Source organism: Saccharothrix deserti, assembly GCF_009769385.1.
Classification (GTDB): Bacteria; Actinomycetota; Actinomycetes; order Mycobacteriales; family Pseudonocardiaceae; genus Actinosynnema; species Actinosynnema deserti.
The window spans coordinates 172,009-228,247 of the sequence record NZ_VKAB01000018.1 but is presented as its reverse complement, the minus strand read 5'-3'; the positions used below and the strand labels follow the sequence as shown (position 1 = coordinate 228,247).

Here is a 56,239-nt window from a genome sequence, read left to right as displayed (position 1 = left end):
TGCCCACAGGGCGGTGTTTGATGGCCGCTGCTCCGCAGACGGCGGGCTCGGTCGCCTGGAAGTCGGGCGCTCGCGCCTGATTTCCCGACGATCGAAAAGCGTGATCGCCGGGAAATGAGTCGCGAGCGACCGACGCGACCTCGCAGGGTGGGGCGCTGTACTCGACCCCCTTCGGGTCCTTCCAGCGGCGCGTGACGCGGTGGCCGAGGGCCTCGCACCAGAACTCCTCCAGGGCGCTGACCTGGTCCGATGGGCAGTCGACGGCGATGGCGAGGATGTGTGCGGTCATGTGGTCGGAGTTTCCCCGTCCGGGCGCCGGGTACCCCTCGGAGGAACGAGAAGCTGACGAGAGGACCGGTCATGGGGACCGACGACAAGGTCAACAACAAGGCCGAAGAACTCAAGGGCAAGGCCAAGGAAGCGGTCGGCGACGCCACCGACAACGAGCAGTGGCAGGCCGAGGGCCGCGCCGAGCGCGCCAAGGGCTCGCTGAAGCAGGCCGGGGAGAAGGTCAAGGACGCCTTCCGTGGCGACGACCGCTAGTCGCACGTCCAGCGCCGCCCCGTTCGTGCCCGAGGGTGCGGACCTGGCGGCGCTCCGGCGTGCCGCCGCCGGGTGCCGTGGCTGTGAGCTGTACAAACCGGCCACGCAGACGGTGTTCGGCGCGGGACCGGCGGACGCCAGGCTGATGCTGGTCGGCGAGCAGCCCGGTGACGTCGAGGACCGGCAGGGCGAGCCGTTCGTCGGGCCCGCCGGTCGGCTGCTGGACAAGGCGCTGGACGAGGCCGACCTGGCCAGGGAAGGCGTCTACCTGACCAACGCGGTCAAGCACTTCAAGTTCGTGCCCGCCGAGCGCGGGAAGCGGCGCATCCACAAGACACCGGCGCGTGGTGAGATCGCGGCCTGCCTGCCGTGGCTGCGGGCCGAGCTGGCGCAGGTGCGGCCCGCGCTGGTCGTGTGCCTGGGTGCGACGGCGGCCAAGGCCGTGCTGGGGAACAGCTTCAAGGTCAGTGAACGCCGGGGGCAGGTGGAGCACGCCGAGGACTACGACGTCGACGTCATCGCCACCGTGCACCCGTCGGCGGTGCTCCGCGCTCCGGACCGGGACGAGGCGTACCAGGGCTTCCTGGCCGACCTGCGGGTCGTGCGGTCGCATCTGGGGAAGTGAACCGGCTGGAACTGCCGGGACTGCTGGAACTGCCGGGACTGCTGGAACTGCCGGGACTGCTGGAACTGCCGGGACTGCTGGAACTGCCGGGACTGCTGGAAACGTGAAGCGGCCCCCTGACCGCTTCCCGCACCAGGTGCGGGCCGAGCTGGACTGGGCTCGGGGTCACGGGGGCCGGGTGGCTGCCTGGGATTCGCCCAGACCACCTGGGAAAGGTCGGTCCTAGCGGACAGCCACCTCACGACGAGTCCTATAGCTATTCAACTTCGGACCACCTCCTTCCTCGTGTACCTCGAACCTATGCGAGCCGCGGCGGGCCTCGCAACGGAAATTCCGGTTCGGTCCAGGGGGAGCCCGGTCACACGTGCGGCGGGGGACGTGAGGTCCGTTTCCCGCCGGACTTGATCACCTCCGCGCTGCAGGATCGGTGGCATGGATCTCGAAGGCAAGGTCGCCCTCGTCACGGGTGGCAGCAGGGGTATCGGGGCCGCGATCGCGGTGCGGTTGGCGGAGTTGGGCGCGGATGTCGCGATCACGTACCAGAGCGGTGCGGGTGACGTGGTCGACCGGGTGAAGGGGCTCGGGCGGCGGGTGGTCGCCGTTCAGGCGGACAGCGGTGACGCGGAGGCCGTTGGCGCGGCGGTCGAGGAGACCGTGGCGGTGTTGGGGCGGTTGGACGTGCTGGTCAACAACGCCGGGGCGTTCATCATCGCGCCCGTGGAGGACCTGGGGGTGGCGGAGTTCGACCGGACGTTCGACGTGAACGTGCGCGGGGCGTTCCTGGCGGTGAAGGCGGCGCTGCCGCACCTCGGGGACGGTGGGCGGATCATCGGGATCGGCAGCAACGTCGCCGAGCGCGCGGTGTTCCCCGGGTTTTCGCTGTACGCCGCGAGCAAGGCCGCGTTGGTGGGGTTGACGAAGGCGTTGGCGCGGGAGTTGGGGCCGCGGGGGATCACGGTGAACCTCGTGCACCCCGGCGCGACCGACACCGACCTGAACCCGGCGGACGGGCCGGGCGCCGACGTGGTGCGCGGCTTCACGGCGGTCGGGCGTTACGCGGAGCCTCACGAGGTCGCCGCGGCGGTCGCGTTCCTGGCGTCGGACGAGGCCCGGTACGTGACGGGCGCTCAGCTGCACGTAGACGGCGGCTTCACCGCCTGACCCACCCGAGGTCGAACCTCCAGACCCCGAGAGTCCTACGTTCAGACCGCGAGAGTCCTACGTTCAGAGCGCGTGAGTCCTACGTTCAGGGCCCCCGAGTTCAACGCTCAGGTTCGCTCGGACTGGGCGTCCGCACGTTCTGAGTGTTGAACTCACCTGTTCTGAACGTAGGACTCACGCAACCTGAACGTAGGACTCTCGCGGTTTGAGTGTTCGACTCTCGGGACTTGAGGGTTCGACTCTCGCGTGCGGTGGGTGGGGCGTGCGGTGGGCACGCCCCGCTTTTGGTCAGCTCGCGTTCACGTCGATGCAGGCGTAGAACGCGTTCGACGTGTCGCCGATGTTCCAGATGGCGAGCACCGTCTGGCGGCCGGAGGCGCCCAGGTTCACCGTGTGCGACACGGTGGCCGGGGGCTGCTGGTTGCCGCCGTCGAAGAAGCCGACCCGCCGGCCGCCCACGTAGTACTCGTAGTTGGCGGTGCGGTGCCGTGCGGTGAAGGTCCAGTTGAACGTGACGGTCCGGCCGGTGTTCGCGACCTTCCAGCCCTTGTTGTTGTTGTTCAGCTCGGCGAACCGGGCGACGCCGCCGTTGCAGCTGCGCAGGCCCTTCGGGCCCTCGACGCTCTGCGGCTCGTACTTGATGTCACCGCAGGACACCTGGTTGCGGGCGCACTGGGCTTGGCGGCTGGGCGGTGACGACACGTACCCATGGGCGAAAGCGGGCGCCGATGGCAGGGCGACCGTCACGAGTGGCGCGGCGAGAACGCCTGCCGCCACCGCGGCGATCCTTCGGCGGAGTGACATGGGGACTCCTCTGGTCGGGATGGGCGGAAACGCTTGTGGCGAACGCCAACCCGAGTGCGCGTGGGGGAAACAGGCGTTCACCCAAACGCGGCGGCAGGTCTAGACCATACTCTCCGTGATTGCCCGGTGACAACACCTGAACCGGCCGGTCGCGGTCATCCGTCCCCTTCCGGCCGGAACGCGCGTTCGACGTGCGCACGCAGCTCCTCGGCACCCAGCACGGTGGTCAGCGGCGAGTCGGCGATCGCGGTGGACCGCTCGTCGACGCTCCCGGCGATGGCGTCCGCGGTGCGCCCGCTGCCGCGCAGCACCACCAGCGGCCGGTTGCGGCCCAGGCTGTGCTCGGCGTCGTCGAACGTGATCGCGCCCCCGTTCACCAGCACGGTCAGCGAGGGCTGCGACCCGGCCACCACGTCCGCCACGTCGGCGAGCCACGGCGACTCGTCACCCCACGTCCCACCGGGCACCAGCACCAGGTGCGTGTGGTTCGGCTCGAACGCGGCCACGTCGACGGCGACCTCGGCGGCCACCCCGATCAACGGGAACCGACCACCCGCCGCCGCCCGCGCCCGCCCGACGGCCCGCATCACGCCGGTGTCCGTGCCGCCGTCGACCACCACGGCGCCGCACTCGTCCAGCAGCGGCACCAGGTCGCGCAGCACCAGTTCCAACGACTCCAGGCCGGCCCGGTCCATCCCGTCGGCACCGCCGACCAGCACCAGCACCGGCCGGCCCAGCGGCAGACCCGCTCCGCCCAGCTCCGCCTTCGACGTGACCCTCACTGCGCTCCGCACACTGCCAACCCAACGATGTCCGCGATGTCCACGAACGGCGACCGTAGCGTGCAGGACCTCGTGTCGAGCCGCAACGGACGGCTGCCCGGCCGAGGGTGTGTCCCGGCGGTCAGGCCGGCGTCGTCCGGGAATACCCGCACGGGTCGGCAAGGGCAGGTGTGCCGCAGCGAGTCCGCCGTGCGGCTGCAGGACGGGTTTACCGCGGGAGGCGGCGGAAGCGGGGCCGTTCGTCGTAGACCTGACGGCCGTTGGCGGATTATCCGGCTGGGCGCTCCCGGACATGTGCGTGTTCGTGCATGATGGAATCGGGCGGTATCGGGAGGCGGCCTTATGACCGTGGAAACACCGGAAGAACTGTCCTCGGACTTGTTGGATCTGACCTCGACGTCGTTGTCCGAGATGAGAACGCTGCGCAGCACCGTGCTGGACCAGGCCGTTCACCGCACGCTCGACCGGTTCCGGTCGGGGGACTTCGGTGATTCGGTCCAAACCCAGTCCCAGAACAGCGGGTAGCCGGGGTGAACGCGCTCGAGCTGCGTACGCACCGCTTGCCGCGCTTCGTGTTCGAGGAGATCTGCTCGGGGTCGGTGTCCGCAGTCGGGATGGCAATTTTGCGGAGAACCCAGTACAGCGTCCGCAGGCTCCGCTTGCGCGCTTTCCTGGAGGCCGCTTCTCCGGTCACCGCACGGCTCGGTCCGTTCGCGGACCTGGACCGGACGTGGACATTGTTGGCGGAAGTGGAACGGGTCGCGCCGGAAGTGGTGGAAGACGTCCTGATGCACCACTCGGTGGGCGTCTGGTTGAGCCGCGCGCTGCGCCAGGTGCTGGGAACCGCGGGCGACGCCACCCCGTTGTGGTCGGAGGTCGGCTGGTTCCACGCCGTCGCCGCCGCGGCTGCAGTCCGAAGTGGACACCCGTGTGCGGTCACCGTGCCGGTCGTGCACGGTGCGGTGACGTTGCCGACGGTGGGCGCGTACCGGTTGTCCGGGCGTTTCCCGGTGGGGCAGGCGCGGCTGGTCAACTCGGCGTCCGGGACGACGGTCGAGGTGCCGGGGCCCGTCGAGTGGCAGCCCGTCCGGCGGCACCGCGGTTCGGCGCGGGGACGGACGGTCGACGTGGTGGTGGACGACCTCGGGCCGTACCGCGAGTTCACCGGGCCGGTGCCGCCGGATCCGCTGAGCGACAGCGAGTGGGACGAGTGGCGCAAACTCCTCGACGAGGCGTGGGAGCTGTTGACCGCGCGGCACCCCGGCCCGGCGGAGGAGCTGTCGGCCGGGTTGTCGACCGTGGTGCCGTTGGACGCGCGGCGCGATGTGTTCGCGGCGTCCTCGGCGGCGGCGTTCGGGGCGATCGCCATGTCGCCGAAGCGGTCCGCGACGGAGTTCGGCGAAGCGCTCGTGCACGAGTTGCAGCACTCCAAGGTCAACGCGCTGCTCGACCTGGTCGACCTGCACACCGCTGACGGCGAGCCGCGGCACTACGCGCCGTGGCGGGACGACCCCCGGCCCGTCGACGGGCTGCTGCACGGCGTGTACGCCTTCGTCAGCGTGGTGGAGTTCTGGCACGCCCAGCGCGGTCTCGTGCCCGCCGCCCTGGCCCGCCGTGCCGAGTTCAACCTCGCCTACCGGGCCCGTCAGGTCGGTATCGCCGTGGACGGCGTGCGCGGCCTGGTCGACCTCACCGATCTGGGGCGCGAGTTCGTCGCGTCGGTGGCCGTGCGGCTGGCGGCGTGCGACCCGGCTGACGTGGCACCTGAAATGGCTTCCGCCGCCGAGGAGATCATCGCCGAACACGCGATCACCTGGCGGTTGCGGCACGTCCGCCCCGATCCGCGGGTGGTCGGGGACGTGGTCGCGGCGTGGCCGGACCGGCACCCGTACGCCGGTGACGCCGGTGAAAGAGGTCGCGGCTCGGTGGTGCCGACGACGGGTTCGGGTGAGTCGCTGCTCGCGGCCCTGCTCAAGCTGCGCGTGCTGGATCCGCGCGAGTTCGACCGGGTGCCGTACCGGGAAGGGCCGGACTTCGCCTACCTGCGCGGCGAACGTGAGGTGGCCGCCGATGGCTATGCCGCGAGGCTGCACGACGCGCCGCACGACCTCGCCGCGTGGGCAGGCTTGGGGCTCGCGCTGGATTCCGCAGTGATGCGGCGCGTTCCCGAGCTGGTGCGGGCGGTGCACCACGGCGTGGCGGCGCGGACCGGTGTCGCGCCGCCGCCGGTGGAGCTGGTGGCCTGGTTCGACCGAGCCGACTCCACCGGCGTCCGGTAGACGGCGCCGACCGCGTCAGAGCGTCACAGCGTCAGAACTGCATCGTGTCGGTGTCGCAGTTCGCGCGCACGAACTGGGTGGCCGCGATCGTCGCCGGGTGCTCGTCGCCCAGGACCTTGCGGAAACTCGCCACCGTCCGGGCGTGCAGCACCGCCGACGCGTTCTCGTCACCGACGTCGCCCAGGTCGATCGCGAGGTTCAGGGCCACCGCCAGCGTCGACGGGTGCTCCGGCCCGAGCACCCTGGTCGACCGTTCGAGGGTGTCCTCGTCCAACGCCCTGGCCCCGGCGTGGTCACCGGTCGCCGCCAGGTCGCTGGCCAGGTTCGTCGCCGCGACCAGGGTGAACGGGTGGTCGGCGTCGAAGACCTCGGTCAGCTTGGCGTGCAGCTCGCGGTCGAGCGCCAGCGCGGCGTCGGCCTCGTCGCGCAGCCGGTGCGTCACCGCCAGGTTGATCCCGGCGATGAGCGTGTACGGGTGGTCGGCGCCCTCGACGCGCAGGAACGTCTGGTAACTGCTCCGCGCGAGGTCGAGGGAGCGGTCCAGGTCACCGAGGTGCCGCAGGTCGGTGGCCAGGTTCATCCGCGACGTGATGGTGTCGGTGTGCTCCTCGCCGTGCCGCCTGCGGTAGCGCGCGATGCAGTCCTCGGACAGCTCCTTGGCCCGCACGTGCTCGCCCGCCTTGCGCAGCGCGACCGACAGGTTCCGCGTCGCGCCGATCACCTGCGGGTGGTCGTCGCCGAACAGTTCGCGTTGCAGGATCAGCACTTCCTCCTGCTGCCGCGCCGCCTCGGCGTAGTGCCCCATCTCCCGGATGTCCATGCAGATGCTGTTGTTCGAGCCGAGGGTGAGCGGGTGGTCCACGCCGAGGACCACGTTCCGCCTGCGCAACGTCTCCTCGTCGATCGCGTGCGCCCGGCGGTAGTCGCCCATCAGCCGCAACGACCCGGCCAGGTTGTTGGCGTACCGCAGGGTTTCCGGGTCGTCGTCGCCCAGGATCTCGACCGCCCGGTCGTACACCTGTTGGCGCATCTCGTTCTCCTCGACGAACTGCCCCTGCGCGCGCCGGTCCAGCGCGAGGGTGTCGAGCATGTTCAACATGCTCTCGTGGTTCTCGCCGACCACTTCCCGGAACAGCTGGTAGGTCCGTTCGTTGAGGCTCTGCGCCTCTTCGCTGCGCCCCAGCCTGCGCAGGGAGATGCCGTACCGCCGGGTGACCTCCAACGTGTCGAAATCCCGTTCGCCCAACGACTTCCGCCACGATTCCGAGGCCTGCGCCGCCAGGTCGCGGGCGCCGCCGAAGTCGCCCGCGTTGAGCAGGTACCGCACCAGGTTCATGACCAGCACCCGCACCCACCGGTCCTGGCAGTCCACCACCCGCGACACCAGGGCGTGCGGCAGCAGTTCGGCGTAGTGCGACCAGTTCGCGGACGCGTCGGGATCGCCCGGGTCGCCGTTCACCAGCAGCACGTGCACCGCGTGCCGCATCCGGTCCTGCTCTTCCTGGTCCAGCCGGTTCTTCAGCACCGTCTGCACCAACCGGTGCAGTTGCAGCGCGTTGTTGCGGTGGTCGATCTTGGCGAGGCTGTACCGGCTGATCTCCCGGATCGCCCGGCTCAGCTTGATCGGGTCGCTCAGCGCGTCGCGCAGCGCTTCCGGCACGGGCATGTCCCGCACACCGCGGAACAGCTTCTGCGAGATGGGCTCCGGCCCGAAGAACGCGCACACCTGCAGCAGCTGGAGCGCCGCCCGGTGGTCGTTCTTCAACCGGTTGAGCGGCACGTTCCACGCCGCCGCCACCGGCAGCTGGTCCTCGCTGGAAGTGCCCGCCTCCAGCAGTTCGGTGCGGTTCTGCTCCAGCAGTTGCAGGTACTCCGACACCTGCATACCGGTCTGCGCCCGCCACGCGGCGGCCTGCTCGACGGCCAGCGGCAGGTCGCCCAGGGCTTCGGCCAACGCGTCGGCCTCGGCGTCGTCCAGGTCGCCGCCACGGCGGTGCAGCAACTCGATGCTCTCCTCGCGGGTGAACAGGTCGACCGCGACCGGCCGGGCGAAACCGCCCCACTCGGAGTTGCGGGACGTGACGACGATGTGGCCGCGCCCGGCGGGGAAGTACTGCCGCACGTCCTGCGGGCGGTCGGCGTTGTCGAACACCAGGATCCACCGCTGGTAGGGCTCACCCCGGCGCAGCGCTTCGAGCACGGCGGGCACGGCGGTCTCGGCGGAACCCGCGGCGGCGACGCCGATCTTCTTCGCCAGCTCCACGAAACTCGACTTGATCTGCGCGGGCTGCTCGGCCGGGATCCACCACACCACCTCGTACTCGGAGGCGTGCCGGTGGATGTACTCGACCACGGTCTGCGACTTGCCGACGCCGCCCATGCCGTGCAGCGCCTCCGGGAGCACGGCGGTCGGTCCCGCCTCGCTCAACCGCAGGCGCAGCTGCTCCAGGAGTTCGCCGCGGCCGACGAAGTCCGGGTTGCGCAACGGCACGTGGCCCCACACCAGCGGCTGTGTGGAACCCGGCTGCCGCTCGCCGGTGAACAGGGGGATACCGGGAGCGTTCACTTCGTCTCCTTCGGGCGGCGGCGGCCCGACCTCTGGCGCACGGGGTCGGGTGTCGGTGTTCGTCACAGCGCTGTTCTCCTTCGGTGTGCCGTCCGGACTCCCGCCGTCGAGGGGCACGCGGGTCCGGTCGTCCGGGCCGAGGGAGCGTCGAATGCGCTGCGACCTTCGGGAATACGGTCCGGAGAGGGCGCGGAACACGGCCTCCTGGACCTTGAGGTAGGGCAGGTTCTCGGGGGACGGGTCGAGCTCGCCCGTCCGGTCGGGGTCGTCGAGCGCCAGCCGGAAGTTCCGCAGCGCCTCGTTGTCCGCGCCCGCGTACTCGTCCAGCACGCGCGCCACCCGCGCGGTGTCCGAACGGCGGGACGTGGCCAGCAGCTCTTCCCTGATCCCGGTGTCGAAGTCGTACGCCACGGCGTCGGTCGCGCCGTCCGCGCCGGGCAGCCGCGTCATCAGGCCGCCGAGCATCACCTCGGCCAACGCCGAGAGGTCCGAGCCGGGCAGCAGCACCCGCTGCACCAGGCCCATCAGCTGAGGGCTCAACGGTGTCGCGGCGAGCAGGCCCGCGAGCTGGAACCCGTCCACCGACGCGTAGGTGCGGAACCGCAGCACGCGTTCGGCCGCGGTCAACGGCTCCTCGTCCGCCGGTCGCGCCGGGGGCGTGCTCTGGGGCGTGACGAGCGCGGCCGTCGTCTCCACCCACTCCGAGCCGGGCGCGGTGAGCAGCCGGGCCCAGCCGGCCATCCACTCGGCGGACAGACCCAGCACGGGCACGGCCATCCCGTCCCCGTCCGTCGCGCCCGCGACGCGCAGCTGCCGGTTCGGCGCGCCCGGCGTGGGCGCGGACAGCCTCATCCGGCGGGCCGGCAGGCCGCCCCACGACCACAGGCGCTGCGCCAGCGTCTGCACGACGGCGACGGGCATCGAACGGCCCCAGTGGTGCAGCACGTGGCCGACCGCGCCGCTGTGCCAGGCCCGGCCGATGGTGTCGGTGAGCACCAGCACGATCCGGGTGCCCGCGGGCTCGACCAGGTAACGCCACTCGTGCTCCGCACCGCCCTCGGACCGCAGCGTCACGTCGTCCGGGGTCGGGCAGGAGCTGTCCAGCACGTAGGTCCGCACGTCCCGGAACGCGCCCTGCCGTTCCAGCAGCACCCGGAACTCGCGCACGGTCTGCTGCCAGATCTCGGCCGCCACGGTCGTGTCGACCACCAGCGCCACCTCGAACCGCCGCCACGGCGCGGCCCGCCACTCCGGCAGCCACAGCCCGTCCCGGGCGGCCCGCACCGCGGTCGCCTCCTCGTCCAACGCCTTGCGCCGGCGCGAAGGCTGCCTGCGCGCCAACGGCCGCAGCGCGCGGCTGATCCCGCGCCGTTCCGGCAGCGCGGGCACGGTCGGCCACGCGGACACCGCGCTGACCGTGCCGTTCACGGCGAGCACGGGATCGGCACGCGCCATCGTCGTCGGGGTCGGCGTCCACCGCTGGATCTCGGCCAGGTCCGGGTCGAAGTCCGGGTCCGGCTCGGGTTCGGGCTCCGGCGTCGGTTCCAGGCTCCCGGTTCCCTCCCCGACCGGCTCTTCCGGTGGCGGAGGAGGTGTTCCGACGTCACGCGGGACACCGGCCTCCGCTTCGGGTGCCGGTGCCGCGGGCTCGGGTGCGGGTGGGCGCAGTGCGCCGGCGAGCCACAGCGAGTCCCGGACCTCGCGCAAGGTCAGGTCCGCCGTGCGCAGCACCTCCACCCGGCTGTCGGTCGCGTCGAGGTGCTGCAGCAGCACCTCGCCCGCCGGCGGCTCGGCCCGCGGTCCGGTCATCCGGCCTCCGCGGACAGCGGGTGCCAGATCGCCTTGAGCAGTTCGGCCCAGTCCTCGTCCGGCTGGTACGCGCCGGACGTGGCCAGGTGCACCGCGTTGAGCAACTGGTCGGCGGACACCGTGCCGACATCGGACCGGTGGGCCAGGAAGTCCGCGATGAGCCGGGCCACGTCCACGCCGTGCGCGTCGCCGAAGTGCACCGCCACCATCTCGCCCAGCTGCTCCCGGCCCGGCTGCCGGACGTGCAGCCGCAGGCAGCGGCGCAGGAACGCGGGCGGGAACTCGCGCTCGCCGTTGCTGGTGATGATCACGACCGGGAACTCGCGGCACCGCACGATCCCGTGCTGCACGGTCGCGGTGTGGCCGCGGTCGGCGGTCAGCACCTCGACCTCGGCCCGGTGCTTGGCGTACCGGACCAGCTCCGGTATCTCGTACTCGCCTTCCTCGAACGTGTTCAGCAGGTCGTTGGGCAGGTCGATGTCACCCTTGTCCAACTCGTCGATCAGCAGCACGCGCGGCAGGTCGTAGGGCAGCAACGCGGTGCCCAACGGCCCGAGGTGGATGTAGTCCCCGATACCCGAATCGGGGTCGTTCGCGCCCACCGCCTGCACCCGCGCGATCGCGTCGTACAGGTAGAGGCCGTCCTTGAGCGTGGTCCGGCTGGTGATCGGCCACCGCAGCACCGGCCCCAGGCCGAGTTCCCGCGCCACCAGGTAGGCCAACGACGACTTCCCGGTGCCGGGCGCGCCGGTGACCAGCAGCGGACGGCGCAACCGGATGGCCGCGTTGACCATCGCGACCTCGTTCGGGTGCGGTGTCCGGCGGACCGCGCGCACACCGCCCACCCGCCGGTCGCCCTCGCCGCCGTCGTCGGCGGGCCGGGACGTGGCCCCGCGACCGGTGAACGTCCGCCACGGCGGGGGAGGGGGCAGGTCCGCGACGGACGTCTGCGCGACGTCGCCCGTGCCGTGGTAGACGTTGCCGGAGTGAACTTGGCCGTCGCTCATCAGACCGCGATCCCTTCCGGGGGCCCCGGTTGGCTGGGCACGACGAGCCGCGTCGGGTCGTCGTAGAGGATCGTCAGCGCCTCGCCGACGTGGCGCCGCGCGGGGCCTTCCGCGAACGCCGTGGTCCGGGCCATGCGGACGCGCTCCAACAGGTGCAGCTCGTCCTGACCGTGCAACACGGACTCCACCACGTCGGTGAACTCGGTGCTGCCGCAGTCGTGCCGGTGCCACACGATCAGTGGAACGCCGGCCTTCATCCCGGCCGTGATCTCGTCCCGCCCGGCGGTCTCCGGCCGCGGCGGCGCGCTCAGCACCAGCGACACCAGCCCGCGTTCCCGGTTGAACCGCGTCTGCAGCTCGCGCAGGCCCTGTTCGGTCCCGCTCGTGGCGCGGCAGGCGGCCGTGTGCGCGAGGCCGCCCGCGCGGCCGAGCTGGTCGGTCATCGCGTCCCACCGCTGCAGCCACTCGCGGTGGTACTTGCGCATCGTCATCCGCTCCAGGCTGCGCACCACCACCGGGTACCGGCAGCCCATCGGCTGCGCCAGGAACGCGTCGTTCTCCCACGGCCACTGGTCGACGTCGAGGTTCAGGTTCTCGTAGTCGAGCACGAACTCGATCCGGATGTCCGGGCTGTACCGCGCCCAGTCGTCCTCGACCTTCTCGATGAGCGCGGCCACCTGCTCCTTCACCTCGTCGAGCGTGCCGACCGCGTCCTCGCCGTGCAGCGGGGACCACGGGGTGGGGGTGGCCGAGCTGGCGCCAGTGCGACAGCCGGAACTTCTCGCCGGTCGGCCCTTCCCGGCGCAGCAGCAGCACGAGGTAGGCGGGCGAGCCCGGCGACGGGGTGAGCGGCTGCGCGGTCTCCGGCCGCAGGTCCTTCCGGATGGCGGCCAGTTCGTCCAGGAGGTTCATCGACCTGGCCTGCGCCTCGTTCCACCGGTGCAGCTCGATGGCCAACTCGGTGCGCACCCGTGCCGCGATGTGCTCCACGAACACCAGCGGGCGCGGCACGCCGTCCGGCCTGGCGTTCATCGTCTCCAGCACCCGGAACACCTCGAAGTAGGTGGTCGGCCCGAACAGGCCGGGAGCGGTCGGGCCGGCGACGACGCGGTAGATGTCCGCGATGTCGGGCACGACTACGCCAGCCAGCAACGTGAACAGCCTTGCTCGTTCGGATGTCGGGAACAGGTCCAACGGCGTCAGTTCGGCGATGACCCGGCGCAATTCAACCATCGCCCGCGAGCCCTGCTCGAACCGACTCACGATCCTGACCAGTGCCGATAATCGTTCAGGGCTCTGCTGGCACACTTCGGCCAGGCTGAACAGGTGTCCGGTCGTGGTCGGGTGCTCCTCGACCACGAGAGTTTCCCGCAATTCTGCGGACATCATCCGGATGACCAGGTTCCGACCGGCGCGATCGGTCAGGGTCGGCACGCGGCTCAACACGTCGACAAGGGGAATGAGCAACCCTCGGCCGCCGTTGTCGTCCGCATGGACCATCGGTGGTCCCCCGTTCGAGCGGTCTGCGCCCAGTGTCCAACTCCTTTCAGCATCGCTCTATTCCGGGCTCCACGTTACGGATTTCCGCTCACTCCTCGAGGTTGGATTCCGTGCTCAAAAGAGTGTCGAATCGTCGCATTGGTGTGGAATCCTCACCTTCCACGACGTGCAAAGCGTGCCGCAGGGCGTTCAAGCCGTGCTCGTGCTCGATGCACGTCTGGAGCAGCCCGCTCACGTGCAGTGCGGCGATCGGGTGATGCGGCACGGCGGCGGCGATGGCGGGCGGCAACAGGCCCAGCACCAGTCGGCGGTCGCCCTCGGTCCGCATCGACGGCACCGCCATCAGCGCGTGGAACAGGGCTTCCACGTCCGGCACGCGGGCGTCGAGCAGCCAGACCGGCTCCGCCAGGCCGGGCACTCCGACGGCCCGGTGACGGTCGGGATCGGCGATCGGCTGATCGCGGAGGTAGCTGTCCGTCACCGCGATCGTGACCGGCCGGCTGGACGCCGCGTGCGCGGAGCGGAGGGCGTCCGAGTCGAGCACGGCCAGGGCCTCGACGACCTCGCCGGCCATGACCACTCGTAACCGGATCGGTGCCGCGACCGAGTCGTTGTGCCGGTGGACGGCTTCGGTGAGCCGCACGGGGAAGCGGTGCGACGGCGGGTGCGTCAGGAGCACGGCGTCGTGGTCGGTGGTGCGGGCCGGATCGTCCAGTTGAGGGTCGTTCAGGGCGGGATCGTTCAGGGCGGCCCGCACCAGCCGCCGTGCGGCGTCGAGGGCCGCGGCCGGGTCGGCGGCGATCGCGAGGACGGCGTGCACGGTCATCCCGGCGGTGCGGTGGTCGAACGCACCTTGAGGACCGACACCCGCGCCCGGCGGGCGACGTCCCGGATCGTGACCGGCATGCCACGAGGATGCGGACGCCGCCGCCGGGCGTCAAGATCTACAGCTCCAGGTCGGTGAGGACCAGAACCCGCTGCTCGGTCAGGTCCTCCATGGCCGCGCGCACCCCTTCGCGGCCGGTGCCCGACTCCTTGACCCCGCCGTAGGGCATCTGGTCGGCGCGGAAGCTCGGCACGTCGCCCACGATCACCCCGCCGACCGCCAGGCGCTTGGCGGCCCGGAACGCCAACCGGACGTCGTGCGTGAACAGGCCCGCCTGCAAACCGAACCGGGACGCGTTGACCCGGTCGAACGCCTCCTCGACCGACGGCACGGAGTCCAGCACCACGACCGGGCCGAACACCTCCTCGTCCACCACCTTGCAGTCCGCGGGCACGTCGGCCAGCACGGTCGGCTCGTAGGTCGCGCCTTCGCGCCGGCCGCCGGTCAGCAGCCGCGCGCCCGCCGCCACGGCCTCGTCCACCCACGTCTCGACGCGCCGCGCGGCGGCCTCGTTGATCAGCGGGCCGACGTCGGTGGCCGGGTCGGTCGGGTCGCCGGTGCCGAGCTTGCGCACGTGCGCCACCACGGCTTCGGCCAACGCCGGGTACACGTCCTCGTGGGCGTACACGCGTTGCACCGAGATGCACGACTGCCCGCCCTGGTACATCGAGAACGTGGCGATCCGCTGCGCGGCCCGGTCCAGGTCCGTCCAATCAGGACAGACGACGGCCGCCGCGTTGCCGCCCAGCTCCAGCACGACGTGCTTGCGCGGCACGCGGTCCAGGATCGAGTAGCCCACCGGACCCGAACCGGTGAACGACACCACCGGCAGCCGGGGGTCCTCGGCCAGGCCGCCCGCCACCTCGTTCGGCACCGGCAGCACCGACCACGACCCGGCGGGCAGGTCGGTTTCCGCGAGCAGCTCACCCAGGAGCAGCGCCACCAGCGGTGTCGCCGGCGCGGGCTTGACCACGATCGGCGCGCCGACCGCCAACGCGGGCGCGACCTTGTGCGCCACCAGGTTCAGCGGGAAGTTGAACGGCGCGATGCCCAGCACCGGGCCGCGTGGCGCCCGCCGCACCAACGCCAGCCTGCCGTTCGCGGCCGGGTCGGTGTCGAGCCGCTGGAGTTCACCGGAGAACCGGCGTGCCTCCTCGGCCGCCCACCGGAACGTCGACACCGCGCGGGTCACCTCGATCCGCGACCACTTCACCGGCTTGCCGGACTCGGCCGTGATGAGCGCGGCGACCTCGTCGGCCCGTTCGGCCAGCCGCCGTGACACGTGGTCCAGCGCCGTTGCGCGGGCGTGTGCGGGCAGGTCGGCGAAGTCCCCGGCGACGGCGTGCGCGGCGGCGACGGCCCGTTCCACGTCCTCGGCGGTGGCGTTGGACGTGCGGCCGGCCAGGGCGCCGTCGTGCGGGGTGCGGATCTCGACCAGGTCCTCGCTGGTCGCGGGCTGTCCCGCGACCCAGTACGGCGTCGTCGTCACTTGGGCGCTCCTTCCGGCACGTCCCGGCCCTCGGCCGGCTCGACGTGGCCGGTGAAGGCGGGCATGGTCAGAGCATCGACCGGGCGGTAGGGGGAAGACAGTGTCCAATCCGGCGAATGGTTTTTGCAGGTTGTACACAATGTCCAAGGCCTGGCCGCCGGGCTGGCCGTTGGGCGTTCGTCGGATTCCGCAGGCGTGCGCGCTCTGGCCGGCCCCGCACGTCCGACCGTACGCTGGGCAGGCACCGCCGCCGTTCCCTGTCCACTAGGGGGATTCCTTGGCGCGCCTACGATTCTTAGTGCATGCGGCCGGTGTCGTCACCGTCACCGCCGCTCTGCTCACCGCCGTGTTCACCAGCCCGGCCAGCGCGTGCAGCTGCGTGCCCAGCACGGAGGGTGAGCGCTACCAGCGGGCGGCGCACGTGTTCTCCGGGGTCGTGATCAGCGAGGCGGTGGAGGCGGGCGACCCCGCGTCGCCGCACGACGACAAGTACCGGTACGCCGTCGCCGTCCACACCGAGTACAAGGGCGACGTGCCGCGCTGGGTGAACGTCATCACGTCGACCAGCGGCGGGCTGTGCGGTATCCGGCTGTACCCAGGCACCGAGTACGTCGTGTTCGCGCACGGCGACTCGGCCGACCGCCGGGTGGAGTCGCACCTGTGCAGCGGCACCCGGCCGGCCGCGTCCGGCCCGCCGGTGACCACCGTGCCGACGACCACCACGACCCCGCCCACCACGCCCTGCGCAACCGCCGCACCGTAAGTGGCAAACGTTCCAACGTTCGTGCACCGAAGATCGCCTGATTGGGTGATCTTCGGTGTTCAGGCGGTTGGCTCGCCGCCGTCCGCGGGCCCGTGCTCGTACTCTTCGTCCGGGTCGTCGCCGTACTGCGCCGGCCTGACCTCGTTCACCTCGCCGAGGGCGTCGACCTTCGCGGCCGGGTCGTCGATGAACTCGTTGATCGTGGGCTCGCGCTCGCGTTCGGTCATGCCGCGGAGGTACCCACCGGGCGGCGGTCCGACACGGGTTCGGGAACCCGAAGACATCGGTGGTTTGTGGTGCCGGCGCTACGGGTAAGTGGGTTCGGAACGGCGAACGGGGTGGCTGGCAGGGCCTCGCGGCCGGTAGCTTCCGGCGTCCGGGCCGGCGTCGTCGACACAGCGGAGGTTCAACCGGATGTGGGACGGTGACCTGACCGGACAGGTGGTCGACGGCAGGTACGCCCTGGGCGGCCTGTACGGGTCCGGCGGCATGGCCGAGGTGTACCGCGCGTTCGACACCCGCCTCGACCGGAAGGTCGCGATCAAGTTCTTCCAGGGCTCGGCCTCCGGTGAGGACCGGATCCGGCTGGACCGCGAGGCGCAGGTGCTGGGCGCGATGCGCTGCCCCGGCCTGGTCGAGGTGTACGACACCGGGAGCTACCGCGGTCGCCCGTACTTCGTGATGCAGCCGATCGACGGCGGCACGCTGCGCCGGCGGATGCGTGGCGCGATGTCGCCCGAGGTCGTGGCCGCGATCGGGTCGCAGATCGCCGGCGTGCTGGCCCACGTGCACGCGAACGACGTGGTGCACCGGGACGTGAAGCCGTCGAACATCCTGCTCGACACCGCCGGGCGGCGCGCGTACCTGGCCGATTTCGGGCTGGCGCTGCAAGCCCAGGACACCCGCCTGACCAAGTCGGGGATACTCGTCGGCACCGCCGGTTACCTCGCGCCCGAGCAGGTGCGCGGCGGCGACGTGCTGCCCGCCGCCGATGTCTACGCGCTGGGCCTGGTGCTGCTGGAGTGCCTGACCGGGCGGCCCGAGTACCCGGGCGGTGACACGGAGGCGGCGCTGTCCAGACTGCACCGGGAGCCGCGCATCCCGGCCAACCTGCCCGAGCCGTGGACCGCGGTGCTGACCGCGATGACCGCGTCGGACCCGGCCAGGCGGCCGTCGGCGGCGGAGTGCGAGCGGCTGCTCGACGAGGCGCAGCGGGCGAGCGTCGGGCTGTCGCCGCTGGTCGAGGTGGCGGTGGTGGAGCGGCCGGAGGCGACGGAGCCCAAGCGCAAGACCAACAGCCGGGTGCTGCTGGGCGGGGCGGTGGCTGCCGCTGCGGCGTTGACGTTGGTGACCCTGGTGACGTTCCGGGACACGACTGAGCCGGGGGCCGGTGAGCCGGCCGGGCGCACCACGACGAGCGAGGTGGCCGATCCGGTCGCCGAGGAGTCCCCGAGCACGGGGGTCGCGGTGCCGGGTGTCCCGTCGGCCTCCACGGTCACCGTGGTGCAAGGCGCTCCGGTGCAGCCCCCACCGGCCGGCAGTGGAGACGACGACGGCGGCGCCGACGGGGACGGCGGCGACGATGGTGCGAACGACAGCACGCGCACCACCACCACGACGACCACCACGAAGCCCCGTCCGGAAACGCCGGTCAACGCCGCCCCGACGAACATCCCGACACCGGTCACGCCGACCGTGGTCGGACCGCCGTCGAAGGACCGAGGCGAGGTTGGCCGGCGCTGAGTCGGGGTCCGATAAGCCCCGTCCGGCCTGATCCGCAGAGCCGCCGGTCGCAGTAGAGCCGCCGGTCGCAGTGGGAATGCTTCGCAGGAGTCCCCGCCAGGGGGTCCCCTGATCTTTATTCTGCCGGCGGGGTCCGACAATTCGGTGGGAGTCCGGTCCGCCGGATGCGGCCGGATCCCGAAGAGCGACTGGGTGCGAGCGTCAACGCAGGGCCGGCAGGAGCTCGCCCTTGGCGAAGTCCAGGAACTCCGGCTGGTGGTCGCCGCCGATCTGCACCAGCGCCAAATCGGTGAACCCGGCGTCGCGGAACTTGCCGACCGCCTCCACCACCGGCCCGACCTCCGGCCCGCACGGGATCTGGGCGGCCACGTCCTCCGGTCGCACGAACTGCGTCGCACCGGCGAACCCGGCCGTGCCCGGCAGCTCCGAGTTGACCTTCCACCCGCCCGCGAACCACCGGAACTGCTCGTGCGCCCGTTGGACCGCCTTGTCCCGGTCCCGGTCCCAGCAGATCGGCAGCTGCCCGATCTTGCGCGACCGCCCGCCCTGGAAGACGTCCCACTCCTGGCTCAACGACGCGTCCGGCTCGGTCGCCACCATCGCGTCGGCCAGGGGCGCGAACGTGCGCACCGACTGCCCACCGGACACCGCGACCGCGATCGGCACGCGTTGCTCGGGCAGGTCCCACAGCTTCGCCGAATCCACCCGGAAGTGTTGACCTGAGTAGTTGACGTACCCGCCGTCGAACAGCTGCGAGATGATCTCCACCGCTTCGCGCAGCAACTCGTGCCGCACGTTCACCGGCGGCCACCCGCGCCCGACGACGTGCTCGTTCAGGTTCTCACCGGCACCGATGCCCAGGGTGAACCGGTTACCCGACAACAACTGCACGGTCGCCGCCTTCTGCGCCACCACCGCCGGGTGGTACCGCACCGTCGGGCACGTCACGTAAGTCATCAGCTCGACCCGATCCGTCGCCTGCGTGACGGCGCCGAGCACGCTCCACGCATATGGCGCGTGCCCCTGCTCGTCCAGCCACGGCGAGTAGTGGTCGCTCATCACCTCGAAGTCGAAGCCGGCCTGCTCGGCCAGCGCCGCGTGCTCCACCAACTCGCGTGGTCCGGCCTGCTCGGTCATGAGGGTGTAGCCGATCCGCACGCTTCCTCCTACGCCATCGGCAGGTCGGTGAGGTCCGCCCGCAATTCGTCGAGTTCTTCGTAGACTGCCGACGCCCCGGCTTCCCGCAACTCGGCTTCACCGAAACCACCCGTGCGAAGGCACACCGAGGGCAGTCCGATCCGCCGCGCGGCCTCGCAGTCCCACACGGAGTCGCCGATGACCACGGCACGGCCACGTCCGCTGCCGTCGACCCGCCGCAACGCCACCTCGATCAGGTCCGGCGCGGGTTTGCTCGCGTCGACGTCGTCCGAGGACGTCGACGTGATGCCGGACGCGTCGATCAGCTTCAGGTAGTGGTCCACGTGGTGGCGTTTGCCGGAACTCGCCAGCACCACGGTGAACTGCTGCCCCAGTGCCGCGGCGATCAGGCGGTGGGCGCCTTCCAACGGCCGGATCTCGGCCAGCATCGGCTCGAACGCCACCTCCCACGCGGTGCGGAGGTCGTCGCCGTGCTCGCGCTCCACGTGCTCACCCGCGACCGCGGCGACGAGCTTGTCGCCGCCCATTCCGATGGCCCGGTGCAGCCGCCAGGTCGGCACGGTGATGTCGAAGCGGCGGAACGCGCGGAACCAAGCCACCGCGTGGTGGTAGTTGGTGTCCACCAGCGTGCCGTCCACGTCGAGGACGAGCGTGTTGGTCATGAGGCCTGGTTAGCCCGACCGGACGACCTGCAAACCGGCCGCCCCCGCGAACCGTTCGAGGACTCGGGTGCTCTGAACGTTCAACTCGGGTGCTCTGAACGTAGGACACACGTGCGCTGGAGGTAGGACACACGTGGTTGTGTGGTGGTTGTGTGTTGGGTCGGTCAGGGTAGGGAGGTCAGGAACTCCTCGATCAGCCGGAACCACTCGGCGGGCGCCTCGATCGCGGGCGCGTGGCCGCTGTCCAGTTCCGCCCAGCGCGCGCCGGGGATCAGGTCGGCCAACGCGCGCGTGGTGCCGGGCGCGACCAGCCGGTCGTGCTTGGTGCCGATCACCAGCGTCGGCACCGCCAACGACGGCAGCTCGTCGCGCAGGTCGATGCGCTGCACCAGGTCGATCTGGTCGGGCGTGCCAGGCGGGATGGTGAGCGCGATCAGCTCCAGGAACCCCTCGGCCTGCTCGGCGGTCATCCGCCGGTGGAACGGCTCGCCCAGCACCAGCGACATGAGGTAGCGGGCCAACGTGGTGCGGTCGCCGCCCAGCAGCCGACCCCACTCCAGCATCCGCGCCCTGGTCTCGTCGTCGACGCGGGCGAACCCGGCGGTCAGCACCAGGGCCGTGACCCGCTCGGGGTGCCGCTGGGCCGCGCGCACCGCGACCGCGCACCCCAAGGAGAAGCCGATGATCGCGAACCGCTCCTCGCCGTCGGCGGCGGCCACCAGCCGGTCGGCTAAGTCGTCCAACTCCAGCGGCCCCGTCGCACGTGGCGTGGTGCCGGAGCCGGGGAAGTCCACCGCGTGCACCTTGCGTTTGCGCGACAGCTTCGGGATGAGCGGGCTGAAGTTCGCGCGGACGGTGCCACCGGCCCCGTGGGCGAGCAGAAGTGCGGGAGTCACCTGGCCGATTCTGCCGGGTGACGCCGGTGCAGCGCGGCGAGTTCCGTCCGAAGAGCGGTCTGCAACCAGCGCGAATCCGCCATCCACGGTTGGTTGGTGTGCAAGCACACATGCACACCGCTTCGGTACGCCGACAGCGCGACGCCCACCGCGTGCCCGGCGGCCACCGGCGCGACCGGGTACACCTCGCGCAGCTCGGCGCCGTCCAGGCGCAGCGGGATCGACGGCAGGTGCACGCTGGTGACCAGCGCGTCGAACAGCAGTGGCGCGCACAGGCCCGCTAACGGCGCGGCGATCCGGTGCAGCACCGGCGGTATGCGTTCGGCCAACAGGGGGAACGCGCCCGCGCCCCGCTCGGTGCCCGCCGCCTTGTGCCGGTCCATGTCCTCGCGCACGGCCCGCAGCCGCACGGCCGCGTCCGGCTCGCCGACCGGGAGTTCGCACAGGAACCCGGAGATCCGGTTGCCCGCGGTCGAGGCGCCGCGCCGGGTCACCGGGATCAACGCGCGCAGCGTCGAGCCCTCTTCCGCGCAGCCGTGCGCCAGCAGCCACTGCCGCAGCGCGCCCGTGACCAGCGCCAGCAGCACGTCGTTCAGCGTGCCGCCGTGCACGCGCCGCGCCCGGTGCACCTCGTCCACGCCCAGCCGCGCCATCACCACCCGACGGGGCCGGTCGGACCGCGTCACCACCGGTGAGTGCCGCACCGGCGGGCGGGTGCTGCGCAGCACGTCCGACGCGATGCCGGCGGTGCGGGCGATGTCCCGGATCGAGCCGACCAGCCCCGGTTTCACCTCGGGTTCCGGTGCGACGGGCAGGTCGCGGTCCATGCCGTCGAACAGCCGCAGGCCGAGGCCGACGGCCTTCATCCCGTCGCACAACGCGTGGTGCAGCTTCACCACCACCGCGAACCGGCCGCCGACCAGGCCGGTGATCACGTGCAGCTCCCACGGCGGGCGGGACAGGTCCAGCGGCCGGGCCATGAGCTGCGACACCAGCGCGGCGAACCGCTCCTCGTCACCACGACCGCGCAGGTGGTGGCCCTGGATGTGGTCCTCGGGCGTGAAGCACGGGTCGTCGACCCACGACGCTCCGCCGGGCGGCAGCCAGGACGCGCGGACGTGCCGGCGCAGGGCGGGCACCTCGGCCGCGCGTTCGCACAGCAGCGCCACGATCCGCGCCGGGTGCACGGGGGTGTGCGGCGCGAACGTCGCCACCGCGCCCAGGTGCATCGGGTTGTGGTCGTCCTCCAGGCAGAGGAAGGCGACGTCCAACGGGCTCAGCTGGTCGGTGCTCATCGCCTTCCAGGCAACCACGCGGGCGTGACGGGCCGGTGGCACCCGGGTGACGCCGGGCAACGCCCTCATCACAGCGCCAGCCGGGCGGTCGGCCGAGTGGTCCAGCCGGGTGGTCCAGCCGGGAGATCAGCCGACGTAGACGCGGATCGCGGTGCCGTCCTCGCCGGTGTGCACGCGCACCAAGTCGCACAACAGGTTCACCAGCATCACGCCGTACCCGCCGCGCCCGCTCGCGCCCGGGTTGCGCCTGCCCACCATGGGGTTGGCGAGCCGGCCCGCGTCACGCACCTCGCACACCACCACGCCACCCTCGCGCCACAGCAGCAGCGTGCCGGAGCCGCCCGCGTGCACCACGCTGTTGGTGGTCAGCTCGTTGACCGCGAGCACCAGGTCCTCGACGTGGTCCGCGGTCAGGGACGCGTCGGTGGCGAACCCGGCCACCAGCCGCCGGGTGGTGCCCAGGCTGTCGAGGTCGAACCGGCGGACGAGCACGTCGGCAGGCGGCGGTGGCAGCGGCCGGTTGAACTCCTCGGTGATCAGGAACGGCTCGCGGTAGCCGTCGCTCCGCCTGCGCCGCTCGCCCTCGACCATGATCGGGTGGGTGGCCTCCGCGTCGCGCAGCGCCTCCGGCGCGAGGTTCGCCGTGTCGTACGGGCACAGGATCCAGGCCGGACGGTCCTCGAACGCGGTGTTGATCAACGCCTCGTGCTGCACGCACGCCGGGTACTCCAGCTCGGTGCGCTCCGGCCAGAGCGGCTCGCCGATGATCCGCACCCGGCCCGAGGCCGCCGTGTCGGCCGCGTTGTCGGTGAACGCGGCCAGCACACCGGGGATGATGCGGCCGGGGTTGCGCCCGGCTCGTCTCATGTCCAGGAACTCGACCTGCTCGGCCTGCCTGCCCAGCGCACCGCGCAACAGGTCGATGCCCCGTTGCGGCACGGCCACCAGCACCGGCTCGCCCGCGGCGAGCCCGTCGCGCACGAACGGCACGGTGCCCGCGAGATATTGCTCGTCGTCGCGGTAGAGCAGTGCCTCGTGCACGAAGTCGACCACCGGGGGACCCTCCGAACGGTTGCTGGCGGGAGGTCTGCCCGTTCAGTATCTCGCTCAAACGCCCCCGCGCAGCGGTCTGCGCAGGCAAACGCGTGTCGCCGGGTCCAGACCACGTGCGGTTTCCGCCGCGACGACGGCTCGCAGGCCCGGCGACAGGTCCCCTACCTCGTGAAATCCGAGCCGCCGGTAATACGGGCCGTTCCACGGGATGTCGCGGAAAGTGGTCAAGGTCAACGCTTCGAGACCGCGCGTCGCGGCCCAGTCCTCGACGTGGTCGAGCAGCGCCGCGCCGATACCGCGCCGGGCGTGGTCGGGGTGCACGCTGATCTGCTCGACGTGCGCCGCGCCGTCCACCACCTCGACCGCGACCCAGGCCACCGGCCGGGGGTCGGCGGCCACCCAGACGTGCAGGTGTTCGAGGGTGCTCAGCGGCATCGGGTCGTCGTCGGCGATCTCCGGCATGCCGAAATCGCGGAACGGTTCACCGGAGGCGCGTTCGATCGGGGGGAGCAGCGGCAGCTCGTCCGGCCGGGCGGGGCGGATGTCCACCGGTGCATGATCAGCCCGCGGTGAGGTTCTGCTCAACCTCATTTGCGAGCGCTTCGAGCAGGCGCGACGGGAGCTGGTCGTCGGAGCAGCCGTCCACCCGGAGCTCGGCGACGCTGCTCGCCACGCCCGCCAGCGAGACACGGAGGGAGCCCCGGCAGCCGTGATCGGCCAGCGGCTCCCAGGTGAGCAGCAGCCGGTCGTAGTCGGCGGCCAGGCTCACCTGGTACGGGTCGTCGTGCTGCCGGAGGATCAGCACGTCGTCCGCACGGCCGATGACCTGGTACGGGGCGGGCAGCCACGCGGCGAGCCGGGCCGGGTCCGCGGCGGCGTTGAAGACAAGGTCGGGCAGGGCTGGGACATCTCGTCTGGCGTGGATGGTCACGGTGCCGGTTACCCCGTTCGAGCAGGTGCACACCGGGTAACCGGCGGGCATGAGCGCACCAGAGGAACCGGTGGGCGAGCCGGTCGACCCGGACGAGATCGCCGAAGAGGCGCCCATCGACCCGACCCCGCGGGAAGTGGACGAGTACCGCGAGCTCATCGGGGACGTGCCGGCGGAGCGGGAAAGTCCCGAACCCGCAAGCGTCGAGCCGGACAGCCTTGAACCGGACAGCCTTGAACCGGACAGCGTCGAACCGGGGAGGCCAGAGGCCGGAAACCCGGAGTCCTGAGCCCTCCCGCGTCACCAGCCGGAGCCGGCCGAGCCGGGTTCGGTCATACCGCGCACGGCCCGCGCCTTCAGCGGGTCGGGCAGGACCCGGCCGGCGGCGGCCTGCGCCTTGGTGCGCAGCGACCCGGCCACCACGTGGTCGTCGCCCGCCATCAGCGCGTTGAACCCGGCCCGCGCGACGTCGGCCGGATCGTCCTTCGGCCCGGTGGCGACCTTCGTGTCCGTCATACCCGCCCGGCGGAAGAAGTCGGTGTCCGTCGGTCCCGGCATCAACGCCGTCACGGTCACCCCGCTGTGCCGCAACTCCTCCCGCAGTGCCTGCGAGAACGACGCCAGGAACGCCTTCGACGCCGCGTAGACCGAGTGGAACGGTCCGGGTGCGGTCGCGGCCACCGACGAGGTGAACAGCACCCGTCCGGCACCGCGTTCCACCATCCCCGGCACCAACCGCTTCGCCAGGTGCACGGCCGACTTGATGTTCAGGTCGACCACCCGCAAGTGCGATCGCAGGTCGCTGTCGTCGACGAAGTCACCGCCGACACCGACACCGGCGTTGACCGCCAACGCGTCCACCGGTCGCCCGACGCCCTCGACCACCGCGACGAGGTCTTCGTTGCCCTCGAACGTGGCCAGGTCCGCCCGCACCGGGTCGACCCGCGCACCACCCTCGCCCAACTCCCGCGCCACGTCCTCCACCACGTCGTTCTCCGCCGCCACGACCAGGTCGAAGCCGTGTTCGACGAACACCTTCGCCAGCTCCAACCCGATCCCGCTCGACGCGCCGGTCACCACCGCCAAGGGCCTCTCAGAAGCACTCATGGTGGGTGAACTACCCCCGGTCGGATCACCCAATCCGGTTTCACCCGATGTGCTCGTGGGCACTCCCCCCGGTACCTCTCACTCGCGGTTGGTGGTGACGTATGTCCAGACGGCCAGGTCAGGTCGGGGTGCTCGACATCGGCTGCTTCAGCGCTCACCTCCTCGTCGTGTCGGGCTCCCCGCTGCACCCCGTCGTCTCGCACAAGACCCGGCTCCGCCTCGACCGGGCCCTCGACCCGCACAACCGACTCGGCCCGGACGGCGTGGAACAGGTTGTGACCGCTGTCCGCACCGCGCGCCGGATCGCGGAACGGGCCGGTGTCGTGGGTGTCGTCCCGTTCGCGACTTCCGTGATCCGCGATGCCACCAACGCCGATCAGGTGATCGCCGAGATCGCCCGCCGCACCGGCACGCAGCTGCGCGTGCTGCCCGGACAGGAGGAGGCGCGCCTGGCCTACGTGGCCGCGCGGCACTGGTTCGGCTGGCACGTCGGCGCGCTGCTCGTGCTCGACGTCGGCGGCGGCACGGTGGAACTCGCGGCGGGTGACGACGCCGAGCCGTCGCTGGTGCGTTCGCTGCCGTTCGGCGCCCGCACGCTGACCCGGCGGCCGGCTCTCGACCGGACCGCGCCGCGCGACCACCGCGGCCTGGCCCGTGAGCAGGTCCTGGTGCACGACCAGGTGGTGGCGGCGCTGGACGGCACCTCCGTCGCCGACCACCGGGCCGTCGGCTGCTCGAAGGTGTTCCAGCAGCTGGCGCGGCTGGCCGGGGCCAGACCGCAGCACGACGGGCCGTTCGTGCCGCGTTTCCTGCGCCTGACCGACCTGCGCGCGTGGATACCCCGACTGGCCCGGATGCCCGCGCCCAGACGCGCGCGACTGCCCGGCATCTCCCCGCACCGGGCCGAGCAGTCGCTGGCGGGCGCGCTGGTCGCGGAGGCGCTGATGGTGGCCACCGGCCAGGACGAGGTGCGGATATGTCCCTGGTCCACCAGGGAAGGGCTGCTGCTCACCTTGAGCTGGGCGGGCGACGACGAGTACTGCCGGGTGGCGTGAAAGGGATCGGAATGCTGGCGTTGTCGGTCGAGGCCCACCGGACGGGGTGCGCGGTGGTGGTGGCGACCGGGGAGCTGGACCTGGCGGGCGCGCGTCGGGTGTTGGACCGGATGGACCGGTTGGTGACCGAGGGGCGCGACCGGATCGTGCTGGACATGTCCGGGGTGGCGTTCTGCGGGGCCCAGGCCATGAGCGCGCTGGTCCGCACCAGGGCGCGGGCGCAGCGCTCGGGCGGTTGGCTGCGGCTGGCCGCCGTGCCGCCGCACGTGCGGCGGGTGTTCGAACGCACCGATCTTGACCGGCTGTTCCCACGCTACCCGGACGTGGCGTCGGCGGCGACCGGGCGGGCCGTGCCGAGTGGTGAGGGGCGGACTGCTTCGCGGGTCGACGGGCGCGCCGCTTCGGGTGGCGATGGTCGGGTTGCGGCGGGTGGTGACGGGCGGGCGGTGCCGAGTGGTGACGGGCGGGCTGGTTCGGATGGCGATGGGCGGGCCATGCCGGACGGTGACGGTCGGGTCGCTTCGGGTGGCGACGGTCGGGCCGTTTCGGGTGGTGATCAGGGGGTAGTCGAGCGGAAACCACCTTCACAGGCGAGGTGATCCGCATGAGTTCGACCACGCAGCTGTACGCCGTGCTGTGGTTCTACGGGGTGCTGGTGGACAAGGCGAGCGCGGCGAACTTCATGCTGGGTCCGGGGCTCAAGGGCAACCCGAATGCCCGCAGTGCCTGACGTCGTCGAAACCGCGTTCCGCGCGCTGGCCGACGCACGGGACGCCAGGGCGGTCCACCCGCGCGGCCGGTGGTTCGAGGGCACGGTGACCGCGACCTTCGACCCCGCGTTGCCGCTGCCGCTGGGGGAGACCGACGTGATCGGTCGGCTGTCCAAGGGCGCGGGCACGCCCGGCGGGCTGCCCGACGTGCTCGGGTTGGCGTTCCGGCTGCCGGGACCTTGGGACGTGCTGCTGTCCACGTCGTTCGCCCGAGTGCTGCCCCTGCCCGCCCGGACGTGGTCGAGCGGCCGTTACGGCAGCATCGCCCCGTTCCGCCGGCGCGGTCGCCTGGTGTGGCTGGCCGCCGTGCCCGATCCGGGCCGGACCGGCTCGGCGGCGTTGGCCGACCTGCCGGACGAACTGGGGTTCACGCTGGAGGTCGGCGGACCCTGGCGGCCGGTCGGCAGGCTCGTCGCCCGGCCGCTGGACGTCGACCGCGACCTGCCCGCGCTCGACCCGATCCGGAACCGGCCGCCGGGACTCGACCTGGTTCCCGCCGTGCTCACCAGGGCGCGGGAGCGGGCCTACCGGGGCAGCCGGCGTGGCCGTTCCCCCGATCCAGTGACAGCCCCCGGCGCATGACCGATCATGGGCCGGGGTAGCCCGAAGGCCATGCGAGCCCGTCGAGGTCCGGAGATCAGCGCGGCCGGAGTACGACCGATGCGAGGTGATCGCGCGATCCGGCGACCGGTGATCACCGCCTGCCTGGCCACGGCGGCCCTGGTGCTGACCGCCGTCGGCCACGGTCACACCGCCCACGATGGCGCGGCGGGGAAGCGGGGCGACATCCGCGGCGCCGACCAGCCGGGCGCGGTGAAGGACAGCTACATCGTCGTGCTGCGCGACCAGGGGTTCAGCGCACCGCAGACGGAAGCCGCCGCGGCCGACCTGACCGCCAGGTACGGCGGTCGGGTCAAGCTCACCTACACCGCCACGCTGCGCGGCTTCTCCGCCGCGATGAACGAGGAGCAGGCGCGCAGGGTCGCCGCCGACCCGGCCGTGGAGTACGTGGAGCAGGACGGCACCGCGCACGCCACCGACACCCAGAACAACCCGACCTGGGGCCTGGACCGGGTGGACCAGAAGAAGTTGCCGCTCGACGCGAAGTACACCTACGCCGGCGGTGCGGCCAACGTCACCGCGTACGTCATCGACACCGGGATCCACAAGGCGCACGCCGATTTCGGCGGCCGGGCCGTCGACGGCCACGACTTCATCGACGACGACGCGGTGGCGGACGACTGCCACGGTCACGGCACGCACGTCGCGGGTACCCTCGGCTCCACCACCTACGGCGTGGCCAAGGGCGTGAAGCTGGTCGGCGTCCGGGTGCTCAACTGCATGGGCGCGGGCCAGTGGTCGCAGATCATCGGCGGCTTGGACTGGGTGGCGAAGAACGCGGTCAAACCGGCCGTGGCGAACATGAGCCTCGGCGGTCCGGGCAAGTCCTCAGTGGACGACGCGGTCAAGAAGACGATCGCGGCGGGCATCACCTTCGCGGTGGCCGCCGGCAACGACAACCGCGACGCGTGCGACACCACGCCCGCCCGCACCCCCGAGGCGATCACGGTCAACGCGAGCGACAACTCGGACAACCGGTCCTCGTTCTCCAACTACGGCAGCTGCACCGACATCTTCGCGCCGGGCTCGGACATCACCTCGACCTGGAACGACGGCGGCAACCGCCCGCTCAACGGCACCTCGATGGCGACACCGCACGTGGCGGGCGCGGCGGCGCTGTACCTGGCGGCCAACACCGCGGCCACCCCGGCGGACGTGGCCAAGGCCTTGACCGACAACGCCACCACCGGCGTGGTCGAGGACGGGGGTTCGGGCTCACCGGACAGGTTGCTGCACACGGCGTTCATCAGCGGCGGCGACCCGAACCCGCCGACCTGCAAGGGTGGTTCGAGCACCGACGACGTGGCGATCCCGGACGCCGGACAGGCCGTGACGTCGAGCATCGCCGTGTCCGGTTGCGACGGTCGCGGCACGGCCTCGACCGCGGTGAAGGTGGACATCGTGCACCCGTACACCGCCGACCTGGCGGTGGACCTGGTGGGTCCGAGCGGCGCGGTGTTCGTGCTGCGCAAGCCCGATGGGGTGAGTTCCCCGGACGGCATCCACGAGACGTTCACCGTGGACACGTCGTCGGAGAACAAGAACGGCACGTGGAAGCTGCAGGTGAAGGACGTCTTCACGTACGACACCGGCAGGATCGACGGCTGGAGCATCACCTTCTAGCGGTCGACTGGCGCACCACGAGCCGGCTGCTCGGGCACGCGCTCGACCGGCCGTCGCAGTTGCCGCGGTCTGGCCAGGGTGTTCCTGCACCGGGGCGAGTGGGACCGGGCCGACGACCGACTGACGCGCGCGCTGCGGTTACCCGCGTTCCTCTGTTCGCCGTGACGTCATCGTCCCGTGCGGATCGTCACTTCAGCGGACGTCGTCCGGCGAACCCCAGGTCCGCGCGGTGGTACCACTCCAGGCCTTCGTCGCCTTCGAGCCAGCACAGCAGGACGGGGACGCCGTCGAGTTCGGACGGGAAGTCGATCAGCAGGGGAGCGAACCCCTTCAGCTCGGCGCCGGTCGCCTGCACCGTGGTCATGAGGTCGTCGAGCCGGGCCTGCGCGGCCTTGAGCTCGGGCAACCCGCCGAGGTCGGTGGGCGGTCCGCCGTCGTGCAGGGAGGCGGCGAGTTCGGCGGCGTCGGCGCGGACCGCGACGATCTCGGCGAGCACAGGTCGAAGCCTGGCCAGCTCTTCTCGCGCCTCGGACACCTCGAACAACGCCACCCCTGGCCTGTCGTGATCTCCCACGTGTGCAAAGGCTACCCGCTGTTCGGCGGGCAGCACGTCGTCAAGTGGGCTTGCAGTTCGCCGAGCGCGGCCGTGATGCCGGTCGGATCGGCGCGGTAGTAGACGGTCTTGCCGTCGCGCCGGGACGTGAGCAGGCCGCCTTGGCGCAGCAGTGACAGCTGCTCGGAGGCGGTGGACTGGGCGATGCCCGCACGTTGTGCCACCTGGCCGACGGTGAGTTCCGCGTTGCCGGCGAACTCCAGCATCAGCTGCTGCCTGGTCTCGCCGGCCAGGGCTTTGAGGAAGCGGCGGGAGGTCTCGCCCAGTTCGACCACGGTGCCTACGATCCCAGACGTATCGTCATTTCGCGAATCTCCGATACTATCGACCTATGTCGATGGTTGAGGTGCTGGTGATCGGCGCCGGTCAGGCCGGTCTGGCCGCCGCGCACGCGGTCAAGGCGGCGGGCGGCGTGCCCGTGCTGCTGGAGGCGGGGGAGCGGTCGACCGGGTCGTGGGCCCGGTACTACGAGAGCCTGACGTTGTTCTCGCCCGCCCGGTACAGCGCGCTGCCGGGGTTGGCGTTCGACGGCGACCCGGAACGCTATCCGGGGCGGGACGAGGTGGTGGACTACCTGGCCCGGTATGCCGACCGGCTCGACGTGGACGTGCGCACGGGATTCCGGGTGGAGAAGGTCGTCGCCGGTGATGGCGGGTTCGAGGTGGTGTCGGTCGACGGCGAGCGGTTGCGTGCCCGGCGGGTGATCGCGGCCAGCGGTGGGTTCGGCCGGCCCTACCGCCCGGCGTTGCCGGGGTTGGACACGTTTACCGGGTCGGTGGTCCACGCCGCCGACTACGTGAACCCGTTGGCGTACCGGGGAAAGCGGGTCGTGGTCGTCGGCGCGGGGAACTCGGCGGTGCAGATCGCGTGCGAACTGGCGGCCGACGCACGGGTCACGTTGGCCACGCGCAAGCCGATCCGGTTCGCCCGCCAACGCCCGCTGGGACGGGACGTGCACTGGTGGTGGGCGGTGACCGGGGTGGACGTGGTGCCGATCGGCCGGTGGCTGCCGAAGCAGTTCTCCACGCCCGTGCTGGACGTCGGGGTCTACCGGGCGGCGGTCGACGCGGGGCGGCCGGACCGGCGGCCGATGTTCACCGGTCTCGACGGCGACACGGTCACGTGGGCCGACGGCAGCCGGGAACGGGTCGACGCGCTCGTGCTCGCCACCGGTTACCGGCCGGACCTGGGTTACCTGGAGTCGTCGGGCGCGTTGGACTCCGGCGGTTTCGCCCGGCACCACGGCGGGCTGTCGACCACCCACCGCGGGCTCGGTTTCGTGGGGCTGGAGTGGCAGCGCAGCCTGTCGTCGGCGACGTTGCGGGGCGTCGGACGTGACGCCCGGTACGTCGTGCGGAAGCTGGCCGGGTAAGGACCGCCCTCAAAGGATGCCCTCGGCTACAACCCCTGCCCTTGGCCGGGGGTGGCTCGGAGAGGTGAGCCTGGGCGCGACCGCACGCCGTTCACGACCCGGGCCAGGTGCAGGGCGTAGGTCTCCCACTCGTGCAGGTGCTCGGTCGCGATGCCGAACACCGCCACCGCGTCGTCGGCTGTGAGGTGGACCGCCACCTGCAACTGGCGGACGCGCCGGCCCGCGACCGCGGAGTCCTGCGCGATGATCAACGCCCGACCCAGCGGGATGTCGATGGCACGCACGTTGGCCGCGAGAGGTCGCACGGCGGCGGCGAGCGCGGACAGCGGGTCGTGGTCGCTGGTCGGGTGAAGGGCAACGGTGAACAGGCCCGTGGTCGGGTGCGCCGGCTCCAGGACCGTTGCCGCGTAACGCACACCGCCCTGGCGCAGCTGCTCCACCACGAGTTCCTGCGCGGAGGTCAGGGCGGCACGTTGCGCGGCCGTGGCGGCGGGCCAGACGTCGGCGATCATCCGCGGGGTCCGGTCCACCCGGTCCGCCTGGTCCGCCGGTTCGGCCGCCAGGTCGAGCGGGGTGAACTGCGGCGGCACGTCGAACACGAACGGCAGCGTCATGACATTCCCTTGAGGGCTGCGACGAAGGTGTCGGGGATCGCCTGCACGGCGTTGCCGGTCAACGCGACGCCCGTGCCGACGGCCTCCGCGACCCTGGGCCACAGGCCGAGCTCACTGGACGGCTGCGCGACGGCCATGTCCTACCCCCCGAACGCGCCGGCGCCCGTGCGGTCGGCGAGCACGTAGTCCTGGACGCACTGCCGGCCGACGGCGGCGCTGTCGCGGTAGACGCGCGGGTTCGGCTCAAGGTCGAGGAGTTCACCGCGCCCGCCGACGGTGGCGGTGATCAGGCCGTCCGGCGAGTCGGCGGTCGCCCGGATCTCGGCCATCCCCTGTTGCACGCCCTGTTGCACGGCGCGCAGGTCGTCGGCGAGTCGCCGGTAGGCGCTTGAGTCCATGGCCGGAATGCTGGCTCGCCGCTGCCCGCGCACGGCGGCACGTGACCGCTTCCGGCCACCCCGCCGTCGGCCCGCGCCCGAGTGCCGACGATGTGCCCGTGAGACGACTCAGCACCGCGCTCGCGGCCGTCGCGCTCGTGGCACTGTCCACACCGGACGCTCTGGCGGCACCGCCGCCGGGCGCCTGTCGTGATCCCGAGCCCGCGCGCCCGCCGATCAAGGAACTGCCGTGGGCGCAACAGGCGCTCGACGTGACACGGGCCTGGCCGCACAGCACCGGGGCCGGGGTGCTCGTCGCCGTGGTGGACACGGGGGTCGACCGCGACCACCCGCAGTTGAGCGCGCCCGGCAAGGTGGTGCGCGGCGAGGACTTCTACCTGGTCGGCGACCTGCCCGGCGATTTCGACTGCGGTTCGCACGGCACCGCCGTGGCGAGCATCGTCGCCGCCGATCCGGTGGACGGCGTGGGTTTCCACGGTGTCGCGCCCGGCGCGCGGGTGCTGCCGGTGCGGGTTGCCGAGCGGGATCTCGACGACACGGGCGCGGTGAACACGCTCGACCCGGTCGTGCTGGCGCGCGGTATCTGGTATGCCGCTGACCAGGGCGCGAAGGTGCTCAACCTGTCGATGTCGGGGCAGGAGGACAACCAGTACGTGCGGGACGCGGTGGCGCACGCGGTGGCCAAGGACGTGCTGGTGGTCGCCGCCGCCGGCAACCGCCAGCAGGACGGCGGCGCGCGGATCGCCTCGTTCCCGGCCGCGTACGACGGTGTGCTCGGCGTCGGCGCGATCGACATCGCGGGTGACCGGATGTCCGGCTCGCAGGTTGGCGACTACGTCGACCTGGTCGCGCCGGGTGCGGCGGTGGCCGGTGCGACCCGTGCGGGCGGGCACGCCTACTGGCAGGGCACGAGCTTCGCCGCACCGTTCGTCGCGGGCACGGCGGCGCTGGTGCGGGCGGCGTGGCCGGAGCTGACCGCGCCGGAAGTCGCCCGCCGACTGCTGGCCACGGCGAGTCCGGCACGCGGTGAGGCCGCCGCGTACGGGGTCGGTGTGGTCAACCCGTACCGCGCGGTCACCGATGGTCTGGCTGCCGCCAAGCCGGACGTCATGCCGGTGGTCGTCAAGCCGGTCGAGGACCCGGACGTTGTGCGTGAACGGCAGTGGTGGCACAACGCGGCGGCGAACGCCCGTGTGTACGTGGTGGGCGCCGTGGCGGTGGTGGTCGCTGCGGGCGTGCTCGCGCTGGTCCTGGTCAACGGTCGCCGCCGGCGGTGGACGCCGACCAGGCTGGACCGGCTGCCGGACGGGCCTCCTCCGGTGGAGCCGCCGGACCAGGTGTTCCTCTTCAGTCGGTGAAGCGTGTTCCGGTGAAGCGTGTTCCGGTTCAGTCGGTGAAGCGCGCTCGTGTGCGCCTGCCTTCCTGTGTGCATCTGCCTGTGCGTGTGCATCTGCCTGTGCCTGGTTCGCCTGTGCCTGTGTGCCTGGTTCGCCTGCCGCGCCGCTGCCTCCTTCTTATCCCGGCAACGTCAATGGTGCGCTGAAAGTTTCCCATTGACGTTCGATTAGCTCGTTGGAGTGATCTCGGCCATTGCCGCGTCCAGCCGGTGGAGCGCGGAAAGGCCCCGACGCCACGGCGTCGGGGCCCTTCGTCGGTCGCTCAGCTCAGATCGAGGTGCTGCCGATCCGTGCCACGGCCGCGCCGAGCGCCTGCTGGAGCTCGCCGTTGGCCTTGTCCACCCCGCCGCGCAGCGCCTGCAGCATGGCCTGCTGCGCGGTCGACACCTGGTGCCACGCGGCGCTGATCTCGCTGAACTGGCCACCGGCCGAGTCCAGCCAGTCGGCGGAGGTGGCGCCGGACGTGGTGCGCCAGGTGTCCATCTCCTGCTCGACCCTGGCCACCGTCGAGGCGATCTGGCCGGCCAGCCCTTCGAGCTGGGCGAAGTTGCCCTTGATGAGCATGTCGGTCTCTCCCTTGTCCTGGCCGGGGCGTTACCCGAGCGCTCCGCCGAACGGGCTGGCGCCCTGCACGGCGTTCAGCCCGGTCGCCGACATCTCGTCGGCGGTGAGGTAGGTGTTCGAGGAGAACCTGGTGTTCTCGCCGAGGTTGTTGAGCGCCGTGGTGAGCCGGGCGATGCCCGCCTCCCACTGGGCGTGCGCGGCGTCGAACGCGGGCCGCGCGGTGCCCTCCCACGCGCCCTTGAGAGCGTCCACGGTCGGACGCAGCGACGCCACGTGTCCCTCGATGTCACCGGACACGGTCCCCGCCATGGCGGCGGCGCGCTCCAGTGTCTCGGTAACACCGTGAAGTTGGTCCTGCACTCCGGTTCTCCCTTCCGCTGGTATGCCGGTCGGCGATGCACAGCGAACCGCGTCGGCACCGTGCGCCGGCGGCACGCGGCACGTTCCTGCCATCACCACCCGCGGAGCACCCCTGCGGCACCACGATCGGTTCACGACACCGACAGGAGGGGGAGCCGGCGTGGCGACCGTGGTGGTGACGAGGCCTCAACGCAGGCCCGCGCCGGAGATGCCGTCGGGCGAACTCGTGCTGGAGGCGCCGCCGGAGATCCCGCAGCCGACGGGCAGGCAGTGGACGCAGCTGGTCGTGGTGCTGCCGATGGTGGCGATCATGGCGGCGATGCTGCTGATGTTCGGCGGCAGCACGGCCGGTGCGCTGCGGTTCGTCGTGTTCGGGCTGTTCGGTGTGGCGATGCTGGCGATGGTGCTGGTGTCGCTGCTCAACAACAGCGGTCCGAGCAAGCGGGAGATGGGTCAGGCGCGGCGCGCCTACCTGCGGCAGTTGGCCCAGCACCGGGTGCGCGTCACCCGGTCGATCGGCCGTCAGCGCGACGCGTTGGCGCACCTGCACCCGGAGCCGGACGCGCTGCTGTCGCTCGCCGCGGGCGACCGGCGGTGGGAGCGGCGCCGGTCCGACGCGGACTTCGCCGTCGTGCGCGTCGGACTCGGCCCGCAGAGCCCGGCGCTGGACCTCGTGCCGCCGGACACCAAGCCGTTGGAGCAGCTGGAACCGTTGTCCGCCTTGGCGTTGCGGAGGTTCCTCACCACGTACGCGGCGGTGGCCGACCTGCCGTTGGCGTTGGCGCTGGCCGGGTTCGGCGTCATCCACGTCGGCGGTGACCGGCAACGCGCGGTCGCGCTGGTCCGGGCGGTGTTGGCGCAGCTCGCCGTGCTGCAGGCGCCGGACGACGTGCGGGTGGCGATCTGCGCGGACGACGGCGCGCGGCCGTCGTGGGAGTGGGTCAAGTGGCTGCCGCACGCCCTGCACCCCGACCGGACCGACGCGGTGGGGCCGGTGCGGCTGGTGACGTCCGGGGTGGTCGCGCTGGAGGCGTTGCTGGACGACCTGCTCGCCGACCGGCCCCGGTTCGATCCCGACAGTGCGCGCGGGACGTCCGGGCCGCACCTGGTGGTGGTGTTGGACGGTGGCGTGGTCGCGGGCTCGGACCACCTGATGACCGGTGGTGGTGTCGAGGGCGTGACCGTGCTGGACCTGTCCTCGCCGCTGCCGCGCGTGCCGGAGCGTTCGGCGTTGGCGCTGGAGGTGTCCGCCGACGGTGTGCTGACCGCGTTGACGGTGGACGGCGACGTGGAGCTGGGGCGTGCCGACGCGCTCGACCTGCCGACGGCCGAAGCCCTGGCCCGGCAGCTGGCGCCGTTGCGGCTGACCGCGGGTGGGGGCGGTGAGCAGCCGTTGTCGGGCGACACCGGCCTGTCGGACCTGCTGGACCTGGGCGACCCGTACGCGTACGACCCGGCGGAGAACTGGCAGCAGCGGCCCAACCGGGACCGGCTGCGCATCCCGTTCGGCATCCGCGAGGACGGCACACCGGTCGACGTGGACCTCAAGGAGTCGGCACAGGACGGCATGGGGCCGCACGGTCTGCTCATCGGCGCGACCGGGTCGGGCAAGAGCGAGTTGCTGCGCACGCTGGTGCTGGGGCTGGCCGTGACGCACCCGCCCGAGTCGCTGAACTTCGTGCTGATCGACTTCAAGGGCGGCGCGACGTTCGCCACGCTGGACCGGCTGCCGCACACCAGCGCGGTGATCACCAACCTGGTGGACGAGCTGCCGCTGGTCGACCGGATGGCCGACGCGGTGAACGGCGAGCTGGTGCGGCGGCAGGAACTGCTGCGCGCGGCGGGGAACTTCGCCTCGCTGCGCGACTACGACCGGGCCCGTGCGGCGGGCGCGCCGTTGCCCGAGGTGCCGACGCTGTTCGTGGTGTGCGACGAGTTCAGCGAGCTGCTGTCGGCCAAGCCCGATTTCGTGGACATCTTCGTGCAGATCGGGCGGTTGGGGCGGTCGCTCGGGGTGCACCTGCTGCTGGCCAGCCAGCGGTTGGAGGAGGGGCGGTTGCGCGGGCTGGACACGCACCTGTCCTACCGGATCGGGTTGCGGACGTTCTCGGAGCTGGAGAGCCGCACCGTGTTGGGGGTGGCGGACGCGTTCAGCCTGCCTCGCGCGCCCGGCCACGGGTTCCTGAAGTTCGGCACCGAGCCGATGGTGCGGTTCCGGTCCGCGTACGTGTCCGGCGTGCACCGCAGGCCTGGTTCGGGTGTTGGGGTGGGGTCTGTGGACTTGCCCGGTATGGCGCTCTACAGCACCGATTACGTGGCGCCGGTGGCGTTGCCCGTGGTGGCTCCGGTGGACGAGGAGGCCGTGGGGGAGAGCTTGTTGGACATCCTGGTCGACCGGCTGGCCGGGCGTGGCACGCCCGCTCACCAGGTGTGGTTGCCCCCTTTGGGTCAGTCGTCCAGTTTGGACTCACTGCTCGGGCCGTTGGGTGTGGATCCGGAGCGCGGGCTGTGTCCGGTCGACGCGCGGCGCAGTGGTGGTCTGCGTGCGGTCGTGGGGTTGGTGGACCGGCCGTTCGAGCAGCGGCGTGATCTGCTGGAGTTCGACCTGTCCGGTGCGGCCGGGCACGTGCTGGTGGTCGGCGGGCCGCGCAGTGGCCGCAGCACGGCGTTGCGGACGGTGGTGACGAGCCTGGCGTTGACCCACACGCCGCAGGAGGTGCAGTTCTACTGCCTGGACTTCGGTGGTGGGCTGCTCGGGGCGTTGCGCGGGTTGCCGCACGTCGGTGGGGTGGCGGGGCGGCAGCAGGCGAGTGCCGTGCGGCGGACCGTGGCCGAGGTGTTCACCGTGTTGGAACGGCGGGAGCGGTTGTTCGCCGAGCACGACGTGGACGGCATCGCGGGTTTCCGGGCCATGCGCCGGGAGGGGCGGTTCGCCGACGAGTCGCACGGTGACGTGTTCCTGGTGATCGACGGCTGGCAGACGTTGCGCAAGGAGTTCGAGGACCTGGAGGACGTGGTCTCCGACATCGCGACCCGTGGGTTGTCGTTCGGTGTGCACGTGGTGGGGACGTGCGCGCGGCCGTTCGACCTGCGGCCGGGGATTCGTGATCTGTTCGGCAGCCGGTTGGAGCTGCGGTTGGGCGACCCGCTGGACAGCGTGGTGGACCGGCGCAGTGCGGCGGCGGTGCCGGAGGGTGCGCCCGGCCGTGGGATCACTTCGGGGAAGCACCACTTGCTGGTGGCGTTGCCACGGATCGATGGTGAGTCCGATGTGGATAGTGCGACGCCTGCTCTTGGTGCTCTGGTCGACACGGTCTCGCGGGCGTGGCCGGGTGCCCACGCGCCTCGGGTGCGGTTGTTGCCCGGTCGGGTGTCCTTGGCGGATTTGCCTGCGGTTGACGAAGATCTGAGTTTCGCCATCGGTATCGCGGAGCACGATCTGGGGCCTGTGCACCTGGACTTCCTGGCGGACGCGCACTTCCTGGTGCTGGGCGACGCGGAGTCCGGCAAGACGGCGTTCCTGCGGTTGCTGGCCCGGCGGATCGTGGCCAACCGGACTCCCGCGCAGGCCAGGGTGCTGGTGATCGACCACCGGCGTGGTCTGCTCGGCGCCGTGCCGGACACGCACCTGCTCGGTTACGGCGCGGATACAACCACCACCGCACACTTGTTGTCGGAAGCGGCGCGGGCGATGGCGGGTCGGTTGCCGGGTCCGGACGTGACGGCGGAGCAGTTGCGTTCGCGGAGCTGGTGGACCGGGCCGGAGTTGTTCGTGCTGGTCGACGACTACGACTTGGTGGCGACCGGGATGGACAACCCGTTGTTGGCGTTGCTGCCGTACCTGCCGCAGGGGCGTGACATCGGGCTGCACGTCGTGCTCACGCGGCGGACCGGTGGTGCGGGGCGGGCGTTGTTCGAGACCTTCATCGCCCGACTGCGTGACGTCGGCTCGCCGGGGTTGCTGCTGTCGGGCGACAAGAACGAGGGGCCGTTGTTGGGCGGCCTCAAACCCGAGCCGCTGCCACCGGGCCGCGGCCGGCTGGTGGACCGACGGCGTGCGCCGTCGCTGGTGCAAGTGGCAGATCCGGACCGAGGGAGCGATCAGTGATCTACGGATTCACCGAGGACATGGCGGCGTTCAAGCCGCGACCGCTGGACCTGGCGAAAGTGGCGCGGGAGGCGGTGCCGGGTGGGTGCGCGGGCGGGGGGATGCTGGAGTGCGGGCCGTTCCAGGCGGCCGACGAGGCGTCGACCACCGCGTTGACCACCTACCTGACCGCGGTCGACCAGGAGTTGGCGCAGTGCCGCGAGATCGCGGTGGCGTGCGCAGACGACTACGAGCGGGCCGACGGGACGGGTGCCCAGGCGCTCGTCCAGGTCCGCGACGCCGCGCCGCTCGGGCCCGCGCCCGTGTTCGCCGCGGAGCACATCCAGGCCATGGATGCCGCGGGCATGGTCCCGGCGGGGAATTGGAGGCGCTGACATGAGCTATGCGGGCATGACGTTGGAGCAGATGGCCAAGATGGTCGGGCAGGAGGTGGGTCACCTCCCCCGGCTGGAGCAGGCGGGCCGGATGTGGTTGGCGGCGAGGGAGGAGCTGACCCAGTCCGGCGCGTCGTTGACCGGCGAGATCGGCAACCTCGCTCCGCAGTGGACGGACCAGGCCGGTGACCTGTTCGCGGCGCGGGGTCGGACGGCGGCACAAGGGATGGCGGCGTGGGTCGCGCGGATCGACGCGGCGCAACCGTGGGTGGCGTTGGAGACCGTGGCCAAGGACATCCCGGTGACGAAGGCGTTCATCGACCAGTGCCTGGAGGCGCAGGCGAAGCTGTTGGCGGCCAGGACCCAGATGTTCGCGAGTGAGGGGTCCAGGGGGCTCAACGCGGGGGCGCTCGGGGCGATCGAGGCGCAGCTGCTGGAGTTGCAGCGGCGGGCGGCGGAACGGATGGACGCCCTGGGCAAGCTGTACGTGGCCGCGACCGATGCGGTTCGTGCGGCGGCTGAGGGCGAGCAGGCGCCGATGGCGGCCGGTGGCTCCTCGGGCGGTCCTGCCGGTGGTCCTTCTGGCGGTCCGGCGGGCGGTCCAGCCGGTGGTGCTGCAGGTGGCCCGGCAGGCGGTGCTGCGGGCGGTCCCGCCGGTGGTGCAGCCGGCGGTCCGGCCGGTGGCCCGGCAGGCGGTCCGGCCGGTGGCCCGGCGCTGTCCGGCGGGGGTGCCGCGGCACCCCCGAAGCTGCCGTCCGTGGTGCCGCCGTCGGTGAACCTGCCGCAGGCCCCTCCGGCGCCGGCGCTGCCACCGTTGCCCGTCGCACCGCCTGTGCGCGTGCCGGGTGGTGCCGGCGTGGGCCCGGCGTCGCTCCGGGGCGTAGGTGGTGTGCGAGGTATCGGTGGAGCCGGCCTGACCGGCGCATCGGGCGTGCCCGCGATCGCCAAGGCCGCGAAGCCGGGCACCCTCTCCGCCGCCGCGCTGACCCCGCCGTTGCCACCCACGCTGCCCACGGCGGCAGGTGCCACATCGGTGCCGACGACCGGCGGCAGCGGCGTGCCACCGATGATGCCGCCCGGTGCGGGCGCGGCAGGTGGGCAGTCCGGTTCGGGCAAGCCCAAGCCCGGCGACGCCCAGCGCCAGCCCGCCGGCAAGGGCCGTCGCCAGCCAGGCACACCGGGCGTGCCCGACCACCTGCGAGGTAGGGCGAATCCGGGCGGCGTGCTGCCCACGCGGGCGGACCGACGTCGGCCCCCGGAGGCGGACGCGCTGGACGAGGAGCTGTGGGAGACCGGGGAACCGAGGTCACCCCTGATCGGCCGCTAACCGGCACCCACACACCGCAACCGCCCCTCTGCAGCAACGGGAGGGGCGGTTGCGCTGTCTGGTGTATGCGGTAGCCCGGTCCCGCCGGAGCGAGAGCGGTTGCGGTGTCTTGTGTATGCAGCAACCGCCCCCTCCGTGGTTGCGTGAGGGGGCGGTTGCGGTGTTGTGGCGAGATCGTCAGATGCGGCGGAGGGCGGTGGCGGGGTCGAGGGGGGAGCCGTGTGGTACGCGGGAGACCAGGCTCACCGGTAGGCGTACGGGGGTGACGTTTTCGTACCCGAGCACTTCAAGGACCTCGCGGTTGGCCAAGGCGTGCGCACGGCCCTGGTCGGTCACCAGCACCACCGTGCCGACGGGCGCGTCGGGACCCGGCATCACCTCCACCACGGCGGCCCGGCCCGGTGGCACGACCACGCGATCCGCCAACGGCGTCCCGTTCTCGGTGCGCCGCGCCGTCGCCGTCATCAACGGGTCGGGGTCCGGCAGGTCGGGGTCCACGACCAGTGCGGGAGGCGAACCGGTGCTGTCGAAAGACGCGCACAGCACCGAACCGTCCACCGAGGCGAACTCCGGCCGCCCGGTGGGAGGCTTGCCCGGCCCGGACTCCACCGGCGGCCCCTGCCGCGCCTGGCCCGCCGCGACCAGACCCAGCGGGATACCGACCGGCTGACCGCCGTCATAAGCCTGCGCGGTCGGCTGGAAGGCGCGCTGGATGTCGTACTGCAACTCCGAGATGGGACGCAGCACCTCCGCCTCGACGAGGTAGTGCTGCACCTCGCCACCGGACGTCTCGACCACGAACAGCTGTCCGATCCGCGCCCCGGGCGCCGCCTTGGACGCGGCCCCGATGTCCGGCAACGCGATCGGCGCGATCGGCTCCCCGGCCGGCAGCACGTCGACCAGCGCCGAACCGACCCGCGCCCGCGGCTCGGACCGCAGCGCCAAGCCCACCGCCACCGTGTCGGCCTGCCGGATCCGGTGCCGGAAGCCGCGCCACAGCAGGTACTGGTCACCGGTCTCGGGCACGTCCACCAACAGCGCGCGTTCGTCCAACGGACGCCCACCCGGCACACCGCCACCGACGACGAGCACCGAGTCGTTCACCGTCGCACCGGTGACGTCCGGCCGGGGCTGGGAGCACATCGTCCACCCACCCGTGAGCAGCCGGGAAACGTCCGGGAGCGAGTCGGGCGCGTCCGCGATCCCCAGTCGCGGCCCGCGCGGCACCCCCGCCAACGACTCGCGCGACACCGTCCGCGTCTCCGCGTGCTTCCCCAACGCCAGCAACGCCGACACGTAGTTCGCCACCGGGTGCAGCCGACCGTCCACGTACACGTGCCGTGCGCCGGTCTCCTTCTCCACCACCACGAACTCGCCACGCCAAGCGTTGCTCCCGCCCGGCGACACCATCCCGTACACCCCGAACGCCGCCAGCACGACCACCGCGATCGCGATCCCGCCGAACGCCGCCACCACCGCCCGGCGGAACGGCGGCTGCTCGGGGTCGGTCTCGCCGGTGACGAGCGCCGACACCACCCGTTGCTGCAGGAACTGCTGCGCCTGCAACTGATCCCGGTTCGACGCCACCGTCAGCCCCCCAACCCGCGCAGGTACCCGTACAGCCCCAGCACCGCGCACACCACCGGCACGACGGCGACGACCACGGCGATCTCCAGCAGCTCCGCGTAGCGCGACAACCGCGCACCGCGTTTCGTACGGGCCAGTCCCGCGCTGATCACCAACGCCCCGATCCCGATCACCGCCGGCCCGGTCGGCAGACACGCCAGCACCGCGATACCGGCGGCGAGCAGCGGACCACGTTGTCGCACCGCCGGGTACAGCCGGGCGCGCAGCAACAGCCCCACGCCGAGCACTCCCAGCAGCACCAAGGCCCACACGTCACCGCGCGTCAACAGCACCGCGCACGCCACCAGCACGACCGCGCACCCCGCGAGCATCCCGGTCAGCAGACGATCCGCCCGCACCACCGCCTCGCGCACCGCCGCCCGCGCCGGCCGCGGTGGGTCGGCGATCAGGTCCGCGGCCGTGCGCGGCAACGTCGGCAACGGCACCCGGCCCAGCCGGATCGCCAACGGCGCGCACATCGGCGAGAACACCAGCACCGCGCCCGCGACCACCGCTGCCGCTTCGACGCCGTTCAGCACGTCGGACGCCAACCACGCGCCGGCCGCACCGAGCAGTGCGGCCGTGATCGCGCCGGTGAACCACACCGCCTGTTCCGCCACCCCGATGAGCGCTAGCACCGCCACCACCAGCACCGCCGCGCACGCCGACAGCACGTGCGGCGCGCCCAGGCCGTGTCCGGTGCCGAACAGCAGCACGCCACCCAGCCCGGCGAACGGCAGCGCCAACGCGGCGACGACCGCACCCGCCCCCGCGTCACCGAACGCCCGTGCCAACGCCACACCCGCCGACAGCAGGACCGCCGCCAGCCCCCACGACCACCACGGAGACGCCAGGGCGGCCATCGGCACGACGCCGAGCAGCACCAGCGCCCCGCCCGCGAGCAGCCCGGCCCGCCGCGTGTGCCGGGGACCCCACGTCCGGCCGAGACCGGACGCGATCACGTCGACCAGGTCGTCGTACTCCAACTCCGGCCACTCGGTCCGCCGGTGCGCCAGGTGCAGAACTTCGCCGTCGCGCACCCGGTGTGCGGCGAGCGTGCGGCCGAGTTCCAACGCGGTGCCGTCCGGCCTGCGCAGCAGCCAGCCGTCGTCGGTGGGCGGCTCGCCCGCGTGCTTCAGCAGCCCCGGCAGCACTTCCGCGACCGACGAGTGCTCGGGCAGCGCCAGATCGATGCGCCGGTGGGGTGCGGCGATCGTCACCCGCACCAGCCCTGTGGTGTTCATGCGCGTCACGATGGACCGGCGGCGATGTCCGTGGTACCCGCGCGGCAGCTACCGGACACGGCGGTCGGCGGCTGGACGTGCTGCGGCACCGTGGGGACAATGAGCACCGCGATGGCGAATCCTCCTGGCAACCACCTCGTCCCCCTGGGCGTCGGCCCGGTGGCGACGGTGTACGCGGGCGGCGGGACCGCGTACAAGGTGTTCCCGATTTCACTGGACCGCCGCACCCGTGCCGCTGTGGAACGCGAGATCGCCAAGTGGCGCCGTGTTCCCTTCACACCGGTCGTGCGCGGCGTGGAGGAGCTGGCCGACGGCGTGACCGCGGTGGTCTCGGAGCTGTGCCGGTACTCGCTGGCGACGAGAGTGCGCCACGACGGACCGCTGCCGGTCGCCGAGGTGCTGGACCTGGGGCAGGTGCTGGCCGAGGCACTGGGCGCGGCCCACGCCGCGGGGCTGGTCCACGGCGGGGTGACCGCGACCAACGTCCTGTTCCGTGCTTCCGGTGAGCCCGTGCTGGCCGACGGCGGCCTGGCGGTGCGCCGCGCTTTCCCGTCCGACCCGCCGGTCGACTTCGCCGCACCCGAGACCGTGCGCGACGCCGTGCGTGATGCGCGCACTGATCTGTACGGGCTGGGCGCCGTGCTGTACCTGGCGCTCACGGGCCAGGTGCCCTACCCGGGCCGGATGGGTGAGCGGGCGGAAGAGCACCTGCTGAGGGTCCTGGGCGCCCCGGCGCCGGAGGTCTCGCGACCGGACCTGCCCGCCGGCCTGGCCGACCTGGTCCGCGGACTGATGGCGAGGGATCCCGACACCCGTCCGTTCGACGTGGCGGCCCAGTTGGCGGCCATCGCCGGCTCGGGCTTCGACGACTTCGCCGACACCCCGTACCTCACCCCGCCCACCTACTTCCCGACCACATCGGCCCGAACGCCCCCCGCACCCCCGATCCACCCACCGCTCGCCCCGCCGCCAACCGCGCCACCGACCGCGCCACCAACCGCACGGCCACTCACACCGCCGCCGTTCGCGCCACCGCCCAGCCAGCCTCCGCCAGGGCCGCCGCAGGGCGGCGTTCCACCTGTGTTCCTACCGGTCGCGCCGCCGCCGGGTGAGGGTCCGCCTGCGCCGTTGCCGGTCGTGCCGCAGGGAAGCCAGGCTCCGGTAGCGCCGCCGGCTGGGACGCCGTCCGCGCCGCTGCCGGTCGTGCCGCCGCCGGGCCAAGCCTCGCCGACGCCGCCGGCTGGGACACCATTCGCACTGCCGCCGGTAGCGCCATCGTCGAGTCAGGCCGCGCCGCCGCCGGGCGATGCTCAGCCTGCATCGCCGCAGGTTGCGCCGGGGGAAAGCGAGGTCTCGGTGGGGCCGCCGTCTGGGCCGCCTTTCGCGCCTCTGTCGGTTGCGCCGCCGTCGGGTCGAGTTTTGCCGGTCCAGCCGCCTGGGGGGCCGGTAGCACCGCCGTCGCCGGGAGCGCCCGGAGACGAGTGGGCGAGCGGGGGATTGACGTCACCGCCGGAGCCCGAGGGGTATTTTTCCGTCTCGCCCGCGCCGCCTGTGCGGATGCCGATCGCCGAGGTCAAGCCTTCGGACAAGGGGGATCGGCGGGGACGTCTCGGGCTGGTCGTCGGCATTGTGGGCGCGTTGGGGTTGTTCGCCGCCGCGCCGTTCCTCCTCCTCCGCGAAGATCCGCCGCCATCGGCGCCGATCCCGCCGACCATGAGTGCGCCGGGCGGTGAAGCGGCGGCTCGGATCGAGTTGGAGGTGGTCTCCGAGGCCGACAACCACGTTGATCTCGCGTGGCGCAGCTCGGCCGACCTGAGTTACGTGGTGGTCGTAGCTCCCGAGGGGCAGCCGAACCGGAAGACGCCGGAGTTGCGCGGCAAGACGACGCGGGTTCCGATCGAGCCGAAGCGGCAGTACTGCTTTGAAGTCTGGGGCACCGACGGGGACCAGAATTACGTCAGTCAGCCCCAAGGCATCCGTGGAGCGGTCTGCACGACGAAGTGACGATCAGTAGCGGAACGCGGCTCGTAGCCGGGCTTTCCACGGACGCCGCGCCAAACCCGCTCGCACCGCTCGCACCGCCGCCCACGCCTGCGCTCGCGCGTCCACCGGTGCACCGGACCACATCGTGGCGTCCACGGCCGTCGCCAGGCCCGACAAGGCATCCGCAGTCGGCGGGTCGACCACGGGTCGGGCGGCGGTAGCGGCGTCCCGGACGGTCATCGCGGGCGTCACCGCCACCCCGTGCCTGCGCAAACGATCGCGCACCTCGGCCCACGCGTCGGCCACCGTGCCGGAACGCCGGCGTCGCCACGACCGCACACCCACCAGCACCGGCACCGCCGGCAGCCAACCCACCGCCGGCACGACCAGCAGCCACAACGCCAACGCCCACGGCACCCGAGTGGTCGGAGCGACGTCCTCGGGGGCCGCCGGCAGATCGGGTGACACCATGTCCTCCACCGGCGGCAACTGGGAACGGGCCTCCTCCGTCACCGCGGACAGCCCGTTCGAAGCCGACGACACCCGCGCCGACCCCGTCGGGTCCAACGCAACCCACCCGACACCGGCCACGGCCACCTCGGGCCACGCCAGCGCGTCCCCGTTGCGCACCACCGAACCGCTGTCCGGCCCGGCGAACCCGACCACCAACCGCGCCGGGATCCCGAGCAGCCGGGCCATGGCCACGTACGCCGCCGCGAACTGCTCGCGCGTCCCGCGCTTCTCAACGGTGAGGAACCGCTCCAACTGCGGCCACCCGTGCCCGACCGGCAGGTCACCGGTGGTCACCAGCTCGTAGTTGTCCCGCATGTACTTCTCCAGCACCATCGCGGTCCGGAACGACGAACGCATCTCCTGCACCGCCGCGTTCGCCAACGCGTGGACCGAAGCCGGCGCCGTGCCGACCCCGGCCTTCCCGCCCGGCGCCGAGGGGTCGATCGCCTTCCCCATCAACGATGTGGGGTCGACCTGCGGCTCCCACCAGGTCAACGTGTACGAGGAAACATCGGCCTCGCTCAGCAAAGTGCCACGCGCCGGATCCACCAGCGCGTCGACGCCCTCCACCGTGGCAGGCCAGGTCTGGCTCGGCAGCCAAGGCCTGCCCAACGACTCCAGCAACCTCACCTCGGCCGACCGGGACGAAGGCGACTCGACGACGGGCGGCAGTCCCGCGCCCATCCGCCGCAGCTCACCACCGGGCGTCCAGTTCACCCCGTCGAACTCGTCCAGCACCGCGATCGGCCACCGGTCGACCCGGGCGGACGACGTGTACTCGAACACCGGCTTCGAAGGATCGGCCAGCCGCGACGGCAACTCGTCCAGCGGACTGGCCACCCGCGGCGTCGCCAACGGCGCGAACTCATCCGTCCGCAACGACAAAGCCGGCCCGGACGACACCGCACCCAACGCCACCGCGCCGACGACCCCGAGCGCCACCGCCGCCCAAGGAATCCCACGCGCGACGATCACCGCACCACAGGCGGCGAAGACGACAGCGGCCAGGATCGCCGGCGCACCACTGGCCGCCGCGTAAGCCTGGCTCAACGCCACCACACCCAGCGAGGGCAGGAGGGAAACCAACGGCGCCCGCAGCCGGAGCAGCAGTTCGACCCCGAACACCGAAGCGGCCAACACCAGCAGCGGCACGAAGACGACGACCTCGGGTTCCGGGAGCGCGGGCCACGTCGTCTGCAACGCCAGCCGCCACGAGTCCGTCACCCCGGCGAGCACGGCCGAGGGGTTGGCACGCAACGCGACCAGCAGACCCGCCAGCCCCGCGACGACCGCCGCCACCGCACGCCAAGCCTCACGCGAACGCAGCCACAACGTCACCGCGAGAGAAGGCAGCACGGTCGCACCGACCGGCAGCAGCAACGCGCCGACCCCGAACACCGGCCCGAACAGCAGACCCGCCACCGAAGCGGCCGCGAAAACCGCCACGACCCCCGACCCGCGCACAGCGGGCACACCCAACAGGACGCTCACCCCACCGCCTCGTTCCAGCGCCGCACGGCACGCTCGGCGTCCGGCGCCCAGATCACCCGCGCCCCGACCACGTCACCGGGACCACCGAGGGAGAACACGACATCCGGCCGCAGCGGCGCGATCGCGTCGAGCGGACCCGCCGTCACCACCACCAGGCTGCCGGGCGGACGTGACGGCAACGCGGCATCGGACCGCACCCCCAACACGCACAGCTCGTCCAACAACCGCCGAGCCCCCAACACCCCGCCCCGCACGGTCACGTCCACCCCGCACGGCGTCAGCAGCCGTCCGTGACGACCGGCGACGACACCCGCGTGCAGCAGGGAAGCGGCGATCTCCACGGCCTCCTCGAAACCCTTGGGGTGCCTGGTGTCCAGCAGCAACGTGAACCGGGGCTGGTCCGGGTCGGCGTAGTCGCGCACCATCAGCCGACCGGTCCGCGCGGTCGCCTTCCAGTGCACCAGCCGCACCTCGTCACCGGGCACGTACTCGCGCACCTCGCGCAGGTCCAGCGAACCGCGCGGCGACTGGTCGGTGGTCGGGCCGTCGTGGTGGTGCCGCCGGTAACCGCCGGCGAACGGCCGGGCCGGGTGCAGCCGGGGGTGCACCCACAGCGTCACCGTGTCACCGGTGTCCACGAGGTTGCGCACCAGCCCCAACGGGTCGGCGCGTTCGATCGCCAACGGGCCGACGGTGTGCTTCCCACGGGAAGTCGTCGGCAGTTCGTACCGGTACACCGCGTCCGCCCGCACGACCACGCCCCGCACGTGGGGCCCGCACCGGTCCCGCGCGGTGAAGCCGCCGCCCGCGTGCCGCACCGCCAACCGCGCCAACGCGGGCCGTCCCCGCTCGACCCGGTCGGGGTAGACGTCGCGGCGCACGTCGACGCGCGGACGCCGGGCCGCGACGAAGAACGCCGCCACCACCGCGCCCACCGACAGCCCCGCCAACGCCTGGAACAACGGGTAGCCGGCCAGGAAACCGCCCACACCGCACAGCACGGCCACGACGAGCACGGCGACGCCGCGTCGGGTCAACCGCACCGGTCAGCCCGCCGACAGTGGTGCGGTGACCGTGCTCAGCACCTCCGCGACCACCTCGGCGGGCCGCCGCTGGTTCAGCTCCGCGTCGGGGGTCAGCACCAGCCGGTGCGACAGCACCGGTTCGGCGACGGCCTTGATGTCGTCCGGCGTCACGAACAGCCGCCCCTCGGTCGCCGCCAACGCCTGCGCGGCCCGCACCAGGGCGATGCTGCCGCGCGGGCTCGCGCCCCAGCGCACGGCGGTGTGCTCACGGGTGGCCGCCGCGACCCGGACCGCGTACTCGCAGATCGCGGGCGCGATGTGCGAGCCGCGGACCTCGGTGATCGCCGCGCGCAACGTCGGCATGTCGATCACCGGTTGGAGATCGTCCGGGCCGACCCGCGCGGCGTCGCTCATCACCACCAGCACCTCGGCGGCCAGGTCCGGGTAGCCGACGGACAGGCGCATCAGGAACCGGTCCAGCTGCGCCTCGGGCAACCGGTAGGTGCCCTCCATCTCGATCGGGTTCTGGGTGGCCACCACCAGGAACGGGTGCGGCACCTCGTGCGCGATCGAGTCGACCGTCACGCGCCGCTCCGACATGACCTCCAGCAGCGCCGACTGCGTCTTCGGCGTGCCCCGGTTGACCTCGTCGGCCAGCACCACGTTGGCGAACACGCCGCCGGGGTGGAACTCGAACTTCTCGGTCTTCTGGTGGTACACGGTCACACCGGTCACGTCGCCGGGCAGCAGGTCCGGGGTGAACTGGATGCGGTTCCACGTGCCGCCGACGCTGCGCGCCAGGCACCGCGCCAGCGTGGTCTTGCCCAGGCCGGGCACGTCCTCGACGAGCAAGTGCCCCTCGGCCAGCAGCGCGGCCACGGCGTACCGCACCACCTCGGGCTTGCCGCGCACCACGCGCTGCACGTTGTCCGCGATCGCCTGGTACGCCATGGTCGACTTCGGCGCGGTCATCGGTCCTCCCAGTACAAACGGTTCGACTCGACGCCACCCGCGACCACCCACACCGTCCGGCCGGGGCTGCCGTAGTAGAACCGATCGGTCGTCTTGTTGCCCTGCGCGTCGGTGCGCACCGTGGCTCCACCGTTGCTGTAGTCCGGATTGGAGGAGTACGGCACCAGGCGGTAGTCGGTGTTCGGGGCGAAGCCCCGCATCTCGATGTGCATGTAGGCGCAGTCCGGGTTCCGGCAGGTATCGCCGTCGTCGTAATCCGGGCCGCGCGACACCGTGATCGTCATCGGCTGCCGTGGTGTGGCTGCCGCGGATGCGGGCGGACCCGATCCGGCCGAGTTCTGGGCGACCACGGTGAACGTGTACGCGGTGCCGTTGGCCAGGCCCGAGGCGGTGAAGCCGCGTTCACCACCGCCGACCGAGGCCGAGCCGCCGTTCCAGCTGATCTGGTAGGCGGTGACGGACGCGCCGTTGGCGGCGGCGGCGCCCCACGCCAGCACGACGGAGCCGTTGCCCGGCGTCGCGTTCAACCCGCCAGGCGCACCCGGTGGGCTCGCCGGGATCGGCGGCGGCGGTGGCGGCGTCTGCCGACGCTGCGTCGGCTGCTGCTGCGCGGGGGGCTGCTGGGTGCCGACAGCCGGTGGTGGCGTGGTGGTGATCGGGGGCGTCGTGGTCGACTCGGACGGTGGCGGCTCGGGCGTGCGGGAACCGCTGGTCCCGGTGCCGTCCACCGGCACGGGGGTCACCTTGCCCTCGATGTCGACCACCAGCACGTGCTTGCCCTCGCCGCTCTCGACGTAGAGCCGCTTGTCCTCGCCCTTGGTCAGCCGCGGTGAGCCGCGTTCCGCCGGCACTGGGGTCGACCCGCGCTTGCCGCCGGTGCCGTCGTAGGTGTGCAGGGTGCCGCCGCGCTGGTCGAGCACCGCCACGGTGGAGCCGGTGGCCTCCGGCACGGCGTAGTCGCCCGGCCCCAGCGGCACCGTCACGATCTGCGCGGGGGGCCGGTCGCCGACCACGTCCGCCGTGTCCACCAGGTACAAGGTGCCGGCGGGGTCGACCATCGGCACGCGGCCGGTGACGTCGCCGGGGCCGATCTTCGTGGTGTCCGGCATGTCCTTGCCGATGGCCTTCGGCCGGCCGAGGCCGTTGTCCTCCACCACCTGCATCGTGTCGGCGGTCGTGTCGACGAACACCGGCTGGTCGCCGACGACGGTCAGGCCGCCGGTGTGTCCCGGGGTGATCGCGGCCGGGCAGGACGGCGCGGTGGCGCCCGCGGACAGGTGGCACAGCTGGCCGCTCTCGATCTTGTGCAGCCACAACGTGCCGTCCGGGGTGGCCACCGGGTGACCCAGCCGCTCGCCGATCGCGATCGGCGGTGTGGGCTCGTCACCGCTGAGCCGCACCACGCGGCCGGTCTCCCGGTAGATCAGGTACGGGCCGCCCGCGCCTTCCAGCGCCACCGGCAGCTCGGCCTCGGTCGGCGCGGCGGTCGTGCCCTCGACCCGCAGCGTCGACTTGCCGAACTCGGTGTACTTGCCCTTGCCGATGACGTAACCGCTGCTGTCGCTCTGCACGACCAGGCTGCCCTGCTCGGCGTCCGGCATGGCGACCTCGGCGTTGACCTGCTTGGTCGCGCCGTCGACGTGGAACACCTTGCCGAGCGCCGAGTTCAGCACCCAGTGCCCGGATTGCAGGAACTCCAGCTGCGGCACGCCCGACGCGCCGCCGATGGCCAGGCCGGCCACGGTGAGGCTCGCGGCGGTCAGCAGGGCGACCGGCACGCGGCCCCGCCACTTCACTGAGATTCTCATGGCACCGACCCCCTAGTCTGCAATCACGTAGCGTATGACACCCGATACAGAAACGGTCCAGCCCTTGTCTCGTTCCCGGTTCCTGCTGCTCCTCGGCGTGCCGGCGCTGGTCGCGGTGCTCGTTCTCGCGGTCCTGCTGACCGGTGAGCGGGACGTGCCCGTGGCCGACCTCCCGCCGACACCGACCGTCCTCGCCACCCTGCGCCTGGAACCCCGGGTGCCCAAGGCCGGCGAGGAGGTTGTGGTCCGCGCCACAGTCGCGGCCGATCGGCCGATCACGGTGCGCGCGTTGACCGTGCAGGTCGTGCAGAACTCGACCAACGAGTCGCGCGACTTCCCCGAGCTGCGCGAGCACGCGATCGGCACGACCGCGCAGGAGATCACCCTCCAACGCGCCTTCAACACGCCCGGCGAATACACGTATCTCCTCGCGTACCGGTTGGACGACGACTGGGTGCGGCTGAAGCCGTGGGAGACGTTCACGGTCCGCTGACCGGCAGGATCAACTCGAAGATCGCGCCGCCCTCCTCGGCGTTGAACACCCGCAGCGTGCCGCCGTGCGCCAGGGCGACCCAGCGCACGATCGACAGCCCGAGCCCGGACGACGCGCCGGAGCCGGTGAAGCGCTCGAACACGCCCTCGGCCGCCGCCGGGTCGATGCCCGGCCCGTTGTCGGCCACCGTCACCCGGCCGCCGGCGACGGTGATGTGCACCATCGCCTCGCCGTCCGGGCGGCGGCCGTGCCGCAGCGCGTTGGTCAGCAGGTTGCCGATCGCGCGTTGCAGCAGGCTCGGGTCGGCGTTGACCATGGTCGGCGCGGCGGTGACGGTGACCCGGGTGTCCGGCGCGGGCGTCTCCTCGACCACCACGGCCACCAGCTGGTCCAGCCAGATCGGTTGGATCGCCAGCTGCTCGACGCCCGCCGCCAGCCGGGCCCGCACCAGCAGGCCGTCGATGATGCCGCCCATCCGCGCGGCCAGCCCGACCGTGCGCGGCAGCAGCTCGGCGTGCTGGCCGGGGTTGCGCAACGCGGTCTCGGCGAGCGCGCGCAGTGCCGCCACCGGTGTGCGCAGGTCGTGCGCGGTTTCCGCGAGCAGCACCTCCTGCTGCTCCAACGCCGCCGCGGCGGGCCGGATCGCGCGGCCGGACAGCACGTGCCCGGCGAGGCCGAGCGCGATCACCAGCACCAGGCAGCCGCCGACGACCCGCCACACCACGCCGAGGTGGCGTGCCCGTTCCTCGCCCATGTCGCTGTAGGCGACGATCGCGCCGATCACCTCGCCGCTGGTTCTCTCCAACGGCTCGGCACGCACCCGCAGGTTGTCCTTCGGGCCCCACACCGTCTTGCCCTCGCTCACCGCCGAGGTGGCCAGGCCGCTGAGCACGCCGGCGTCGACGGACACGCAGTTCTGCGCGCTCATGTGGCCGCGGTACTCGGGGCCCGCGCCGCCGGGCAGGATCGCGAACTGCGGGCATTCGCGGTTGATCGGGTCGCGGACGAGGTCTGCGGTGATCAGCGACTCGTCGAAGTCGATCAGCCTCCTCGCCACGGCGGTGACCCGGTGCAGGTCGGCGTCGAGCTCGGCGACGCCCTGCTCCTGGTCCTCCCGGATCACCAGGATGGCGAGCACGAGCAGGCCGGCGGTGTTCATCGCGGTGAACAGCACGGTGAGCAGCCGCCGCAACGCGCGCAGCCGTGCCGCCGACCCACTCATGCGCACACCTCGCCAGGGCTCGGCGTGGCAAGAGCGGCGCACGCTGTGTTGGACGATTCGCTCGCAAGCTCGCTCATGCGCTGCCCAACCGGTAGCCGTGTCCGTGGACGGTGTGGATCAGCTCCGGCGCGTGCAGCTTGCGTCGCAGCCTCTTGACCACGGCTTCGACCACGTTCGCCATGGGCTCGTCGTCCCAGCAGTGCTCGATCAGGTCGGTGCGGCTGACCACCTGCCCGGCGTGCGTGGCCAGGTACTCCAGCACGGCGAACTCCTTGCCGGACAGCGAGAGCAGCACGCCGGCGCGGCGCACCTCGTGCCGGATGCAGTCCACCTCCAGGTCGGCGTGGCGCAGCACGGCCGGTCTCCCGGCGCCGGTGCGGCGGCACAGCTTGAGCACCCGCGCGGTCAGCTCCTCGATGGCGAACGGTTTGACCAGGTAGTCGTCCCCGCCGTGGGCGAAGCCCGCCACCCTGTCGCCGACCGCGTCGCGCGCGGTGAGGAAGAGGACCGGCACCGTCCAACCGCGTCCGCGTTGGGCCTGGACGTAGTCGATGGCGTCGCCGTCGGGCAGCATGCGGTCGAAGACGACGCAGGCGTAGTCGTTGCTGCTGAACGCGCGGTGGGCGGCGGCGATGTCGGCCGCGGTGTCGACGTCCAGCGCGGTGCCGCCCAGCTCGACGCCGCGCAGCTCGGCCGCCACCGCGACCCGGAGGTTCTCGTCGTCCTCCACCACCATCACCCGCATGTCATCAGAACCTCATGTGTCGTGACGGATCGTTGGCGGCGTGATCTTCCGAGTCCTCGGCCCGCAAGCCGGTGCCCGCAAGCCCGCCACCCTCCTGGCCGCGTTGCTCCTGCACGCTAACGCGTGGGTCAGCCTAGACGAGCTGATCGACGAGATCTGGCAGGAACAGGCCGTCCCGGCGTCGGCGGACCGCAACGTGCGGACGTACGTCTGGCAGTTGCGGCAGGTGCTGCCGCCCGGTCGCATCGACGCCCGGCCCAGGTCGTACCGGCTGCGCGTCTCGCCGGGTGAGGTGGACTCGGACGTCGCGCGGGCGTTGCTGGAACGGTCTGAGCGGGTGGCCGCTGACGAAGCTGTCGGTTGTCTGAACAGCGCGTTGGAGTTGTGGCGGGGGACGCCGTTCGCCGAGCTGCGGGCCGAGACCGCGGTGGCCGCCACCGCGTGGCTGCAGGAGCTGCGGTGGGAGCTGCGGGAACGGTTGGCGGACGCCTACACGCGGTTGGGCAGGCACGGTGAGGCGATCGCGGTGCTGCGCGTGCTGACCTCGGAGGACCCGCTGCGTGAGGGGACTTGGGCGCGGCTGGTGCGGGCCCTGCACGCGGCGGGGCGGCGGGCGAGCGCGCTGTCGGAGTACCAGCGGGTGTGCGACTTCTTGGCTGCCGAGCTGGGTGTCGAGCCGGGGCCGGAGCTGGTGCGGGCACGTCGGGAGGTGGCGGCGTGATCGGGGCGGTGTGCGGGCCGGGTGTCGAGTCGGGCTCGGGTGCGGGTGACTCGGGGCGTTCGGGGGTGGGTTCGCGGTGATCAGGTTGGTGTGGGTGCAGTTGGCCGTGCTGGCGGTGATCGCGGGGGTTGGGGCGCATTGGGCTGTCTCGGCGTCTTTGTGGACCGGCGCGGCCGTTGTGCTGGTGCTCGCGGTGGGGCGGTGGCGTCGGCGCTGGTTGTCGGAGTGGGTTGGGCGGTACCTGGGGTTTCGGTTGCGGCGGGGGCGGCGGGGGGCGTTGCTCGACGTCGTGGCGCCCGGCGCGTGGGTGGAAGGCGATCACCTGCACGGGCCGGGCGGGGTGGTGGCGGTGTTGCGGCCCCGGATGGCCGTGCCGCGTGTCCTCGCCGGGCTCGCCGGGCCGGACGTGCGGGTCGTCCTGCACGTCGGGCGTGGTCAAGTGCGTCGTCCCCGCGCGTGGGTGGCGGTGCAGGCGCGCCGGACACCGGAGCTGTGGCACGACGACGAAGTGGTCCGCGTGCTGGGCAACTCGACCCGGCGCACACGGCGTGAACTGCGCCGTCAAGGCGTCACCACCGACCTGCTCGCCGAGGACGACCTGGTCACCACGATCGCCGCGCTCGGCCACGTCACCGGACGGCGCGAAGTGCGCGAGGAGTGGCGGTACTGGCACAGCGGGCCCGTCGCGCAGGCGTGCTTCCGGCTCCCGGGCGCGACCGCCCGCACCACCGTGGACTGGCTGCTCACCGCCGCGCCCGGCGTCGCGGTGACCGTCGCCCTCACCGAAGCCGACGCGGTGCTGCGCATCGCCGGCGCCGCCGAAGCCGCGGTCGAAGCGGCGGTCGGCGTGATCTCCGCACACGTGCGGCTCGAACGACTTGATGGATTGCACGCCCGGGGCGTCGCCGCCTCGCTTCTCATCGGAGGTGTCCTGTGATCAAGGTGTTGCCGACCGGCATCGACGCACTGCTCGCCCAAGCCCACACCGAAGTCGTGGTGATGGCCACCCGCGGGATGACATTGCGCCGGATCGACCAGGCCAACCTGCGTCGCGGCGTGCGCTACCGGGTCCTGCTGCCCGACGCGCTCCGGCCCGCGGCGCTGACCCTGGCGCCCTGCGAGGTGCGGACGTTGCCGCACGTGCCGATGGACGCGGTGGTCGTGGACGGTGTCGCGGCACTGCTGCCCGCCGAACAGGGCGTCGCGGTGTTCAAGCTGCCCAGCGTGGTGCGTGCGGCGGTCGAGCTGTTCGAGCGGATCTGGCCGGAGGCGGTGGCCGCGTACGACGTGTCCGACGACTGCGAGCTGTCGCGGCGGGAACGCGAGCTGCTGACGCTGCTGTTCGCCGGCAGCACCGACGAGGCCGCCGCGGCCCGGCTGGACGTGTCGGTGCGCACGGTGCGGCGGATGGTCGCCGACATCATGAACCGGCTCGGCGCGCGCAGCAGGTTCCAGGCGGGCGCGAAGGCCGCCGACCGGGGCTGGCTGTTGCAAAGGGCGGGCTGACACCGCGCGCGTTGACTACGGTGGTGTGGTGCGCATCCTGGTGACCGAGGACGACCGAGACCTGCTGTTCGCCGTGGCGGTCACGTTGCGCGGCGCCGGTTTCGCGGTCGACGTGGCGGCGGACCTGGCGACCGCGGACGAGGCGCTGGCGGTCAACTCGTACGACTGCGCGGTGTTCGACCGCATGGTGCCGGGCGGCGACTCGCTGGCGTACGTCCGGCACCGCCGCCACACCGGGCTCCGGGTGCCGGTGCTGTTCCTCACCGCGTTGGACGGCGTCGGTCACCGGGTGGAGGGCCTGGAGGTCGGCGACGACTACCTGGTGAAACCGTTCGCGATGGAGGAGCTGGTGGTGCGGGTGCGCCGGCTGTGCCACCGCCAGGAGATCAGCAGACCCGCCGTGCTGCGGCACGCGGACGTGGAACTGGACTCCGGCACGCGCCAGGTGCGCCGTGCCGGGGTGCTGCTCACGTTGACCCGCCGTGAGTACCTGGTGCTGGAGCTGCTGCTGGCCAACGCGGGGCAGCCGGTGTCGCGGGCCGACCTCATCCGCCACGCGTGGGACGAGATGGCGCAGCCCGCGACCAACGTGCTGGACGTGCTCATGGCGCAACTGCGCCGCAAACTGCGCCAAC

The 56,239-nt window shown here is 72.1% G+C and carries 56 protein-coding genes and 1 pseudogene (2 of these 57 running past the window's edge); 24 read left to right on the top strand and 33 right to left on the bottom strand.

All coding sequences use genetic code 11. The annotated features are described in order from the left end of the window. A protein-coding gene (locus FM051_RS29290) for a hypothetical protein (protein ID WP_158848934.1) crosses the window boundary here: on the bottom strand, positions 1–289 show its 5' portion. Its footprint begins 29 nt before the window's first position; 289 of the gene's 318 nt are visible here — the first part of the coding sequence; the start codon lies at positions 287–289; the stop codon falls past the left edge of the window. A gap of 71 nt (positions 290–360) precedes the next feature. Between FM051_RS29290 and FM051_RS29285 the strand changes: the two genes are divergently transcribed. The 3 genes from FM051_RS29285 (at position 361) to FM051_RS29275 (ending at position 2,329) form a co-directional block, all read left to right on the top strand. After that, complete coding sequence (locus FM051_RS29285) at positions 361–543, top strand: CsbD family protein (protein WP_158848933.1); 183 nt, start codon at positions 361–363, stop codon at positions 541–543. Beyond that, a complete protein-coding gene (locus tag FM051_RS29280) occupies positions 527–1,168 on the top strand; it encodes a UdgX family uracil-DNA binding protein (RefSeq protein WP_158848931.1) in 642 nt (213 codons plus the stop codon). Before FM051_RS29285 ends, FM051_RS29280 begins: the two co-directional genes overlap by 17 nt. Positions 1,169–1,600: 432 nt before the next feature. Next, positions 1,601–2,329, top strand: a complete 729-nt coding sequence (locus FM051_RS29275) for a 3-oxoacyl-ACP reductase family protein (RefSeq protein ID WP_158848929.1) — start codon at positions 1,601–1,603, stop codon at positions 2,327–2,329. Between the two features lie 288 nt (positions 2,330–2,617). Here FM051_RS29275 and FM051_RS29270 read toward each other — a convergent pair whose 3' ends face one another. Together FM051_RS29270 and FM051_RS29265 are read right to left on the bottom strand one after the other, a co-directional pair. Further along, positions 2,618–3,133 carry a lytic polysaccharide monooxygenase auxiliary activity family 9 protein gene (locus FM051_RS29270; RefSeq protein ID WP_158848927.1) on the bottom strand — a complete coding sequence of 172 codons (516 nt, stop codon included), beginning with the start codon at positions 3,131–3,133 and terminating at the stop codon, positions 2,618–2,620. Positions 3,134–3,288: 155 nt separating this feature from the next. Beyond that, a complete protein-coding gene (locus FM051_RS29265) occupies positions 3,289–3,915 on the bottom strand; it encodes a hypothetical protein (RefSeq protein ID WP_158848925.1) in 627 nt (208 codons plus the stop codon). 342 nt (positions 3,916–4,257) lie between these two features. Between FM051_RS29265 and FM051_RS29260 the strand changes: the two genes are divergently transcribed. Together FM051_RS29260 and FM051_RS29255 are read left to right on the top strand one after the other, a co-directional pair. Continuing rightward, positions 4,258–4,440: a hypothetical protein gene (locus FM051_RS29260; RefSeq protein ID WP_158848923.1), complete on the top strand. Its 183-nt coding sequence runs from the start codon at positions 4,258–4,260 to the stop codon at positions 4,438–4,440. A 5-nt stretch (positions 4,441–4,445) separates the two neighbouring features. After that, positions 4,446–6,194: an HEXXH motif domain-containing protein gene (locus FM051_RS29255; RefSeq protein ID WP_158848921.1), complete on the top strand. Its 1,749-nt coding sequence runs from the start codon at positions 4,446–4,448 to the stop codon at positions 6,192–6,194. Positions 6,195–6,225: 31 nt separating this feature from the next. Here FM051_RS29255 and fxsT read toward each other — a convergent pair whose 3' ends face one another. From fxsT to FM051_RS29225, 6 genes and pseudogenes are all read right to left on the bottom strand, one after another. Next, positions 6,226–10,569 carry an FxSxx-COOH system tetratricopeptide repeat protein gene (gene fxsT / locus FM051_RS29250; protein WP_158848919.1) on the bottom strand — a complete coding sequence of 1,448 codons (4,344 nt, stop codon included), beginning with the start codon at positions 10,567–10,569 and terminating at the stop codon, positions 6,226–6,228. Then, positions 10,566–11,576, bottom strand: coding sequence for an AAA family ATPase (locus FM051_RS29245; RefSeq protein ID WP_158848917.1), 1,011 nt, complete (start codon positions 11,574–11,576; stop codon positions 10,566–10,568). The genes fxsT and FM051_RS29245 overlap by 4 nt, the downstream gene beginning before the upstream one ends. Next, positions 11,576–12,301, bottom strand: coding sequence for a VMAP-C domain-containing protein (locus tag FM051_RS29240; RefSeq protein ID WP_274383755.1), 726 nt, complete (start codon positions 12,299–12,301; stop codon positions 11,576–11,578). The genes FM051_RS29245 and FM051_RS29240 overlap by 1 nt, the downstream gene beginning before the upstream one ends. A 214-nt stretch (positions 12,302–12,515) precedes the next feature. Further along, a pseudogene (locus FM051_RS54045) lies at positions 12,516–13,076 on the bottom strand (effector-associated domain 2-containing protein); the annotation flags it as partial. 88 nt (positions 13,077–13,164) lie between these two features. Beyond that, positions 13,165–13,902 (bottom strand): effector-associated domain 2-containing protein, encoded by a 738-nt coding sequence (locus FM051_RS29230; protein WP_158848911.1) that lies wholly within the window; start codon positions 13,900–13,902, stop codon positions 13,165–13,167. Between the two features lie 118 nt (positions 13,903–14,020). Continuing rightward, positions 14,021–15,451, bottom strand: a complete 1,431-nt coding sequence (locus FM051_RS29225) for an aldehyde dehydrogenase family protein (protein ID WP_158848909.1) — start codon at positions 15,449–15,451, stop codon at positions 14,021–14,023. 298 nt (positions 15,452–15,749) lie between these two features. Here FM051_RS29225 and FM051_RS29220 point away from each other — a divergent pair, with 298 nt between their 5' ends. After that, positions 15,750–16,214, top strand: coding sequence for a hypothetical protein (locus FM051_RS29220; protein ID WP_238412727.1), 465 nt, complete (start codon positions 15,750–15,752; stop codon positions 16,212–16,214). A 59-nt stretch (positions 16,215–16,273) separates the two neighbouring features. Here FM051_RS29220 and FM051_RS29215 read toward each other — a convergent pair whose 3' ends face one another. Then, positions 16,274–16,441, bottom strand: coding sequence for a hypothetical protein (locus FM051_RS29215; protein WP_158848905.1), 168 nt, complete (start codon positions 16,439–16,441; stop codon positions 16,274–16,276). A gap of 187 nt (positions 16,442–16,628) precedes the next feature. Here FM051_RS29215 and FM051_RS29210 point away from each other — a divergent pair, with 187 nt between their 5' ends. After that, the gene (locus tag FM051_RS29210) at positions 16,629–17,957 is read left to right on the top strand and encodes a serine/threonine-protein kinase (protein WP_158848903.1); all 1,329 of its coding nucleotides are present in this window, start codon (positions 16,629–16,631) and stop codon (positions 17,955–17,957) included. Positions 17,958–18,158: 201 nt separating this feature from the next. Here the strand turns inward: FM051_RS29210 and FM051_RS29205 are convergent, their stop codons facing one another. The 7 genes from FM051_RS29205 to FM051_RS29175 all read right to left on the bottom strand — a co-directional run bounded on the left by FM051_RS29205 (position 18,159) and on the right by FM051_RS29175 (position 24,003). Further along, positions 18,159–19,115 carry an LLM class F420-dependent oxidoreductase gene (locus FM051_RS29205; RefSeq protein WP_158848901.1) on the bottom strand — a complete coding sequence of 319 codons (957 nt, stop codon included), beginning with the start codon at positions 19,113–19,115 and terminating at the stop codon, positions 18,159–18,161. An 8-nt stretch (positions 19,116–19,123) separates the two neighbouring features. Continuing rightward, positions 19,124–19,777, bottom strand: coding sequence for an HAD family hydrolase (locus tag FM051_RS29200; RefSeq protein ID WP_158848899.1), 654 nt, complete (start codon positions 19,775–19,777; stop codon positions 19,124–19,126). Between the two features lie 164 nt (positions 19,778–19,941). Beyond that, entirely contained in the window at positions 19,942–20,673 is a 732-nt protein-coding gene (locus FM051_RS29195; protein WP_238412726.1) for an alpha/beta fold hydrolase, read from the bottom strand. Continuing rightward, positions 20,670–21,968 carry a wax ester/triacylglycerol synthase family O-acyltransferase gene (locus FM051_RS29190; RefSeq protein ID WP_158848897.1) on the bottom strand — a complete coding sequence of 433 codons (1,299 nt, stop codon included), beginning with the start codon at positions 21,966–21,968 and terminating at the stop codon, positions 20,670–20,672. Before FM051_RS29190 ends, FM051_RS29195 begins: the two co-directional genes overlap by 4 nt. 126 nt (positions 21,969–22,094) lie before the next feature. Beyond that, positions 22,095–23,021: a sensor histidine kinase gene (locus FM051_RS29185; protein ID WP_158848895.1), complete on the bottom strand. Its 927-nt coding sequence runs from the start codon at positions 23,019–23,021 to the stop codon at positions 22,095–22,097. Between the two features lie 54 nt (positions 23,022–23,075). Next, positions 23,076–23,612: a GNAT family N-acetyltransferase gene (locus FM051_RS29180; protein ID WP_202919069.1), complete on the bottom strand. Its 537-nt coding sequence runs from the start codon at positions 23,610–23,612 to the stop codon at positions 23,076–23,078. Further along, on the bottom strand, positions 23,581–24,003 hold the full coding sequence (locus FM051_RS29175) for a hypothetical protein (protein ID WP_158848891.1): 423 nt from the start codon (positions 24,001–24,003) through the stop codon (positions 23,581–23,583). The genes FM051_RS29180 and FM051_RS29175 overlap by 32 nt, the downstream gene beginning before the upstream one ends. Between FM051_RS29175 and FM051_RS29170 the strand changes: the two genes are divergently transcribed. Continuing rightward, entirely contained in the window at positions 24,002–24,241 is a 240-nt protein-coding gene (locus tag FM051_RS29170; RefSeq protein ID WP_158848889.1) for a hypothetical protein, read from the top strand. The two genes, FM051_RS29175 and FM051_RS29170, sit on opposite strands and share 2 nt — an antisense overlap. An 11-nt stretch (positions 24,242–24,252) precedes the next feature. Here the strand turns inward: FM051_RS29170 and FM051_RS29165 are convergent, their stop codons facing one another. Continuing rightward, complete coding sequence (locus tag FM051_RS29165; RefSeq protein WP_158848887.1) at positions 24,253–25,059, bottom strand: SDR family NAD(P)-dependent oxidoreductase; 807 nt, start codon at positions 25,057–25,059, stop codon at positions 24,253–24,255. 101 nt (positions 25,060–25,160) lie between these two features. Here FM051_RS29165 and FM051_RS29160 point away from each other — a divergent pair, with 101 nt between their 5' ends. From FM051_RS29160 to FM051_RS29145, 5 genes are all read left to right on the top strand, one after another. Beyond that, entirely contained in the window at positions 25,161–26,114 is a 954-nt protein-coding gene (locus FM051_RS29160) for a Ppx/GppA phosphatase family protein (RefSeq protein ID WP_158848885.1), read from the top strand. Then, on the top strand, positions 26,111–26,713 hold the full coding sequence (locus FM051_RS52105) for an STAS domain-containing protein (RefSeq protein ID WP_238412725.1): 603 nt from the start codon (positions 26,111–26,113) through the stop codon (positions 26,711–26,713). Before FM051_RS29160 ends, FM051_RS52105 begins: the two co-directional genes overlap by 4 nt. 5 nt (positions 26,714–26,718) lie before the next feature. After that, positions 26,719–26,844, top strand: coding sequence for a hypothetical protein (locus FM051_RS53310; protein ID WP_274383747.1), 126 nt, complete (start codon positions 26,719–26,721; stop codon positions 26,842–26,844). Beyond that, positions 26,828–27,466 carry a hypothetical protein gene (locus tag FM051_RS29150; RefSeq protein ID WP_158848883.1) on the top strand — a complete coding sequence of 213 codons (639 nt, stop codon included), beginning with the start codon at positions 26,828–26,830 and terminating at the stop codon, positions 27,464–27,466. The genes FM051_RS53310 and FM051_RS29150 overlap by 17 nt, the downstream gene beginning before the upstream one ends. Before the next feature lie 78 nt (positions 27,467–27,544). Beyond that, positions 27,545–29,128, top strand: a complete 1,584-nt coding sequence (locus tag FM051_RS29145; RefSeq protein WP_158848881.1) for a S8 family peptidase — start codon at positions 27,545–27,547, stop codon at positions 29,126–29,128. 187 nt (positions 29,129–29,315) lie between these two features. On the opposite strand, the gene FM051_RS29140 is transcribed toward FM051_RS29145, so the two are convergent. Both FM051_RS29140 and FM051_RS29135 read right to left on the bottom strand, forming a co-directional pair. After that, a complete protein-coding gene (locus tag FM051_RS29140; RefSeq protein WP_158849018.1) occupies positions 29,316–29,678 on the bottom strand; it encodes a DUF2203 domain-containing protein in 363 nt (120 codons plus the stop codon). Between the two features lie 35 nt (positions 29,679–29,713). Beyond that, on the bottom strand, positions 29,714–30,016 hold the full coding sequence (locus FM051_RS29135; protein WP_202919068.1) for an ArsR/SmtB family transcription factor: 303 nt from the start codon (positions 30,014–30,016) through the stop codon (positions 29,714–29,716). A 62-nt stretch (positions 30,017–30,078) separates the two neighbouring features. Between FM051_RS29135 and FM051_RS29130 the strand changes: the two genes are divergently transcribed. Continuing rightward, positions 30,079–31,113, top strand: a complete 1,035-nt coding sequence (locus FM051_RS29130; RefSeq protein ID WP_202919076.1) for a flavin-containing monooxygenase — start codon at positions 30,079–30,081, stop codon at positions 31,111–31,113. A gap of 26 nt (positions 31,114–31,139) precedes the next feature. Here the strand turns inward: FM051_RS29130 and FM051_RS29125 are convergent, their stop codons facing one another. Genes FM051_RS29125 through FM051_RS29115 form a run of 3 tightly spaced genes read right to left on the bottom strand, consistent with a single transcriptional unit; the run spans position 31,140 to position 32,125 of the window. Continuing rightward, on the bottom strand, positions 31,140–31,727 hold the full coding sequence (locus tag FM051_RS29125; RefSeq protein ID WP_158848877.1) for a hypothetical protein: 588 nt from the start codon (positions 31,725–31,727) through the stop codon (positions 31,140–31,142). Then, a complete protein-coding gene (locus FM051_RS29120) occupies positions 31,724–31,864 on the bottom strand; it encodes a hypothetical protein (RefSeq protein WP_158848875.1) in 141 nt (46 codons plus the stop codon). Before FM051_RS29120 ends, FM051_RS29125 begins: the two co-directional genes overlap by 4 nt. Before the next feature lie 3 nt (positions 31,865–31,867). Beyond that, on the bottom strand, positions 31,868–32,125 hold the full coding sequence (locus FM051_RS29115; RefSeq protein ID WP_158848873.1) for a YbaB/EbfC family nucleoid-associated protein: 258 nt from the start codon (positions 32,123–32,125) through the stop codon (positions 31,868–31,870). A gap of 98 nt (positions 32,126–32,223) precedes the next feature. Between FM051_RS29115 and mycP the strand changes: the two genes are divergently transcribed. Further along, positions 32,224–33,483 carry a type VII secretion-associated serine protease mycosin gene (gene mycP / locus FM051_RS29110; protein WP_158848872.1) on the top strand — a complete coding sequence of 420 codons (1,260 nt, stop codon included), beginning with the start codon at positions 32,224–32,226 and terminating at the stop codon, positions 33,481–33,483. Between the two features lie 306 nt (positions 33,484–33,789). On the opposite strand, the gene FM051_RS29105 is transcribed toward mycP, so the two are convergent. Together FM051_RS29105 and FM051_RS29100 are read right to left on the bottom strand one after the other, a co-directional pair. Further along, positions 33,790–34,086: a WXG100 family type VII secretion target gene (locus tag FM051_RS29105; protein WP_158848871.1), complete on the bottom strand. Its 297-nt coding sequence runs from the start codon at positions 34,084–34,086 to the stop codon at positions 33,790–33,792. Between the two features lie 30 nt (positions 34,087–34,116). Further along, positions 34,117–34,539: a WXG100 family type VII secretion target gene (locus FM051_RS29100; RefSeq protein ID WP_274383746.1), complete on the bottom strand. Its 423-nt coding sequence runs from the start codon at positions 34,537–34,539 to the stop codon at positions 34,117–34,119. Between the two features lie 67 nt (positions 34,540–34,606). Between FM051_RS29100 and eccCa the strand changes: the two genes are divergently transcribed. The 3 genes from eccCa to FM051_RS29085 are packed head-to-tail and all read left to right on the top strand — an operon-like array spanning position 34,607 to position 40,255. Next, a complete protein-coding gene (gene eccCa, locus FM051_RS29095) occupies positions 34,607–38,554 on the top strand; it encodes a type VII secretion protein EccCa (protein WP_158848869.1) in 3,948 nt (1,315 codons plus the stop codon). Next, positions 38,551–38,928 carry a hypothetical protein gene (locus FM051_RS29090; RefSeq protein ID WP_158848868.1) on the top strand — a complete coding sequence of 126 codons (378 nt, stop codon included), beginning with the start codon at positions 38,551–38,553 and terminating at the stop codon, positions 38,926–38,928. The genes eccCa and FM051_RS29090 overlap by 4 nt, the downstream gene beginning before the upstream one ends. A 1-nt stretch (position 38,929) precedes the next feature. Beyond that, the gene (locus FM051_RS29085) at positions 38,930–40,255 is read left to right on the top strand and encodes a hypothetical protein (protein ID WP_158848867.1); all 1,326 of its coding nucleotides are present in this window, start codon (positions 38,930–38,932) and stop codon (positions 40,253–40,255) included. A 177-nt stretch (positions 40,256–40,432) separates the two neighbouring features. Here the strand turns inward: FM051_RS29085 and eccB are convergent, their stop codons facing one another. Both eccB and eccD read right to left on the bottom strand, forming a co-directional pair. Then, entirely contained in the window at positions 40,433–41,842 is a 1,410-nt protein-coding gene (eccB, locus tag FM051_RS29080) for a type VII secretion protein EccB (RefSeq protein WP_158848866.1), read from the bottom strand. A gap of 2 nt (positions 41,843–41,844) precedes the next feature. After that, complete coding sequence (gene eccD / locus FM051_RS29075) at positions 41,845–43,125, bottom strand: type VII secretion integral membrane protein EccD (protein ID WP_158848865.1); 1,281 nt, start codon at positions 43,123–43,125, stop codon at positions 41,845–41,847. A gap of 99 nt (positions 43,126–43,224) precedes the next feature. Here eccD and FM051_RS29070 point away from each other — a divergent pair, with 99 nt between their 5' ends. Beyond that, positions 43,225–45,129, top strand: coding sequence for a serine/threonine protein kinase (locus tag FM051_RS29070; protein WP_158848863.1), 1,905 nt, complete (start codon positions 43,225–43,227; stop codon positions 45,127–45,129). Between the two features lie 3 nt (positions 45,130–45,132). Here FM051_RS29070 and FM051_RS53305 read toward each other — a convergent pair whose 3' ends face one another. Genes FM051_RS53305 through FM051_RS29050 form a run of 4 tightly spaced genes read right to left on the bottom strand, consistent with a single transcriptional unit; the run spans position 45,133 to position 50,917 of the window. After that, complete coding sequence (locus FM051_RS53305) at positions 45,133–47,112, bottom strand: transglutaminase TgpA family protein (protein WP_158848861.1); 1,980 nt, start codon at positions 47,110–47,112, stop codon at positions 45,133–45,135. Next, positions 47,109–48,155, bottom strand: coding sequence for a DUF58 domain-containing protein (locus tag FM051_RS29060; RefSeq protein ID WP_158848859.1), 1,047 nt, complete (start codon positions 48,153–48,155; stop codon positions 47,109–47,111). Before FM051_RS29060 ends, FM051_RS53305 begins: the two co-directional genes overlap by 4 nt. Positions 48,156–48,158: 3 nt before the next feature. Then, positions 48,159–49,109 (bottom strand): AAA family ATPase, encoded by a 951-nt coding sequence (locus tag FM051_RS29055; protein ID WP_158848857.1) that lies wholly within the window; start codon positions 49,107–49,109, stop codon positions 48,159–48,161. After that, entirely contained in the window at positions 49,106–50,917 is a 1,812-nt protein-coding gene (locus FM051_RS29050; protein ID WP_158848855.1) for a fibronectin type III domain-containing protein, read from the bottom strand. Before FM051_RS29050 ends, FM051_RS29055 begins: the two co-directional genes overlap by 4 nt. A 64-nt stretch (positions 50,918–50,981) precedes the next feature. Between FM051_RS29050 and FM051_RS29045 the strand changes: the two genes are divergently transcribed. Further along, positions 50,982–51,410 carry a hypothetical protein gene (locus tag FM051_RS29045; protein WP_158848853.1) on the top strand — a complete coding sequence of 143 codons (429 nt, stop codon included), beginning with the start codon at positions 50,982–50,984 and terminating at the stop codon, positions 51,408–51,410. On the opposite strand, the gene FM051_RS29040 is transcribed toward FM051_RS29045, so the two are convergent. Continuing rightward, a complete protein-coding gene (locus FM051_RS29040) occupies positions 51,397–52,632 on the bottom strand; it encodes a sensor histidine kinase (RefSeq protein ID WP_158848851.1) in 1,236 nt (411 codons plus the stop codon). The genes FM051_RS29045 and FM051_RS29040 overlap by 14 nt on opposite strands. Before the next feature lie 73 nt (positions 52,633–52,705). After that, positions 52,706–53,377, bottom strand: coding sequence for a response regulator transcription factor (locus FM051_RS29035; protein WP_202919067.1), 672 nt, complete (start codon positions 53,375–53,377; stop codon positions 52,706–52,708). A gap of 40 nt (positions 53,378–53,417) precedes the next feature. Here FM051_RS29035 and FM051_RS29030 point away from each other — a divergent pair, with 40 nt between their 5' ends. The 4 genes from FM051_RS29030 to FM051_RS29015 all read left to right on the top strand — a co-directional run. Further along, positions 53,418–54,098, top strand: a complete 681-nt coding sequence (locus tag FM051_RS29030; protein ID WP_158848849.1) for an AfsR/SARP family transcriptional regulator — start codon at positions 53,418–53,420, stop codon at positions 54,096–54,098. A gap of 76 nt (positions 54,099–54,174) precedes the next feature. Beyond that, positions 54,175–55,035, top strand: a complete 861-nt coding sequence (locus FM051_RS29025; RefSeq protein WP_158848847.1) for a type VII secretion protein EccE — start codon at positions 54,175–54,177, stop codon at positions 55,033–55,035. Beyond that, positions 55,032–55,604, top strand: coding sequence for a helix-turn-helix transcriptional regulator (locus FM051_RS29020; protein WP_238412723.1), 573 nt, complete (start codon positions 55,032–55,034; stop codon positions 55,602–55,604). Before FM051_RS29025 ends, FM051_RS29020 begins: the two co-directional genes overlap by 4 nt. Before the next feature lie 28 nt (positions 55,605–55,632). Then, positions 55,633–56,239, top strand: the 5' portion of a protein-coding gene (locus FM051_RS29015) for a response regulator transcription factor (RefSeq protein ID WP_158848845.1). Its footprint extends 47 nt past the window's final position; only the first 607 of its 654 coding nucleotides appear in the window; the start codon lies at positions 55,633–55,635; its stop codon lies beyond the right edge, outside the window.

Coding starts and splice junctions, on each gene's coding strand:
- FM051_RS29285 (WP_158848933.1), top strand. CDS start 361: ATGGGGACCGACGACAAGGTCAACAACAAGGCCGAAGAACTCAAGGGC.
- FM051_RS29275 (WP_158848929.1), top strand. CDS start 1,601: ATGGATCTCGAAGGCAAGGTCGCCCTCGTCACGGGTGGCAGCAGGGGT.
- FM051_RS29270 (WP_158848927.1), bottom strand. CDS start 3,133: ATGTCACTCCGCCGAAGGATCGCCGCGGTGGCGGCAGGCGTTCTCGCC.
- FM051_RS29260 (WP_158848923.1), top strand. CDS start 4,258: ATGACCGTGGAAACACCGGAAGAACTGTCCTCGGACTTGTTGGATCTG.
- fxsT (WP_158848919.1), bottom strand. CDS start 10,569: ATGACCGGACCGCGGGCCGAGCCGCCGGCGGGCGAGGTGCTGCTGCAG.
- FM051_RS29245 (WP_158848917.1), bottom strand. CDS start 11,576: ATGAGCGACGGCCAAGTTCACTCCGGCAACGTCTACCACGGCACGGGC.
- FM051_RS29230 (WP_158848911.1), bottom strand. CDS start 13,902: ATGACCGTGCACGCCGTCCTCGCGATCGCCGCCGACCCGGCCGCGGCC.
- FM051_RS29215 (WP_158848905.1), bottom strand. CDS start 16,441: ATGACCGAACGCGAGCGCGAGCCCACGATCAACGAGTTCATCGACGAC.
- FM051_RS29210 (WP_158848903.1), top strand. CDS start 16,629: ATGTGGGACGGTGACCTGACCGGACAGGTGGTCGACGGCAGGTACGCC.
- FM051_RS29200 (WP_158848899.1), bottom strand. CDS start 19,777: ATGACCAACACGCTCGTCCTCGACGTGGACGGCACGCTGGTGGACACC.
- FM051_RS29190 (WP_158848897.1), bottom strand. CDS start 21,968: ATGAGCACCGACCAGCTGAGCCCGTTGGACGTCGCCTTCCTCTGCCTG.
- FM051_RS29180 (WP_202919069.1), bottom strand. CDS start 23,612: ATGAGGTTGAGCAGAACCTCACCGCGGGCTGATCATGCACCGGTGGAC.
- FM051_RS29170 (WP_158848889.1), top strand. CDS start 24,002: ATGAGCGCACCAGAGGAACCGGTGGGCGAGCCGGTCGACCCGGACGAG.
- FM051_RS29175 (WP_158848891.1), bottom strand. CDS start 24,003: ATGCCCGCCGGTTACCCGGTGTGCACCTGCTCGAACGGGGTAACCGGC.
- FM051_RS29165 (WP_158848887.1), bottom strand. CDS start 25,059: ATGAGTGCTTCTGAGAGGCCCTTGGCGGTGGTGACCGGCGCGTCGAGC.
- FM051_RS29160 (WP_158848885.1), top strand. CDS start 25,161: ATGTCCAGACGGCCAGGTCAGGTCGGGGTGCTCGACATCGGCTGCTTC.
- FM051_RS53310 (WP_274383747.1), top strand. CDS start 26,719: ATGAGTTCGACCACGCAGCTGTACGCCGTGCTGTGGTTCTACGGGGTG.
- FM051_RS29150 (WP_158848883.1), top strand. CDS start 26,828: ATGCCCGCAGTGCCTGACGTCGTCGAAACCGCGTTCCGCGCGCTGGCC.
- FM051_RS29145 (WP_158848881.1), top strand. CDS start 27,545: ATGCGAGGTGATCGCGCGATCCGGCGACCGGTGATCACCGCCTGCCTG.
- FM051_RS29130 (WP_202919076.1), top strand. CDS start 30,079: ATGGTTGAGGTGCTGGTGATCGGCGCCGGTCAGGCCGGTCTGGCCGCC.
- FM051_RS29125 (WP_158848877.1), bottom strand. CDS start 31,727: ATGACGCTGCCGTTCGTGTTCGACGTGCCGCCGCAGTTCACCCCGCTC.
- FM051_RS29120 (WP_158848875.1), bottom strand. CDS start 31,864: ATGGCCGTCGCGCAGCCGTCCAGTGAGCTCGGCCTGTGGCCCAGGGTC.
- FM051_RS29115 (WP_158848873.1), bottom strand. CDS start 32,125: ATGGACTCAAGCGCCTACCGGCGACTCGCCGACGACCTGCGCGCCGTG.
- FM051_RS29105 (WP_158848871.1), bottom strand. CDS start 34,086: ATGCTCATCAAGGGCAACTTCGCCCAGCTCGAAGGGCTGGCCGGCCAG.
- FM051_RS29100 (WP_274383746.1), bottom strand. CDS start 34,539: ATGGCAGGAACGTGCCGCGTGCCGCCGGCGCACGGTGCCGACGCGGTT.
- FM051_RS29085 (WP_158848867.1), top strand. CDS start 38,930: ATGAGCTATGCGGGCATGACGTTGGAGCAGATGGCCAAGATGGTCGGG.
- eccD (WP_158848865.1), bottom strand. CDS start 43,125: ATGAACACCACAGGGCTGGTGCGGGTGACGATCGCCGCACCCCACCGG.
- FM051_RS29070 (WP_158848863.1), top strand. CDS start 43,225: ATGAGCACCGCGATGGCGAATCCTCCTGGCAACCACCTCGTCCCCCTG.
- FM051_RS29055 (WP_158848857.1), bottom strand. CDS start 49,109: ATGACCGCGCCGAAGTCGACCATGGCGTACCAGGCGATCGCGGACAAC.
- FM051_RS29050 (WP_158848855.1), bottom strand. CDS start 50,917: ATGAGAATCTCAGTGAAGTGGCGGGGCCGCGTGCCGGTCGCCCTGCTG.
- FM051_RS29040 (WP_158848851.1), bottom strand. CDS start 52,632: ATGAGTGGGTCGGCGGCACGGCTGCGCGCGTTGCGGCGGCTGCTCACC.
- FM051_RS29035 (WP_202919067.1), bottom strand. CDS start 53,377: ATGCGGGTGATGGTGGTGGAGGACGACGAGAACCTCCGGGTCGCGGTG.